This is a genomic window from Collinsella aerofaciens (genome assembly GCF_015560135.1).
GTDB classification, from domain to species: Bacteria; Actinomycetota; Coriobacteriia; order Coriobacteriales; family Coriobacteriaceae; genus Collinsella; species Collinsella aerofaciens_AN.
Window position 1 is genome coordinate 1 of the sequence record NZ_JADMRH010000023.1, and the last position, 40,542, is coordinate 40,542.

Annotated in this window: 28 protein-coding genes and 1 tRNA gene; 8 read left to right on the top strand and 21 right to left on the bottom strand. The window is 58.7% G+C overall.

From position 1 onward, the window contains the following. Nucleotides 1–137: 137 nt before the first annotated feature. From I2H19_RS08590 to I2H19_RS08615, 6 genes are all read right to left on the bottom strand, one after another. Nucleotides 138–1,253 (bottom strand): SIS domain-containing protein, encoded by a 1,116-nt coding sequence (locus I2H19_RS08590; RefSeq protein ID WP_195622383.1) that lies wholly within the window; start codon nt 1,251–1,253, stop codon nt 138–140. Between the two features lie 194 nt (nt 1,254–1,447). Then, entirely contained in the window at nt 1,448–2,161 is a 714-nt protein-coding gene (locus I2H19_RS08595) for a GntR family transcriptional regulator (RefSeq protein WP_195622384.1), read from the bottom strand. Beyond that, entirely contained in the window at nt 2,146–2,913 is a 768-nt protein-coding gene (locus tag I2H19_RS08600) for a GntR family transcriptional regulator (RefSeq protein ID WP_195622385.1), read from the bottom strand. The genes I2H19_RS08595 and I2H19_RS08600 overlap by 16 nt, the downstream gene beginning before the upstream one ends. A gap of 38 nt (nt 2,914–2,951) precedes the next feature. Further along, nucleotides 2,952–3,440 carry a hypothetical protein gene (locus I2H19_RS08605; RefSeq protein WP_195622386.1) on the bottom strand — a complete coding sequence of 163 codons (489 nt, stop codon included), beginning with the start codon at nt 3,438–3,440 and terminating at the stop codon, nt 2,952–2,954. A gap of 607 nt (nt 3,441–4,047) precedes the next feature. Next, nucleotides 4,048–6,576 (bottom strand): phosphoketolase family protein, encoded by a 2,529-nt coding sequence (locus I2H19_RS08610; RefSeq protein WP_195622387.1) that lies wholly within the window; start codon nt 6,574–6,576, stop codon nt 4,048–4,050. A 204-nt stretch (nt 6,577–6,780) separates the two neighbouring features. Further along, complete coding sequence (locus I2H19_RS08615; RefSeq protein WP_195622388.1) at nt 6,781–7,809, bottom strand: LacI family DNA-binding transcriptional regulator; 1,029 nt, start codon at nt 7,807–7,809, stop codon at nt 6,781–6,783. 207 nt (nt 7,810–8,016) lie between these two features. Here I2H19_RS08615 and murB point away from each other — a divergent pair, with 207 nt between their 5' ends. Beyond that, a complete protein-coding gene (murB, locus tag I2H19_RS08620; protein WP_195622389.1) occupies nt 8,017–8,979 on the top strand; it encodes a UDP-N-acetylmuramate dehydrogenase in 963 nt (320 codons plus the stop codon). 218 nt (nt 8,980–9,197) lie between these two features. Here murB and I2H19_RS08625 read toward each other — a convergent pair whose 3' ends face one another. Further along, a complete protein-coding gene (locus tag I2H19_RS08625; RefSeq protein WP_195622390.1) occupies nt 9,198–10,403 on the bottom strand; it encodes a coiled-coil domain-containing protein in 1,206 nt (401 codons plus the stop codon). A gap of 266 nt (nt 10,404–10,669) precedes the next feature. Here I2H19_RS08625 and galE point away from each other — a divergent pair, with 266 nt between their 5' ends. The 3 genes from galE (at nt 10,670) to glgP (ending at nt 15,853) form a co-directional block, all read left to right on the top strand. After that, the gene (gene galE, locus I2H19_RS08630) at nt 10,670–11,731 is read left to right on the top strand and encodes a UDP-glucose 4-epimerase GalE (protein ID WP_195622391.1); all 1,062 of its coding nucleotides are present in this window, start codon (nt 10,670–10,672) and stop codon (nt 11,729–11,731) included. Between the two features lie 208 nt (nt 11,732–11,939). Continuing rightward, nucleotides 11,940–13,457, top strand: coding sequence for a 4-alpha-glucanotransferase (malQ, locus tag I2H19_RS08635; RefSeq protein ID WP_271745837.1), 1,518 nt, complete (start codon nt 11,940–11,942; stop codon nt 13,455–13,457). Between the two features lie 128 nt (nt 13,458–13,585). Beyond that, nucleotides 13,586–15,853, top strand: a complete 2,268-nt coding sequence (gene glgP / locus I2H19_RS08640) for a glycogen/starch/alpha-glucan family phosphorylase (protein ID WP_229089867.1) — start codon at nt 13,586–13,588, stop codon at nt 15,851–15,853. Between the two features lie 457 nt (nt 15,854–16,310). Here glgP and I2H19_RS08645 read toward each other — a convergent pair whose 3' ends face one another. The 5 genes from I2H19_RS08645 to I2H19_RS08665 form a co-directional block, all read right to left on the bottom strand. Continuing rightward, nucleotides 16,311–17,510, bottom strand: a complete 1,200-nt coding sequence (locus I2H19_RS08645; RefSeq protein WP_117640835.1) for an ABC transporter ATP-binding protein — start codon at nt 17,508–17,510, stop codon at nt 16,311–16,313. Nucleotides 17,511–17,578: 68 nt separating this feature from the next. Continuing rightward, a complete protein-coding gene (locus tag I2H19_RS08650) occupies nt 17,579–18,418 on the bottom strand; it encodes a carbohydrate ABC transporter permease (protein WP_195622394.1) in 840 nt (279 codons plus the stop codon). Beyond that, complete coding sequence (locus I2H19_RS08655; protein WP_152073297.1) at nt 18,418–19,272, bottom strand: carbohydrate ABC transporter permease; 855 nt, start codon at nt 19,270–19,272, stop codon at nt 18,418–18,420. Before I2H19_RS08655 ends, I2H19_RS08650 begins: the two co-directional genes overlap by 1 nt. An 87-nt stretch (nt 19,273–19,359) precedes the next feature. Further along, on the bottom strand, nt 19,360–20,676 hold the full coding sequence (locus I2H19_RS08660) for an ABC transporter substrate-binding protein (RefSeq protein WP_195622395.1): 1,317 nt from the start codon (nt 20,674–20,676) through the stop codon (nt 19,360–19,362). A gap of 306 nt (nt 20,677–20,982) precedes the next feature. Continuing rightward, the gene (locus I2H19_RS08665) at nt 20,983–21,702 is read right to left on the bottom strand and encodes a GntR family transcriptional regulator (protein ID WP_138341399.1); all 720 of its coding nucleotides are present in this window, start codon (nt 21,700–21,702) and stop codon (nt 20,983–20,985) included. Nucleotides 21,703–21,998: 296 nt separating this feature from the next. On the opposite strand from I2H19_RS08665, the gene I2H19_RS08670 reads away from it, so the two are divergent. The 4 genes from I2H19_RS08670 (at nt 21,999) to I2H19_RS08685 (ending at nt 26,673) form a co-directional block, all read left to right on the top strand. Further along, the gene (locus I2H19_RS08670) at nt 21,999–24,377 is read left to right on the top strand and encodes a PTS transporter subunit EIIC (protein ID WP_229089869.1); all 2,379 of its coding nucleotides are present in this window, start codon (nt 21,999–22,001) and stop codon (nt 24,375–24,377) included. A 125-nt stretch (nt 24,378–24,502) separates the two neighbouring features. Then, nucleotides 24,503–25,516 carry a polyprenyl synthetase family protein gene (locus I2H19_RS08675; protein WP_271745840.1) on the top strand — a complete coding sequence of 338 codons (1,014 nt, stop codon included), beginning with the start codon at nt 24,503–24,505 and terminating at the stop codon, nt 25,514–25,516. A gap of 138 nt (nt 25,517–25,654) precedes the next feature. Next, complete coding sequence (locus I2H19_RS08680; protein WP_195622398.1) at nt 25,655–26,560, top strand: peptidoglycan-binding domain-containing protein; 906 nt, start codon at nt 25,655–25,657, stop codon at nt 26,558–26,560. A 38-nt stretch (nt 26,561–26,598) separates the two neighbouring features. Beyond that, nucleotides 26,599–26,673: transfer RNA gene (locus I2H19_RS08685), tRNA-Gln, on the top strand. Between the two features lie 302 nt (nt 26,674–26,975). On the opposite strand, the gene I2H19_RS08690 is transcribed toward I2H19_RS08685, so the two are convergent. The 9 genes from I2H19_RS08690 to acpS form a co-directional block, all read right to left on the bottom strand. Further along, a complete protein-coding gene (locus I2H19_RS08690) occupies nt 26,976–28,346 on the bottom strand; it encodes an ATP-binding protein (RefSeq protein WP_195622399.1) in 1,371 nt (456 codons plus the stop codon). A gap of 359 nt (nt 28,347–28,705) precedes the next feature. Beyond that, nucleotides 28,706–30,889 carry a hypothetical protein gene (locus I2H19_RS08695; RefSeq protein ID WP_195622400.1) on the bottom strand — a complete coding sequence of 728 codons (2,184 nt, stop codon included), beginning with the start codon at nt 30,887–30,889 and terminating at the stop codon, nt 28,706–28,708. A 183-nt stretch (nt 30,890–31,072) separates the two neighbouring features. Then, nucleotides 31,073–32,962 (bottom strand): carbon starvation CstA family protein, encoded by a 1,890-nt coding sequence (locus I2H19_RS08700; protein WP_035137768.1) that lies wholly within the window; start codon nt 32,960–32,962, stop codon nt 31,073–31,075. A gap of 524 nt (nt 32,963–33,486) precedes the next feature. Next, nucleotides 33,487–35,871 (bottom strand): tRNA (adenosine(37)-N6)-threonylcarbamoyltransferase complex transferase subunit TsaD, encoded by a 2,385-nt coding sequence (tsaD, locus tag I2H19_RS08705; protein ID WP_195622401.1) that lies wholly within the window; start codon nt 35,869–35,871, stop codon nt 33,487–33,489. After that, nucleotides 35,858–36,364, bottom strand: coding sequence for a tRNA (adenosine(37)-N6)-threonylcarbamoyltransferase complex ATPase subunit type 1 TsaE (gene tsaE, locus I2H19_RS08710; RefSeq protein ID WP_117735673.1), 507 nt, complete (start codon nt 36,362–36,364; stop codon nt 35,858–35,860). Before tsaE ends, tsaD begins: the two co-directional genes overlap by 14 nt. A 12-nt stretch (nt 36,365–36,376) precedes the next feature. Beyond that, the gene (locus I2H19_RS08715) at nt 36,377–36,997 is read right to left on the bottom strand and encodes a uracil-DNA glycosylase (RefSeq protein ID WP_006235848.1); all 621 of its coding nucleotides are present in this window, start codon (nt 36,995–36,997) and stop codon (nt 36,377–36,379) included. Between the two features lie 8 nt (nt 36,998–37,005). After that, nucleotides 37,006–38,151, bottom strand: a complete 1,146-nt coding sequence (gene alr, locus I2H19_RS08720) for an alanine racemase (RefSeq protein ID WP_035137770.1) — start codon at nt 38,149–38,151, stop codon at nt 37,006–37,008. A gap of 2 nt (nt 38,152–38,153) precedes the next feature. Beyond that, entirely contained in the window at nt 38,154–39,770 is a 1,617-nt protein-coding gene (locus tag I2H19_RS08725; protein WP_082222952.1) for an NAD(P)H-hydrate dehydratase, read from the bottom strand. Beyond that, a complete protein-coding gene (acpS, locus tag I2H19_RS08730) occupies nt 39,771–40,310 on the bottom strand; it encodes a holo-ACP synthase (protein ID WP_006235843.1) in 540 nt (179 codons plus the stop codon). Between the last annotated feature and the right edge of the window lie 232 nt (nt 40,311–40,542).

The window sequence follows — 40,542 nt, forward strand, 5'->3', positions numbered from 1 at the left end:
TCGTAGACGTTCTTGCCGTCCTCGACGTAGCCCTCCTGGTCGAAATGCATGATCTCGATCTTCTCGGTTTCCTTCATTTGTCTCTCCTTTCTGGGGTTGTTTCCACATCCCCCATGCCAACGGGCATCAAAACCCGCTTACATTCCGTAACACTCAGCCGCTTTGGCCTTAAGCGCATTGACTGACTCTTCGTAGCCCTCTGCCTTGACCTCCATTTGCTTGGAGACAGCATCGAGATACGGGTGAACGTCCCATGACTTCAGACGCTCGGCGATTATTGCCGCAATCGTCTGGAAGAACACGAGATTGGGAATTGCGCTGAGCAGCGGAGCCACCTGAGGCACCACAACCTCGTGAGCCCCACCCTTGGGATGGGCCGTGAGCAGCACCGTTTTTGTCGTAACGTTCGATAGCGCATCGGCGATATTCGCAAGACGCTCCGACCCCTGCGGATCGTCGACAATAAACACCAGATAGCCCGGAACGATCTGCATCTCGGGACCGTGGACGAACTCCTCGCCTTCGTGATGCATGGCAGGAATCTTGATGGTCTCGCTCAGCTTGAGCGCTGCCTCCTCGGCAACACCATAGTTGGGGCCGTTGCCGATGACCATGGCGGGCGTGTGCTCAGAAAGCTCGAGCATGTGGTCTTGGACATATGCCTCGGCGGTCTTGCACATCACGGCATTGGCCTGGATAGCCTCGCGCAGGTCGTCAAGACGCTGGGCAACGCCCTTGGCGTCAATCGTTCCGCGCGCCTGACCGCCGTAAATACCAAAGAGCACCAGGTACTCAACGAGAACCTCGACGCCCAGAGTCACAAAGTCCACCGACTCGACGCCCACACCGTAGTCGAGAACGATGTCAGCGTGTTCCTTGATGGGTGCCTCGACGTTTGCCGTGAGCGCAACTGCAGCCATATCGTGTGCGCGCATGTAATCGAGCGCCGCAATCGTATTGGTTGAATAGCCGCTCTGCGAGACGGCAATGTTAAGCGCATGCTGTGGATAGGTGTGTTCAAAATCGACGAAGGCCTCGGGCGTCACAACGGACACCTGCATCTGCAGCGCATCTTGCAGGTAATCGCGGGCGCAATCCGCAGCATGGCGCGACGAACCCGAAGCAACGATGCGCAGCGCGTCAAAAGAACCGGACTGGAAAATATCAACGAGCTGCGCTACCAGCTCAGACGAACGCTCGAGGTTCTCTCCCATACGCACATGGGCAAGCTGAACGTAATCGAGCATCTTCATCGTCTCACCTCGTAACAAATCATTAGTACTTGATACCAATCACAGTTACAGGTTACGGCTTTTTGATACCTCTTTGTCGATTAATTTATCCCCATCGGCGAACGGTCGATTTTGAGCCATGTAAGGTTGTATATACGGTCTGCTCAACGAATCAAAATTCCGTCAACTTTTCAGCCCGTTATGCAAAAAACCAGCTAGTACGTATAGGTATATCCACCCGCATCACCGCGGTTAAACGACTTGACGTACTCGATCGCCTGGCCGCTCGCATCGAAGCTCACACACTCAAGCGTCAAAGCAAGATCGCCCTGCTCCAGTCCAAGCAGGCCGGCATCTCGCGCGCCCAGTGCTTCGATATCGAGCTTTTCCTGTGCCATGACCGGCTTTCGGCCCAGCATCTCATAGGTCTCGTACAAACTGAAGACCGACACGTCAATATTTTCGATTGTGGGAAACAGCAGGCACGGGATGAACGCCATCTCAATCGATACGGGATCGCCGTTGACGCAGTTCAAACGCCGAATCGAATACAGCAAATCGTCCTCGGCAATGCCAAACAGGTTGGCATAATATGGGCCCGCATAACGCTTGGAACGCGCGAGGATGCGGACGGACGGCTCGCCGCCCGAAGCACGAACCGACTCGCGAAAGCCTCCTGTTCGCTCGTAGGCAACGGGCACTTTCTGCGCCACAAACGCGCCCTTTCCGCGGACGCGTCGAATCTGCCCGCGCCGAACCAGTTCATCGACAGCACTTCGAATGGTCAAGCGTGTCGTACCAAATTCCTCGGCGAGGTCTTTTTCGGACGGAATCATGGAACCCGTGGGATATATGCCACGCTCGATACGCTCCTCGACGCGGCGTCGAATGCGCATATAAACCGGGGTGGCATCTACTGTTTCAGCCATTGTTCACCTGCCACGCTCCTCATGCCGTTCTTTTCGCCGTTATCGGCAAAGCGGAACTTTGTGGGCAAAATTACCGATTTGCAATGCTCCACAAAACGCATGTCCTTATCAAATTCGATCGTGCTCTCATAGAACACCGGCGTTCCCTCTTCTTGCTGGAGCAGCTCGGCCTCTTCGACGTTCAAACGCGAGATGGAGATATGCTCACGTCCATGCTCAACACGCACGCCACCTTCTTTGAGCAAGACATCGTAAAGGCTCTCACACTCAAAATCGTGCTCGGGAAGCGATGGGCACAGGGACAGGTTAACGTGAGCGGTCTCGATTGACGCCGGCTCGCCCTCAATAAGTCGAACGCGCTGCATGCGGAGCAAAGGAGCGCCTACAGCCACTCCAAGCTTGTCGGCAAGCGCCTCATCCGCCTCGATGATCCCGGTGGAAACCAGACGAGAAGAGGGGTGCAGGCCGGCAGTCCGCACAGCATCGGAGAAGTTATACGTTTCCTGGAAGATATTCAGCGGCTTGGGAGGACACACATACGTACCCGATCCGCGACGGCTCTCGAGCGTTCCACACGAGATGAGCCGCGTGATACCGGCACGCAACGCCGTACGCGAAACACCAATCTCTTCGCACAGCACGCGCTCGGCCGGCAGGCGATCGCCGCTGGCAAGCTGATGGTGCTGGATATACCAAAGAATTCCCTCAACAGCACGATCTTTGGGGGGAATCGCATAAGATTCGCCTGCCATTGCACAGACTCCTCATTCAGAAACGTATGCCGCCAAAATTAGGCCAGCCCTCCCATGGCATCAAATTCGGCCTTGATCTTCTCGGCGACATTCCGATACGACTTATATAGGCTTGAATCGCGTTTGACTTCGTCGGTCATAACGGGAATCTCTAATTTGGAAACCTCGTCTTTTCCCGTCTGAACCGCCACAACAACGCCCATACCAAGACACATATTACGCTTGGCAGCGTTCATTTTTGCCGCCTTGGCAGGATTTGCCAGGATACGCTGGGCAAATTCCTGTTTAGAGACCGCTTCTTCGGCCTCCGGATCGCCCGCCTCGGCCACTTCGCACTGCAGCACATCCGCATAGTCAAAAATCTTCGGCTCGCCGCCGCGCTGATGCACGGCCCACTTGCGGCGCGTGGCATCCTGGTAGATAGCCGGCAAAAACGTAAACCGCGGTGGGTCCAAAATCGTATCCGTGATGGTAAACACATCGGGATCAAAGGCATCCTGCGGGTTTTTCTTCTTGAACAGCCCCATATCACCCTCCCGTACTAGCATTAAACAACTCAAGCTGAATATAGCACCAATTTCAAGCCGCCACTTTACCGTATCGGTACGCGGCGTCTATGGCTCGCCCAGCGGAAGAGTTTACGGACGAGGGCCGGGGTGCCTGCCTTGTTTTGAGAAGTTCGCGGAGCCCACTTTTCAAAACAAGGCAGGCACCCCGGCCCTGGCGATGTAACCCTGGCTGACCATAGTTGGATGCACGGTCCGCAAGGCAGCGTGAGCAAAGTCCCTATTACATTAAAAAGAATCAGCCCCCGCATATCGAAACGGTCGAGAAGGCCTGCTCCGGGCGGGTTGCCTTGCTCCGGGAAGTTCGCAAAGCCCACTTCCCGGAGCAAGGCAACCCCGCCGGGCAAGACCCCAGCGCGAGACCGTCCAGCACAAGCGCTCCCCGAGCAACCGCTCGCCGCTGGTTGCACAAAAGTCAGCGAGCGGGTTCCAGGTGCCCCAGGTCGCCGTGAAAGAGGAGTGACGCGTACTTTATGTACGTGAGCGACGGTTTGAACGGCGAGATGGGGTGCCTGGAACCCGCGCAGCGTCGAGCCATTACGCGGTTTGGTAAAACCGCGTAACTAAGTTACTCGTTGTCGCCGGCAGTTAGCTGCGTTGCGGAGAGTGCGCCGTCGGCAGCGGTTGCGGCAGCGGCGTCGGGCCAGACCCAGTCGGTAAAGGCCGGGTGATCGAAGCCCTCGTCGCACGCGAACTCGAAGGCCTCGGTGCGGAACGCCTCCCACTCGTTAATCTGCTCGGCAAACTTATCGGCGTTGACCATGCGCAGCACGTCGGCGGCCAGGGCCCAGCGGTCCATGTTGTTCAGACGCAGCATGTCGAACGGCGTGGTCGTGGAGCCCTTCTCCTCGTAGCCGTGGACACGGAAGGCGTCGTGGCCGGGGCGGTTCCAAATCAGACGGCGGATCGTGCCGGCATAGGCGTGGAATGCGAAGAGCACGGGCTTCTCGCCGCAACCGAACAGCTCAGCCCAGCGCTCATCGCTGATGGCCCGGTCGTTCTCGCAGACGTTCTGGATCTTGAGCAGATCGACCACGTTGACGAACCACACCTTAATGCCTAGCTCGCGCAGCATATCGGTTGCAGCCAGAGCCTCGAGCGTCGGTACGTCACCGCACGTGGCGACCACGACGTCGGCCTCGGCGAGCGAGTCGGCAGTCGATGCCCACTCCCAAATCGCGACACCCTCGGCGAGCTCGGACTTGGCCTCGTCGACCGTCTGGAAGGTGGGGGCGGGCTGCTTGCCACAGAAGATGGCGTTGACGCAGTCGGTGGACTGGTAGACGCGCTCGGCCACAGCGAGGGCCATGTTGGCGTCAGCCGGATAGTAAGCATTCACGATGTGCGTGTCGTTGGCCTTGTTGAGCAACAGGTCGATGAAGCCGGGGTCCTGGTGCGAGAAGCCGTTGTGGTCCTGGCGCCACACGTGGCTCGACAGCAAAATGTTGAGGCCGCTGATGGGAGCACGCCACGGAATCTCACGCTTGGTGGCCTCGAGCCATTTGCAATGCTGGTTGACCATGGAATCGACGACGTGGACAAAGCTCTCGTAGGAGCTCCACACGCCGGAGCGGCCGGTGAGCACGTAGGCCTCGAGGAAGCCCTCGCACTGGTGCTCGGACAGTTGCTCGACAACCTTACCGGAGCCGGCCAGCAGCTCGTCGTTGGCCTCGTCCTCGTAGAATCCGGCATCCCACTGCTTCTTGGTCACCTTGTAGGCGGCCTGCAGGCGGTTAGACGCGGTCTCGTCGGGACCGAAGATACGGAAGTCGTCCATGTTCTTGGCCAGAACATCGGCAGTGTACTCACCAAAGACGCGGGCGGCCTCGGTGGAGCCCCAGCCGTGACCCTTACTTGCGACGGGAATCTCGTGGGCATGAATATCGGGCAATTCGAGCTCGCGGCGCACCTTGCCGCCGTTTGCATTGGGGTTGGCGCCGATGCGCAGCTCGCCGGTCGGCATAAAGGCCGTCACCTCGGGGCGCACCTGGCCCTCGGGCGTAAAGAGTTCCTCGGGCTTGTAGGAGCGCAGCCACTCGCGAAGCACACGGAAGTGCTCGTGGGTGTCCTTGGCACTCGCCAGCGGCACCTGATGCGCACGCCAGGAGTCCTCGGTCTTCTTGCCGTCGATGTGCTTGGGGCAGGTCCAGCCCTTGGGCGTGCGGAACACGATCATGGGATAGGCCGGGCGGACCACGGTCTCGCCCGCGGCTGCCTGGGCCTGAGCGGTGGCCTTGATGTCGCAAATCTCATCAAAGACCTGCTCAAACAGGGCGGCGAAACGCTCATGGATGCTCACGTGGCTCTCGTCGTCAAAGCCGGCGACAAAGAAGTGCGGCTTGTAGCCCATGCCCTCAAAGAACTTGGTGAGCTCCTCGTCGGACACGCGGGCAAGGATAGTGGGGTTGGCGATCTTGTAGCCGTTGAGGTGCAGGATCGGCAGGACGATACCGTCGGTTGCCGGGTTCACGAGCTTGTTGGACTGCCAAGAGGTCGCGAGCGGACCGGTCTCGGACTCGCCGTCGCCCACCACGGCCACGGCCAGCAGGCTCGGGTTGTCCATGACGGCGCCATAGGCGTGGCTGAGCGTGTAGCCGAGCTCGCCGCCCTCGTGGATGGAACCGGGCGTCTCGGGCGCAAAGTGGCTCGGAATGCCGCCGGGATAGGAGAACTGGCGGAAGAACTTCTGCAGGCCAGCCTCGTCATCGGTGATGTCGGGGCGAATCTCGCGGTAGGTGCCGTCGAGCAGCGACTGGGCAGTACCGGCGGGACCGCCGTGGCCAGGACCCATCAGGAAGATGGCGTTCTGGTTGTGGTCGGCGATGAGGCGGTTGACGTGGCCGAACAGGAAGTTGATGCCGGGCGTGGTTCCCCAGTGACCGACCAGGCGGTGCTTAACGTCCGGACGACCAAAGTCACGCGTCTCGCCGGTCTTCTCGTCGACAAAGTCAGCACGCATCAGCGGGTTGGAGCGAAGGTAAATCTGGCCGACGGACAGATAGTTCGAGGCACGCCAATACAGGTCGACACCCTCGAGCTCGGAAGCCGGAACCTCATGTCCCAGTTTTTGCCACGGCGTTCCCAGTGTTTTAGCCATTGTTTATGTCCCTTCGCTGCGCGGTCACCCTCCGATACGGCAACCTTTCGTTGGGACTAGTATATTTGCTAAAACGTTTTATCAAGGTGAAAAAACGTTTTATCATCCTTATTTGCCTTATGAATCGGCAAAACGAGACATTCACCTGCGGCATTGCCTGTCACAGGTACTTCACAATCGATCTCTACGAATTGATAAACGTGTTTAGTTGTGTTTAGTAAGCTCGAGCACGCTGTCCTTTACGATGAGCACAGGCTCCAAAACCACCTCTTCGGCACGCCTGCCGCCCTTGCCGGCAAGCCGCTTGGACATGCAGCCAAAAGCATGCTCGGCGAGCACACCCGGATCCTGCTCAATCGCCGTCAGCGCTGGCTCAAAGAGAACGTCGGCCGCCGAGTTGTCATAGCTTACGACCGAGATATCGCCCGGAATGCTCTTCCCCATCTCGTGCAGGCGCTTGAGCAGGCCGAGGGCAATGTTGTCCGAGCTTGCGAACACGGCGGTGGCGTCGGTTGCGAGCACCGCCTCCGAGGCCTCGTAGGCACTCGGGATGTAATACTCGCTCTCGAACTCCAAGCGCGCATCGATGGGCAGCCCCACCTCGCGCAGCGCACGCTCGTAGCCGGCGAGACGCTTGCGGCCCGTGTTGGACCGGCGCGCGTTGACCAGGCAGGCGATACGACGGTGACCCTGTTCGATTAGATAGCGGGTGGCCATGTAGCCGCCCATCTCGTGGTCGAACATCACCTTATCGCACTCGAGTCCCTCAATGGCACGGTCGACCATTACGGCCGGGATGGGCAGGTGGCTGACTTCTTCGCGCAGGGCGCGGTCATCGGAGAACTCGTCACCCACCACCAGAAAGACGCCATCAACGCCACGCGTCACCAGCTGGCGCAGCAGCTCCAGATCGTCATCGGCGCTTCCGCCCGAGCTGGTAATGAAGAGCGCATAGCCGTCCTCGCGGCAGCGCTTTTCCAGGCTGCCGGCGAGCGAGGCAAAAAATCGGCTCTCGATGTTGGGAACGATAAGGCCCAGCGTGCGCGACTCTCGCATGACCAGGCTGCGCGCGATCTGGTTGGGAACATAGTGGTTGCGTGCCGCGACCTCCTTGATGAGCTTGCGGTTTTCTTCCGAGATGCGACAGGGCCGATTGTTGAGCACAAGCGAGACCGACGAGGGGGAAAGCCCCACCTCCTGGGCGATCTGCTTCAGGGTTACCTTGTTGGCCATCTCGCTCCTTCCGGGTTTACGCGCAATCTCTTGAAAGTATAGCGACTGCCCATCTACCTCGGTGATAAACACTTTACCAATCCGGTAGACGGCTGTTTTATCGCCGCGATTGGTGCAAAGCAACCTGACCCCTTTGCACCAAATCCATCCGGGTGGGGTATATTGCATTCGATTGATGACAACGACCACCAAAAGGCGGATATTCGTATGCACGAGAACGACTTTTTTAACGAGGACCTGCTGTGCGCGCTTGCTGGCGTTGCCGGCGAGGACAACGTGCTGATGAGCGAGCCCATGCGCGAGCACACCACGTTTAAGATCGGCGGCCCGGCCGACGTCTTTGTCACGCCCGATACCGAGCAGGGCCTCGTCGCCACGCTCGACACCTGTTATCGCTGCGACCTGCCGCTCACCATCGTGGGCAACGGCTCCGACCTGCTCGTCGGCGACAAGGGCATCCGTGGCGTCGTCGTGGCGCTGGGCGAGGGACTCTCCGACATTACGGTCGACGGCACGCACGTCACGGCGGCAGCCGGCGCCTTGCTTTCCGATGTCGCCGCTGCGGCAGCCGAGGCCGGTCTAACCGGCATGGAGCCCATCTCGGGCATCCCCGGATCGGTCGGCGGCGCCTGCTACATGAACGCCGGTGCCTACGGTGCCTGCATGGCCGATGTGCTGGAGTCCGTGCGCGTCTACAAACCCGCTCGCCAGCTCGACGACGGCACCCGCGGCAGCGGCAACATCATCGAGTTCGATGTCGACGAACTCAACCTGGGCTATCGCAAGAGCCGCATCGCCGACGACGGCTTTATCGTTCTTTCTGCCACCTTCAACCTCGCACCGGGCAACGCCGCGATGATCAAGGCCGACATGGACGACTACCGCCAGCGCCGCGAGGACAAGCAGCCGATCGACATGCCGAGTGCCGGCTCCACCTTCAAGCGCCCCGAGGGCTACTTTGCCGGCAAGCTCATCATGGATGCCGGCCTGCGAGGACACGCCGTTGGCGGCGCGCAGGTGAGCGAGAAGCACTGCGGCTTTATCGTCAACGCCGACCACGCCACCGCCGCCGACGTCAACGAACTCATCCGCTACATCCAAACAACCGTCAAAGACCAATTCGGCGTAGACCTAGAACCCGAAGTCCACCGAGTAGGCGAATTCCTTTAACAAAGAAGGCCCCGAAAGGGGCCTTCACCATATTTATTCAGATAACCCAGTCCGGTGTGTCGCGCTCAGGACCCGAGAGGGCCGGGACAGTCCGAGAGGCATAAGGTTGATCGCGAGTTCCGCACGAGCCGGAGAGCACTTAATGTGCTCTCCGTGCGAGCAGGACTGCCCGAGCAGGCAACCTTATGCCTCTCGGGCTGTCCCGGACCAAGCCGCAGCTACGACAGCGCAATACCGCCAAGCCAGCCCCAACGCACGCCAGAGCCAGTGCCATAGAAGCTAATAAACGAATCGAGCGACTTAGACGTAATGGCACCCTCGTTGCTCATAACGATGCCGCCGCCAACGTAGATACCCACATGACCGTAGATGAGGCCCGGAGCACCCGTGCCGCTGTGCGAGGAATCGGCCACGATCATGCCCACCTGCAGCGCCGAGCGGTCGGAGCTATAGCACCATGCGTTAAACATATCGCATGCGTTACCGCCAAAGTAGCCAACGCCGGCGTTACGGAAGACATTGGTAACCCACGCCGCGCACCAGTTCTGACCCGGCGAAGGCGTGGAGTAGCACGCGTTGACGACGGCCTGCTGTTTGCCCGAGCCGGCATTCTGTTGCGGGGTTCCGGGCGCATACGATCCGCCACCCGAGCTTGAACCACCCGAGTAGGAATTGTTCTTGTTCGCGGCAGCCGCGGCAGCGGCAGCCTTCCTAGCGGCCTCCTCAGCCTGGGCGGCAGCGAGGATCTCGGAATCGCGCTGAGCCATGAGCTCCTTGACGTCGTCGGAAAGACCGTTCAGCACGGTCTGGACTTCTTGCTGCTTGGCCTGCATATCCTGCATCTGAGCCGTCTGCTGGTCCTTGAGTTTTTCCAGGTCGGCCTTTTGTGCTTCGAGCTCGGTCTTCTGTGCGTCGAGCTCAGCCTGAATCGTCTGGATATCCTCGATGGCATCGCGGTCGCTCTTGTTGATCTTCTCAACGTAATGCGCGTTGGCGACGAGTTCCTCAAACGAGCCAGAGGCCAGCAGCAGCGACAGGATGTTCGTGCCGCCGGACTTGTAGCTGGCGGCCACGCGATCGGAAAGGTCGTTGCGCTTCTTCTTGAGCTCGGCCTTCTTTTCATCGATCTGGGCCTGCGTGCCGTCAATCTTGCCCTGGACATTCTCGATGTCGTTGAGGGTCTGGGCATTCTTGTTGGCCAGCGCCGCATACTCATTTGCGATGCTGTCGAGCTGGGCCTGAACCTCGTCGAGCTGGGCCTGGGCGGCATTCAGTTTATCGGTGGTTTCTTTGGAAGCCTCCGCCGCATGGGCGCGAGCGGGCAGGCCAAAAAGAACTGCCGCAGAAGCGGCGCCGAACAGGGCCTTGAGGGCAGTGCGACGCGAGAGCTCCTGGGAAAGAATGGAATCGCTGTTTGGTGACATATGTACTCCGTTACATGCTTATTTATATGTCGCTCAACTCATACATATTAGCGTACATATGGCGCGTCCCAACGATTTCCACGAACGGCAGGAAACTGCAAGGTCGGCGGCTCGTAAGCAAGTGCCAAAGATCAGGTTATGCGTACGCAAGCTCTTCTATGAGCACGTTAACATAGTCCTCTGCTTTTCCTACAGCGCACGATTTGGGCGTCCCTGCCTGCGCTATACTCCCCTGAAGAAGTGTTCCTGATTCGATAGGAGACTACATGTCCCAAGCACTCGACCCCAAAGACACCTGCGTCCTCGTTACCGGCGGCGCCGGCTTTATCGGCTCGCACACCGTCGTTCAGCTGCTCGAGGGTGGCTACCAGGTCGTCATCGTCGATGATCTCTCCAACTCCAGCGCCGTCGCCGTCGACCGCGTCAAGACCATCGTGGGCGACGAGGCCGCCAAGAACCTCACCTTCTACGAGGCCAACGTGCTCGACCGCGATGCGATGAACAAGATCTTCGATACCCATCAGATCGACCGCGTCATCCACTTTGCCGGCTTTAAGGCCGTCGGCGAGTCGGTGAGCAAGCCCGTCGAGTACTACCACAACAACATCGAGAACACCCTGGTGCTCATCGACGTCATGCACAACCATGGCTGCAAGTCCATCATCTTCTCGAGCTCCTCGACCGTCTACGGCGACCCGGACAACCCGCCCGTCACCGAGGAGGATCCTAAGAAGCCCGCGACCAACCCCTATGGTTGGACCAAGTGGATGATCGAGCAGATCCTTATGGACGTCCACACCGCCGACCCCGAGTGGGACGTCGTGCTGCTCCGTTACTTCAACCCCATCGGCGCCCATCCGTCGGGCCTGATCGGCGAGGACCCCAAGGGCATCCCCAACAACCTGGTGCCCTATGTCGCCCAGGTCGCCGTGGGCAAGCTCGAGGCCGTTCAGGTCTTTGGCAACGACTACCCCACCCCCGACGGCACCGGCGTGCGCGACTACATCCACGTGTGCGATCTGGCCTCTGGTCACGTTGCCGCCCTTAACTGGATGAACGGCAAGACCGGCGTCGAGATCTTTAACTTGGGCACCGGCACCGGCACCTCGGTACTCGAGGTCGTCGCTGCCTTCTCCAAGGCTTGTGGCAAGGAGCTGCCCTACGTGATCCGCGAGCGCCGCGCCGGCGACATCGCTGCCAACTGGTGCGATGCCTCCAAGGCCGAGCGCATGATGGGCTGGAAGGCCCAATACGACATCGCGGACATGTGCCGCGATAGCTGGAACTGGCAGAGCCACAACCCCAACGGCTTCGCCGACGCCGAGTAGCAAAAACCTACATACCGCTCTTGCCCCGATCTCACGTTGTGAGGTCGGGGCTTTTTCATGGCATGTAACCATTCGCCGAAAATCGACCAACTTTTTTATCTTGCCTGTACATGTTTAAACAACATGTTTTACAATAGGCGTATCGAATCAGAACATCGGAGGCGGACTGCACACCCATCGGCAGGCCGACCCCACAACAAGAAGGTTGGTGAGCGCATTCATGGAGCGTGCAAGCGGCGTCCTCATGCCCGTCTCATCTCTGCCCGGACCATACGGAATCGGCGGCTTTGGTTGGAATGCCTACGACTTCGTCGATTTTCTCGCCTCGTGCAAACAACATTACTGGCAGATTCTGCCCCTTACGACGACCAGCTATGGCGATTCGCCCTATCAGTCGTTCTCGGCCCGCGCAGGCAACCCCAACTTTATCGACTTTGCCGAGCTTATCGAGGCAGGGTATCTGGAGCAGCGCGATATCGATGGCGTGTATCTGGGATCCGACCCCAGCAATGTCGACTACGGTGCTATCTTTGGCGGCCGCCGTCAGATTCTCGACCGCGCCGCCGAGCGCTTTGCTGCCGACAAGCCGGCCGATTTCGATGACTTTATCCAGGCCAACGAGGACTGGCTCATCCCCTACTGTGAGTTCATGACCGTCAAAGAGGAGTGCGGTCTCAAGGCGTTCTGGGAGTGGCCCGCGGAGCTCCACACCCGCGGCGAGGCTTCCGCCAAGGTCTGCGCCGACCATCCGGCGCGTATGCTCTACCACCAGATGACGCAGTACTTCTTCGATCGCCAGTGGAGCCGCCTCAAGGCCTATGCCAACGAGCGCGACATTCTCATCATCGGCGACCTGCCCATCTATGTCTCGCGTGACTCCGTCGAGATGTGGGCGACGCCTGAGCTCTTTAAGATCGATGCCGCCGGCAATCCCGTGAGCGTCGCCGGCACGCCGCCCGACCAGTTCTCGGCCACCGGCCAGTACTGGGGCAACCCCATCTACGACTGGGACGCCATGGAGTCCGACGGCTTCTCCTGGTGGGAAAGCCGCATTCGCGCCGCCCTCGACATGTACGACGTCATCCGCCTGGATCACTTCCGCGGCTTCGAGGCCTATTGGGAGGTGCCGTTCTCCTCGCCCGATTCGTCCTACGGTTCGTGGACGCAGGGTCCCGGCCTCAAGTTCTTCAAGACGCTCAAGGAAAAGCTCGGCACGCTGCCCATCATCGCCGAGGACCTGGGCTTCCTCACCCCCGGCGTCATCGACATGCGCGACAACTCGGGTTTCCCCGGCATGAAGATCCTGCAGTTTGCCTTTGAGGGCACCAACTCGTACTACCTGCCGCATAACTACATCGCCAACACCGTCGCCTATGTGGGCACCCACGATAACGAGACGGCGCGCGGTTGGTTTGAGGGAACGGCCACCCCGCGTCAGCGCGAGCAGACAGCCCTGTACACCCATCAGCAGGCCGGCGAGCCCATCACCGACGCGCTCAACCGAACCATCGCAGCCAGCGTGAGCGACACGTGCATCTACACCATGCAGGACCTGCTCAACTTGGGCAACGAGGCGCGCATCAACACCCCCGCCACACTGGGCGGCAACTGGACCTGGCGCATGCTCGACGGCGCCATCACCCGCGAGCTCGAGCACAAACTCACCGACTGGACCGAGACCTACTTCCGCATCCCATCGGAAGCCGAAATCGAGCTTCCTCAATAGGAGCTACCGCGCCCGACCCCTCCCCACCGTGCGGACGCGCTTGCTTTTCCCGCGCGAGGCCACCCCAATCCCCTCGCGCGGGCTTCTCATGAATTGCAGACATGAAACAACCCATCACAGGAGAAAACATGCCCCAAATTAACCTCATGGAACTCGCCAAGCAGTCTTTTGGCACCTCGCTCGAGCAGCTCGACGACCGTCGCATTTACAAGCTGCTGGTCAAACTCGTGCAGGAGCGCTCCGCTGCCTGCCCGCTCAACAACGGCAAGAAAAAGCTCTATTACATTTCCGCCGAATTTTTGATCGGCAAGCTGCTCATCAACAACATGATCGACCTCGGCATCTACGACGAGGTTAAGGACCAGCTCACCGCCGCAGGCCACGACCTCAACAAGATCGAGGAATTCGAGGTCGAGCCGTCGCTCGGCAACGGCGGCCTGGGTCGCCTGGCCGCGTGCTTCCTGGATTCCATCGCCACGCTGGGCTTGACCGGCGATGGCGTGGGCCTCAACTATCACTACGGCCTGTTCCGTCAGCGCTTTGTCGACAACCAGCAGAAGGCCGTCCCCGACGAGTGGCTCGGTGAGCAGGACATCCTAGTCGACGATGACCGCTCCTACACCGTCGAGTTCGGCGATTTTGCCGTTACCTCCAAGCTCGTCAACATCGATGTGCCCGGTTACGGCCAGCCCACCAAGAACCGCCTGCGCCTGTTCGACCTGGCGAGCGTCGACGACGGCCTGGTCCCCGGCAGTTCCATCGACTTCGACAAGACCGAGATCGCCAAGAACCTCACCTTGTTCCTCTACCCCGACGATTCCGATGAGCAGGGCCGCCTGCTTCGCATCTATCAGGAGTACTTCATGGTGAGCAACGCCGCCCAGCTCCTGATCGACGAGGCCATCGAGCGCGGCAGCAACCTGCACGACCTGGCCGACTACGCCGTGGTCCAGATCAACGACACGCACCCCACCATGGTCATTCCCGAGCTCATCCGCCTGCTCACCACCGAGCATGGCATCGAGTTTGACGAGGCCGTGACCATCGTACGCTCCATGGTCGCCTACACTAACCACACGATTCTTGCCGAGGCGCTCGAGAAGTGGCCGCTCGCCAGCCTGCAGAAGGTCTCCCCTGCCATCGCCGACATTATCGTCAAGCTCGATGAGGTTGCGAAGGCCGAGCACGATGACCCGCGCGTCGCCATCATCAACGAGCACGGCACCGTCCACATGGCCCACATGGACATCCACTTTGGCTTCTCCATCAACGGTGTAGCCGCCCTCCACACCAAAATCCTGGAGGACACCGAGCTTCATCCGTTCTACGAAATCTATCCCGAGAAGTTCTCCAACAAGACCAACGGCATCACCTTCCGCCGCTGGATCCATGGTGCCAACCCCGCGCTCGCCAGCCTGCTCGACGATGTGATCGGCACCGACTGGCGCAGCACCGGCGATCTGAGCAAACTCGCCAAGTTCGCCGACGACAAGGACGTTCTTGAGCGCCTGGCCGCCACCAAGGTCGAGGCCAAGGCCATCATGCGCCAGTTCATGGCGCTCGAGCAGGGCGTGACCATTCCCTCCAACGCCATCATCGACGTCCAGGTCAAGCGCATCCACGAGTACAAGCGCCAGCAGATGCTTGCGCTCTACATCATCTGGAAGTACCTCGATATCAAGAACGGCAACAGACCTAAGCACCCCGTCACCATCATTTTTGGCGGCAAGGCGGCGCCTGCCTACACTATCGCGCAGGACATCATCCATCTGATCTTGACGCTGTCGCAGTGGATTGCAAACGACCCCGACGTGGCTCCCTACCTGCAGGTTGTCATGATCGAGAACTACAACGTCACCGCCGCCGAGCGCGTGATCCCCGCCGCTGACATCTCCGAGCAGATCAGCCTGGCCTCCAAGGAGGCGAGCGGCACCTCCAACATGAAGTTCATGCTCAACGGCGCCCTAACCCTGTGCACGCTCGACGGTGCCAACGTGGAGATTGCCGAGCTCGTGGGCGACGAGAACATCTATACCTTTGGCGCCTCGTCCAAACAGGTTGAGCAGCTCTACGCCGACGGCACCTACAACGCCGGTGCGCTCTACCGCAAGCCCGGCATTAAACTGCTGGTGGACTTCATCACCAACCCGGCCTTTATGGCGACCGGCAATGCCGAGCGCCTGCAGCGCCTGCACGACGACATTAAGGGCAAGGACTGGTTTATGGCCCTGCTCGACATTGAGGAGTACATCCAGACCAAGGAGCGCGTGCTGGCCGACTACGAGGACCAGGACGCCTGGATGCGCAAGGCGCTCATCAATATCGCCAACGCCGGCACCTTCTCGTCCGACCGCACCATCTCCCAGTACAACGACGAGATCTGGCACCTGAACTAATTTCACTTCCCTTACCCATCCTCTTGAGAAACGGAGTCGTGGCGACACGGCTCCGTTTTTTGTGCCCGCACGTTACCCTGCAACCCGACTCGACCGAAGAATCTCGATCTGTAACAGCTACTCGGTAAAAACGGCCCCAGCTGTTACAGATTGAGACATACCGGCCCCTCCCCTTGGGTTTATCTCAATCTGTAACATCTAGCAGCTGAAATTCGCCTTTGGTGTTACAGATTTAGATGAAATGGTTAGCTCGGCGGAACCGTCTCGATCTGTAACATCTAACGTCCGAAATCGGCCCTACCCGTTACAGATCGAGACAAACGACCGGTCAGACAATCCCAACACAAAGAAAGGCTCCCCTCTCGCCCAGTGGACGGGAGGGGAGCCTTATATGTGACCGCGGCAAAAGGATGGCAATACCGCAGTCGCCCAAAGGAAGGGCCTGGATGTACCGGGCCTAGATAAGGTTCTTACCAGATACCTTATCGAAGAGATGGGTCGCGTTCTTCTCGAACTTGAACCAGATGGGGTCGCCCGCCTTGAGCGCACCCTTGGCCTCGAGGTCGACGACGGGAATGATCAGGACAAACTGACCGTCGGGAGCGGTCACGTGGACATGCTCGGTCGAGCCCATGAGCTCGGTCACCTCGACGGTGCCCTGGAGCGCGCCCTCCTCGCCCTTATCGGCAAGAAGAATCTGCTCGGGGCGCACGCCAGCCGTAATCTCCTTCACGTCGCCGCCGTCCCAGTTGAGCGCGAGCTGAGCGCAGGTCTCGGGGGCAAGCGCCACGTTCATGTCCTCGGTCTTGACGGTAAAGCCGTTGCCAGAGCGAACCAGCTGAGCATCGAAGAAGTTCATCTGCGGAACGCCGATAAAGCCGGCAACAAAGATGTTCGCGGGGTGGTTGAAGACCTCCTGCGGCGTGGCGATCTGCTGGACGACGCCGTCCTTCATGACCACGATACGATCGCCGAGGGTCATGGCTTCGGTCTGGTCGTGAGTGACGTAGATGAACGTGCCCTTGATCTCGTGGCGCAGCTTGATGAGCTCGGCACGCATCTGGTTACGCAGCTTGGCGTCCAGGTTGGACAGCGGCTCGTCCATCAGGAAGACCTTAGGATCACGCACGATGGCGCGGCCGATGGCGACACGCTGGCGCTGACCGCCCGAAAGCGCCTTAGGCTTACGGTCGAGGTACTCGGTGATACCCAAGATCTCGGCAGCGGAGCGAACCTTGCGGTCGATCTCGTCCTTGGGGACCTTCTTGAGCTCAAGCGTAAACGCCATGTTCTCGTATACCGTCATGTTGGGGTACAGAGCGTAGCTCTGGAACACCATGGCGATGTCGCGGTCCTTGGGCGCCACGTCGTTGACGCGCTTGCCGTCGATGAGCACGTCGCCCGAGGTAATGTCCTCCAGGCCGGCGACCATGCGCATCGTCGTGGACTTACCGCAGCCAGAGGGGCCAACGAGAACGATGAACTCCTGGTCATGCACGGTGAGGTTAAAGTCCTCCACCGCGAGCACGCCGTCCTCGGTAACCTTGAGGTTGTGCTTCTTCTCCTCGGTCTTCTTCTTTTTGCCAAAGAAGCCCTTCTTTTTGGACTCGTTGTTGGGATACACCTTCTGAACATGTTTGAGAACGATCTCGGCCATGTCTCTACCTTTCGATACGCGGCGCCACGCTGAGGGGCGCCGCTAAAACTTGCAAAACAGTTACGGCATCAGCCCTTGACGGCACCTGCCACCACGCCGTCAATGATGTACTTCTGGCAGAGGATGTACATGATGACGATGGGGACAACGACCATCATGATGCAGGCCATCATGGGGCCGAGCTCGACATGGCCGTAGCCGCCGCGGAAGTACTGGATCAAGATAGGAATGGTCTTGTACTTGGTGGAGTCGAGCGTAAGGTAGGGCAGCAGGTAGTCGTTCCAGACCCACATGGTCTCGAGAATGCCGACCGAAAGATAGGTGGGCTTCATGATGGGGAGGACGATCTTAAAGAACACCTGGACCGGGTTGCAGCCATCAATCATGGCCGCCTCTTCGATCTCGAGCGGGATGTTCTTTACAAAGCCGGCGAACATAAAGACCGCCAGGCCCGCGCCAAAGCCAAGGTAGATAAAGCAGATGTTGAACGGTGTGTTAAAGCCGATGCGGTCCGCCAAATTGGACAGCGTGAACATGAGCATCTGGAAGGGCACGACCATCGAGAAGACGAACAGGTAATAGAAGAAGTTCGAGATCTTGCTGTTGACACGCACTACGTACCAAGCGCACATGGAGCAGCACACCAAGATCAGCACGACCGACGTAACCGTGATGATGAGCGAATACATAAAGGCCGAGGCAAAGCCCTGCTCGTTAAGGGCGTGCACGTAGTTTGCAAGACCGTTGAACGTCTCAGGCGTAAGCAAATCGAACGCCGTGGTGGTGCTGATTGCAGTTCCCTTTTTAAAGGAATTGAGCGCAATCATGAACACGGGGTAGATCCACGCGAGCGACAGGATCGTAAAGAAAATCGAGAGTGCGCGGTTAATAGCCTTATCGCGTTTCATTACTGCTGCACCTCCTTGGACCTCGTGGCCTTAAGCTGGATCATGGAAATAGCAACGACCAGGATACAGAAGATGACTGCCTTGGCCTGGCCAATGCCCTGCCATGCGATGCCGGCACGCGAGTAGAACGTGTTGTAGATGTTCAGGGCGAGCATCTCGGTGGAGTGTGCGGGAGCGCCGCCGGTAAGGGCGAGGTTCTGGTCGAACAGCTTAAATCCGTTGGTGATGGACAGGAACAGGCAGATGGTAATCGTCGGCATCAGATTGGGGATCTTAACCTTCCAGAACGTCTGCCATGCCGTGGCACCGTCAACCTTGGCGGCCTCGATGTAGTCGGACGGAATGGACTGCAGACCGGCGATGTAGATGATCATCATGTAGCCGACCTGCTGCCACAGGGTCAGGATGATAAGGCCCCAGAAGCCGGCAGCGGAGTTAAGGGCAATAAGGTCGGCGCCGATGTTGGAGAGCAGGCAGTTGATCAGAATCTGCCAAATGTAGCCCAGCACGATGCCGCCAATCAGGTTAGGCATGAAGAAGATCGTACGGAAGATGTTAGTGCCCTTGAGCGCCTTGCGGGTGAGCGCCTGCGCAATGGCGAGGGCGATCACGTTGATGAGCACCGTCGACAGGAAGGCAAACGCCACCGTAAAGAAGAACGACGTGGCAAACTGCGGATCGGACAGCGCGCGCACGTAGTTCTCGATACCGACAAAGTGCGTGTTGTTAATGGTAATAAACTGGCAGAACGAGAGATAGAAGCCCTGGATAAAGGGAATCACGAACCCGATCATAAACGCCAGGCACGTGGGCAGCATAAAGAGCGGCCACCAGCGCTTGAGTGCTTTGCCCATAGAAGGGTCCTTTCAATATGCAGGGGGCGGGCAAACCAACGTCTGCCCGCCCCCTGTCGCTAATCAGATAGCTTGGGCAGCAATTGCTTACTCGGAAGCAGCCTTCTCGGTCTTCCAGCCATCGACGAAGGCGTTCTTGACGCCGTCCCACTTGCTGTTGTCGGCAGCATAGGCGATCAGAGCCTGCTTGAGGTTCTTCTTCCACTCCTCAGAGGGGATGTAGACGAAGTCCCAAGCGACGGTCTTCTTGCCGTCCTTGGCCATGGCAACGGCCTGCTGCGAGAAGACGTTGGTGGTCTCCTTGGCGCTCTTGAACGGAGCGGTCAGACCCATCTTGTCGGCGATGATGCTGGTCGGGGTGTCAGCGGTGACGCACCAGTACATGAAGTCCTCGGTGGCCTTCTGAGCATCCTCGGAAGCCTGGGAGCTCACGCACCAGTAGTTCTCGCCGCCGGAGCACAGGCCCTGGTTCTCCTCGCCGTCAACGCCGATGTAGATAGGCATCATGCCAATCTGGTCGTCGCTCATGCCGGCCTTGATGAGGTCAGAGTAGGCCCAAGAGCCGTTCTGATAGAAGACGGCCTTGCCGGTTGCGAACTCGTTGGTGGCGTCGTCGCCGGTCTTGGAAGCAAGCTGCGAAGGATCGCAGGTGGAGTCGGTGGTGTACAGGTCGAAGATCTGCTTGTAGTTGTCGAGATACTCGCCCTTGATCTCGTCGTCCTCCTGGTTGTGCTCCTTCTCAAACTCGTAGTAGAGCGGGAGGTTGGCGAGGTGGGTGGTGTAGCGCCAGCTGGAGGAGTCATCCATGCCGGCAGAAGTGAAGGCACCCTCAACACCAAGCTCGTCCTTGCGGGCCTGGATGTCGTCGGCACAAGCCTTCAGCTTATCGAAGGAGTTGATGTCCTCGGCCTTGTAGCCAGCCTTCTCGAGCAGCTGCTTGTTGTAGATGATGCCGTAGCTCTCCTGGACCCAGTCGATACCCAGATCCTTGCCATCGGACTGCAGAGCCAGGGAGTCGTCAATGAGCTCACCGCGGAGCTTGGTATCGGACAGGTCGGCGCAGTAATCCTTCCAGTTCTTAAGACCGGTGGGGCCGTTGACCTGGAACAGGGTCGGAGCGGAGCTCTTGGACATCTCAGACTTGAGCTTCTCCTCGTAGGTGTTGGAGGCGGCGGTCACGATCTTGACCTCGACGCCCTTCTCCTCCTTGTACGCCTTGGCGATCTCCTTCCACTCCTTGTCGACCTCGGGCTTGAATTGGAGGAAGTAGACCTCGGCGGCGTCACCAGAAGCAGAGGAGCCGGAGCCGGCGGAGCCACCGCAGCCCACAAGACCCAGACCCAGAACCGCAGCCGCGGAACCAGCAAAGCCCAGGAACTGCCTTCTGCTCATTTCGTTCTTCATTACAATCCACCCTTTCACACCGTGGCGGCACCCTTTGCCGCCGCCTTCGGAGATTGGCTCGGGGACTTTGCCCCTTTTGCTGATTTGTACGATACTCTATTTGGCTAGTTGTTTGAACAAGTATTACTAGAGCGGTAGAAAAACTCCGGTGAACGGTAATTTCAACTTGATACTTGACAAGTTTTGTATAAACAATTATTTGTTATCGAATGCAGAGAAAACGCCCGGTCAAGCCGATGCATCGTCGGTTTGACCGGGCGTTTTCTCTTTGAGGGCATGAGTCTCGTCAGGCTGCGAGCTAGCCGGCTATCGCTTGGAGTTGACGCGGTAGTGGAAGATCTCGGGATGCGTGCGGGCATGCGTGACCTCGAACAAGATGCCGTCCGAGGTGTACGACTGGCTCTCCATGACGGCAACGCAGTTGTATTTGCCAAGGTCAAGATAGCTGCAGTCCTCATCGTTGGCAAGCTCGACGCTCACCGTACGGCGACTCGCCATCACTTTGACGCCGCGTTTGTGCTCCAGATAGTCGTAAATTGACTTTGCAGCGATCTCGGGCGTCAGGCCTTTGGCGATCGACTCCAGAAAATAGCCGTGGTCCACCTGGCGAGCGCTACCGTTAAGGCTACGGACGCGCACCACGCGAATCAACTCCTCGCCCACCTTAAAGCCCAGGTGACGAGAGAGTTGCTCGGTGCAGACCAGATGTTCAAAAGACTTAACGTCCGTCGATGCAACGGCATTGTTGCGCTTTGCAAACTCGCCAAACGACTCAACCTCTTCGAGTGCGCCCAACATGTCGGTTTCGCCCTTAAGCCAAATAACGCGCACGCCCTTGCCGTGTATGGGCTGCACAAACATCCCGTCGGCCAGCATACTCAAGGCGCGACGGACGGTATTGCGAGTGCATCCGAACTCCGCGGTCAGCTCGGCTTCGGTTGGCAGCATCTCCTGAAACGCATAGGTCCCATTAATGATGCGCGAGCGTATTTCTCGGTAGATTCCTTCGTATATCGCTTTTGGCATTGTTTCACCTCTAATGAATATGTATGGCTAGGCACGATAGCATTTCTTTGGGTTGTTTAAACCGATTATCGGTAAAGCACGGATTATTTACCGTCGACGGTTCCCCCGAAACTTAAATCGGACCGAATCAAAACCGTCAATGCGGCAAGCAGCCAGTCCTCTACAATGAGTTCATTGTTTAAACGTTCTTGCTCGCACAGCATGTTGCATCCGAAAGGCATATTATGCTGCAAAAAATCCAACGCTTTGGCGGGGCAATGTTCGCGCCCGCCATGCTGTTTTCTATATCGGGCCTCATGGTCGGCGTCTCCGCTCTCGCAACGACTGCGGACATCGTCGGCGATCTCGCCGTATACGGAACCCCTTGGTACGTTTTTTGGACCATCATCCAGCGCGGCTCGTGGACGGTCTTTAAACGCCTCCCGCTCCTTTTTGCCGTAGCGCTGCCCATCGGTCTTGCCCAAAAACAACCGGCTCGTTGCTGTCTCGAGGCTCTCGTCGCCTATTTTGCCTACTGCTTCTTTTTGAGCGAGATCATTAAGCTGAGCGGAGACAACCTTGGACTTGAGTACCCGTCATCTTTGACCACCGCCAGCGGTATCACCGTCATCGACGGCATCAAGACGCTCGACACCGGCATTATCGGCCCGCTGGCGGTATCGGCAACCGTCGTCACCATCCATGACCGCTTCTACGATGCCAAGATTCCCGATTGGCTCGGCACCTTCTCGGGCTCCTCGCTGGTCTACCTCATCAGCTTTTTTGCCGTGTTTGCCCTTGCCGCTATCTCGGCCGCCATCGTGCCCTACGTATACGATGTAACCGATACGCTGCGTCACACGCTTGCAGGCGTCGGTCCCTTTGGCGTGGGCATCTTTGTCTTTTTAGAACGAGCGCTCGAGCCCATGGGGCTGCACCACCTGCTCTACATGCCGATCTACTACGACAACCTGGTCATTAACGACGGCATCTACGCCACGTGGAGCAGCTTGCTCCCCATCCTCTCCCATAGTACGCGCCCCCTTAATGAGCTTGCGCCGTGGGCCGGTTTTACCGCCACCGGCTGGGTCAAGCTCTTTGGCCTTCCTGCCATCGCGGCTGCGTTCTACTCCACCGCAAAACCCGAGCTCCGCGCCGGCCTCAGGGTCATCCTTGTTCCCGCCATCATCGCCTCGGTGGTTTGCGGCGTTACCGAGCCACTCGAGTTTCTCTTTATGTTCACCCACCCCGGGCTCTTTTTGCTCTACGCCGTCTTATCGTCTTGCCTTGCCACAACCATGAATCTCTTTGGCATCGTCGGCATCTTCTCGGGCGGCCTGATGGAGATGGCAGCCTTCAACTTTATTCCGCTCATGCGCACGCATGCCGGTGCCTATCTTTTGGCGCTCGGTATCGGCCTTGCCTTTAGCCTCATCTTTTTTGTTAGTTTTCGAGCACTCATCTTGGTCTATGACCTTAAGACACCGGGCCGCGAGGATCATGTTGCCAATCGCGCGGCAATCGATTGTTTAACGGGAAGCGACTTTGCCAAAGAGCAATCTCCCAATGACGAGGTCAATAGTCGATCCGATCAAGATCACGTCCTCGCTGAGCGGGTAATTCAGCTTTTAGGTGGCGTTGGCAATATCGTGGGCGCAACCAACTGCGCCACGCGCCTGCGCGTCGAGGTCGCAGACCCTTCCATCGTTGCAGATAACGCGTCGTTTGTCGCGGTGGGCGCCAAGGGCCTCATCATTACGGGCAAGACCGCCCAGGTGATCATCGGCATCTCCGTTCCCCGCGTTAAAGAGCATTTTGACCAGATCATGGGCCTCGAGCCGGAATTTGTGCCCACCACCTCGGCCTCCCCTGCCGCCAGCGCAGCCCATAAGCGCGGCGATATTTGCTTCTTCGATATCGACGGAACGCTCGCCTGGCAAGACCCCAGGCTCGCCCAAGACCTTCCCGAAGACGAGCGGGACCTCTCCCCCTATCCCAACGAGGCGGTTTCGCAGGCAATCCGCGAGTTTGTCGCCAACGGCAACATGGCCTTTATCTGCACGGGACGTACCCTGAGCTGCATCCACCCCAAACTTCTTGAGCTGCCCTGGACCGGCATCGTCTGTCTTGCGGGCGGTTACGCCGAGATCAACGGACACACAATTCGCGATCTGTCGATGACGCCCAGTATGCTGCAGCGTCTTGCCCCCTACCTTGAGCAATCGGGCGAGGTCATCCGCTTTGAGGGCCTCAACGGCGTCGTGCGCATGAGTGCCGATGCCACCGATGCTCCCGGATACGCGCGCACCCTGGGCGACGCAGTCACGCAGCTGCAACATTACAGTGTCTACAAGATCTTGATGTCTACATCGCTCGCCAACCACATCGCTCAAGATAAGGCACTTGAGCCGCTGCTGTGCTTTAACGAGCTCGAACTCGAGGTAACCGAAATCTCGCCCCGCGAATGCACGAAGCGCGGGGGCATCCAGTCTGTACTCGACGCCCTCGATCCCCACCACGGAACCGTATACGGCATCGGCGACGCCAGCAATGACGTCTCGCTGATGAACGCCGTCGATGTCGGTATCGCCATGGGCAATGCACCGGACTATCTCAAGGATAAGGCCGATTACGTGACCGACACCGTCGATCACGACGGTGTCGTTGCGGCGCTCGAGCATTTTAGGCTGATTTAGGCGCGCTCCATCAAACGCACGCCCGTTGTCCCAAATCGCCAAAACTGCCGCGCCAAACGCCCTAATGTGGCAATATGTTGTCTGCATATTGCATCAACGCAACCTCAGAAAGAATGCGAGAACCCGTGTCCAGTCCGTTTACCAGCTTTTTAGCCCAGCACTTTGACCAGATTAACGACTATCTGGCCACGTTCTTTGACGGACAGGCGACCTCTGCCGATATCGAGCGCTACCTGTATGCGCCGCTCTCGGCTTTTACGGCCAACGCCGGCAAGCGCCACCGCCCGCTTATCTGCATGCTCGCCGCAACCGCAGTGGGCGGCAGCTTTGAGAGCGCCCGCAGCGCCGCGGCAGCTATCGAGCATTTCCAGTCGGGCGCGCTGATCCACGACGACATCGCCGACAACGGACAGCTTCGTCGAGGCAAGCCCTGTATGCACCTTACCGAGGGCACGGGCCTTGCCATCAATTGTGGCGACCTGGCGCTCACCATGGTCACCAAGACGGTTCTCGACGACCCTACGCTGGAGTCCGACGTGAAGCTGCGCGTGCTCCACGAGCTTACCGAGATGATCGTCCGCACCATCGAGGGTCAAGCACTCGACCTGGGTTGGGTCCGTGACGGGCGCTTTGATATCTCGGTTGATGACTACCTGGACATGGCGACGCACAAGACCGCGTTTTACAGCGGAGCCACGCCGCTTGCCGCCGGAGCCATTATCGGCGGCGGCAGCGATAAGCAAATCGAAGCGCTGCGCGCCTTTGGCCTGCACACGGGCCTTGCCTTTCAGATTCAGGACGACCTGCTCAACCTTGTCGGCACTAAGGAAGCCGCCAACAAGGACTTCCGCACCGACATCACCGAGGGCAAGCGCACGCTTGTCGCCGTACATGCCCTCTCTGATGAGCGCCACCACGACGAGGTCGAGGCGATCCTTTCCTCGGGCACCGATGATCCCGCGCAGCTCGCACGCGCCGTGGAGATCTTCCAAGAGACCGGCTCCATCGATTACGCCCACACTTACGCGCTCGACCTGACCGCTAAGGCCAAAGCGGCCATCGAGAACGTTGAGCTTGATCCGCACGCACGCGAGCTGTTCCTCTCCATGGCAGATTTCTTTGTGGAGCGTCTTAACTAACGGGGGTTATAAAACCTGTCAGCAGCGTATTTAGGCACAACTTGCTACACTGTTGAGTGCATGTTTATGCATCCCTTTGCGTTGTCTATCCGACAGACGCTCAAATAGTACGAATGGTACGCCGAAAGGGGTTCGTTCATGGAACCTATTACAACGGGCATGCAAGGAGCAGCCGTCGAGGACGTGCAGTCTCGTCTCCTGCAGCTCGGCTACACGATTGATGCCGCCGAAGTCACCGACAAGTACTTTGGAGCCACCACTGAGCAGGCCGTCAGCACCTTCAGGCTCGACAGCGGCCTTGCTGCCGGTCATACCGTCGATATCCCCTGCTGGAGCGCCCTTGTAGACGCTTCGTATAAGCTGGGCGACCGCACTCTCTATCTGCGCATGCCCAATTTCCATGGCGCCGATGTGCAGGCCCTGCAGCGCGCTCTCAACGTTTTGGGCTTTGCCTGTGGCGAAGACGACGGCTACTTTGGTCCGCATACCGAGGCCGCCCTGCAGCAGTTCCAGGAAAATGTCGGCCTGTTTGCCGACGGCATGGCCTTCCAGGACACCTACGCCTATATCAACCGCCTGCACCATGTGTGGGAGGGCAAGCCCTCGGTCACCGAAGCCGAGTCCCGTATCGGTTTTGCTCGCGCCGCCAACGTGCTCGAGCGCTTCCAGATTGCCGTTATCGGCGAGGACCCCATCGCACGCAGCGTTGCGTCGCGCATGTGGAATATCGCCACGGCAACGACCGACAACAGCGGCATGATGCTCTGCGACTCCGAGGTCCCAACCGACGTTGACCTGGTGCTCGAGATCGCAAGCGACGAGCTGCCCGCCGACGCCGCACCGCGCGCCACGATTGCCCTCGCCGAGTGCCACAACCTGGCCCAGCGCATCCGCACTGCCAATGTCGCCGCGCAGCAGAAGCCGGCTCGCATTCGCATTGAGCTCACGGGCATGACGCGCTACAACGGCACTTTCACGGCCAGCGACGCGCAGACACTCGCCGTACGCCTGCTCGACGGCGTTTGCGATGCCCTCGCAGATTAGGTAAACTAAACGAGTTGCTTTTGGGCAACACCACACATTGGGACGTAGTTCAACGGTAGAACTCCGGTTTTTGGTGCCGGCTGTTGGGGGTTCGAATCCCTCCGTCCCAGCCAAAGAAACAAGCCTCTCGAACGCATAGCCGATCGGGAGGCTTTTCTTGTGAGCAAGCGGAGGGATTCGAACCCGCAAGGGTGCGGAGCTGAGGAAACGCGAAGCGTTTTCCAGCGCAGCACGCAAGGAGCGAAGCGACGCAGCGGAGCGCGGCCGCCGACCAGGCGGACGCGGAATCCCTCCGTCCCATACCAGCAACGGGCTCCCCACATCTCGACTTACCAGCCAAACCGGCACTTAGGGACGTTCCTAAAGTGCCGGTCATCAACATGGTGCCGTGCGGCCCCGGCGGGCCGGCGTAGCATTACAGACCAAGCGACCATTTCCATGCGGGAATAACCTCGATGACGCCATGCTCCGTTTTGATCTGGGTCGCCTCGCGCAGCGTGATGATATTGGCATCCTTGATACCGGTTTTTACCATAGCAACCTCAAGGGAACCAACTTCACGCCTGCGCGTTTTCTCTGCCGTCATATCGACTGTCACCTGGTAAAGCGCGTATGGTTCCGATGCCAAAGCGTCGCCGACCAAGAAATCAACTTTTTCTCGTGCTTGCGTTGGAGCCGTAAATGAAGTCACCGTTTCCAACCGGCCGTTTGCCGTACGGCGCATGAGTTCAGCATAAATCGCAGTCTCCAAACGCTTTCCTATATCCTGCTGATTAGCACGCGATGTTGCATATGCCATCCCCTGGTCGACGGCATAGACCTTGTCTGTTGTCGTTGTCTTAGGAGCCAAAGAAGTTGAATACTCCGGAAGTAATCCAATGAGATGAGCCTGCTGGAATAAACGAACGAGTTCGTTTATTTTTTCCCATGACGCTCGATATCCGACAGACTTTAAGGCTTCCAACAAACTGTTAACCGAAAGGTCGCAACCCGTGTTTCGAAGGCAGAAGAGCCCTACTTGGTTGGCAATAGCGATATCCGTGCGCCCGCTCCGCTCGAGAATGTCTCGTGCAACAACATCTCGCAAATAGGCTTGAAGCATCTGAATACGCGAACCGGCATCAAGCTCCTGAACCCCAGGAAAGCCACCCTCTATGAGATAACGGTCATATGCCGATTCCAGATCAGTTCGCCGCTGCGGAGAAACAGCTGGAGCCCCAGCACTAGTAGACATATCCGGCGTTTCAATGTGATGAAACGCACAATACTCGCGGAATGAAAGCGGATGCATAGCGTGCTCTTGCGAGCGACCGCGAAACTGCGTCGCTATTTCATCGGCAGATAGTTTTGAGGACGATCCGGTGATAACAAGCGTTACGCTCTCGTGCTCCGCCAAACGCTGACAAACGCCCTGCCAGCCATCGGTCTCCTGCACCTCATCCAGAAAGAGATAACAGCCTTTCGTTCGCGCTGAGGGAACCTGCCGCCAATACTCTTCCAAAATGTCGCTCATGAGCGTGTCCGGCGCCGGTCGAAGACGGTCATCAGCAAAATTGAAATAGAAGATACGCTCGGCATCGACACCGCGATCGATAAGGCGACGAATCCATTGAAACGCATAGAACGTTTTGCCGCAGCGCCTGATACCCGTGATGATATGGACAAGATTGAACGGCTTTGGCTCAGGAAGATTACCGATGACATCGTCTCGATGCACGACATGAGGAATCTCAAAGGAACGGGCCTCGGCAACAATCTCCGCAATACTCAACGCTGTAGGTGCCATGATGCTCTCCTTTCAACATCTTGAGTATATAACTTCTCGTCCTGCACGAGAAGTTATGACCGAAACTTCTCGTCCTGCACGAGAAGTAGAAGGTGGATTTTCAGGCATGTCCCAAAAATCTACCCCCAAAAGACAAGCGCCCCAAGCCCATTAGGACCAAGAGCGCCTTACATCTAGAAATATCAGCCCAGTTCCGAAAAGCGAGCCGCCTTCTACAAAGTGCCGTGTGGCCCCGACGGGCCGGGCATTAAGTTTGTCGCGAGTTCCGCACGCAAAGAAGGCCACTTAATGTGGCCTTCGTCTTGCGCAGGACTGCAGAGCAGCAAACTTAATGCCCGGCCCGTCGGGGCCACACGTCCCTAGTTGTTCAGCATGCGGTCGAAGCTTCCCGAGTCGCCATCCCGATAGTCGGCAGTCATCAGAATCTCCTGTGGAATGCGTCCGCCCTCGCGCAGCACGTTGCGGAACTGCACGCGCGTGACCATGGGCAGATCCTTGATCGTCGCCGCCAGGTTCTGCGGCACACCCTGGTTGGCAGCTGCGGGTTCGCACTCTCCGCCGGCCTTCACGCGACGCTTGTGCTCGGCAAGCATGGCGCGATACATACCGGCATGCAGGCGAATCTCTACCACATTGGCGTTACGGGTCTGCTCGACAATGCGCGCACCCTCTCGGTCGATGTCGCCCACGTAGTAGACATAGTTAAAGCGATAGCCGATCTCGGCCAGATAATCATCCAGTGCGTGCGAAACGCTCGCCTTGCAGCCACCGCCAAAGATCACGCCGCCCACCTTGGTGCCAAAAAGCTTGGCGTGCTTGCGGCCGCGCAGGAGCTTGACGATTTCGTCATAGGTGTCTAGGTTCTCGACCATAATGAACGGCTTGTCGGCGCCCAGCGTAAAGAAACCCGTAAAGTGCACGGGGCGGTTGGGGGCGACCTTAATCGCCTGCATGCTGATACCTTTTTCGGTCATACGCCGAATCAGGCGCTCGCCGTGCTTGCCGTCAAAGGCCTTCTCATCGTTAAAAATCTGGTAGGCGCGCTGGCGACGCGAAGCAACCGGCGTATCGGCACCTCGGTTCTGCTCGATCCAAGCCTGGATGATTGCAATCTCCTCGGCAATCTTGCGGTTGGACATCTCGTTGTGCTGGGTGCGCTGCGGCGCCTTTTTGCCGTCCTTGCCCTCGACCTTAACAATTTGAGTCTGCTGCTCCTTGATCTTAGAGAGCGCCGTAGGCGTAGGGACAACTTTGAGCAGCTGCCTGCCCAAAACGCGGGCAAGGGCAAACGCCGATACCTCGCCGTGGACGGTCGACTTGGGCTGCTGGGCAGCAGTATCTGCTGCGGCAGACTCCGGCTTCTTCTGAGACTTGCGCTTAGAATCGCCTTGGGAATTGCGCTCGCGCTTCGGCATAGGCGCCTGCTTCTGCGGACGATTGGACTTGCTCTCCTTCGCCGGCTGGCGCTTAGGCTGCCCCGAAGAAACCTCGACCTTCGCATCCTCGTCCTGCGGCGTGGTCTTCTCGGCTGCAGTCTCGGCATGGGAACTGCGGCCCCCACGATGGCGACGGCGGCGAGGCTTGCTCGACGTGCCCCGCTCCGCCTGCCCATCAGTAGGCTGCTGGCCCTTGGCCTCGGCATCAACCTCAAGCTGCGGCTCAGCAGGCTTCTGTTCGCGAGCTGCCGGCTCAACGGCCTTCTCGGCCTTCTCGCCCTGAGTGGTCGAAGCCGGCTCGCTCTTCTCCTGACGCCTTACGGGATACGCGCGCCCCGCAAAACCACGTCCGGGACGGCATGAACCCGGAGCCTTCTTGGCAGACTCCTCAACATCGTCTGCAACCTCAGAAGACTCTTCAACCTCACGCGCGGCATCCTGCTGTGCAGCCTTAAAGTGAGCACCGCGACGGCGCTTGGGCTCTTGGGCCTCCACGGGCTTTTGCTCCTTCGTGGGCTTCTGCGACTCGGCAGCAGCCTCGGTCTCAACAGTCTCGGCATCCGTCTCACCCTTTTGAGCAACGGCGCGACGGAAGCGCTCCTGCTGGGCGCGGCGCTGCGCATCGCGCTTGCCACCCCCGCCAAAACCGCCGCGTCCTGCCTTGGCCGTAAAGGCACGCACGACGTTCTCATCGAGCAACTCATCGGTATCGACATGCTCACGCGGAGCAGTTTCTTCCACAGCAGGCACGTCAGCGGAATCCTCGACGACAAAATCCTCGACGGACTCGGCAGGCTGCTCCTGGGCATCGCGGATCTCGGCATTGATGGTATAGAACGCCGGGCGCCCGTTAATGCCGCTACCCTCGATCTTGGTCACGATATTTGCCGCGATAAGTTCATCGCGCATCGCCTTGGTGTCACATTCCTTATCGACGGAGCGGAAAATTTGCGCCAGCGCACTCGACTTAATCTTGAGCGCCTTGCGGCAGAGCAGGTCGTAGGCAACCAGCTTGGCACGCTCGGCAGAAAGCGACGTCTGGCTGCTCAGACGTTCAGCCAGGGCATCGACATTATTTTGGTTATCGGAATATACCGTCTTGGCCACGGGGCCCCTTTCATATGTACACATATACGTTTATATGGTACAACGCGCGCCCTTATCCACGCAAAACATCTGCGAGAACACTCGGGCGTCGCCCGCTTTTGCATGAAAAAAGACCGAGTCCGCGTCGTTGCGGACCCGGTCTTTCCGAGTCATATGGATGGAACGGCTAGCCCATCAAGCTGACTAGGCCTTGGCAGCCTCGGCGTCGACAGGAGCCTCGGCGGCAGCGGCGCGGCCGTACTCGGCCTTGCCCATCTCGGACCACTCGGGCTCCTCGTCGGGCATGGAGCCAGCCTCCTTGCCGAAGAACTCCTTGAGGCAGTTGACGGCGACGATGAGACCCAGGACCATCAGCAGGACGGCGAAGACGAGCTGCAGGCCCTTGGTGGCGGCGACGGAGACGGCGGCCGTGGTGGCAGTAGCCGGGATGGTACCGAAGAAACCGTAGGCCTGGACGGCGGTCATGCAGCCCATGGCGCTCTGGACCAGCGAGGTGAAGGTGCAGCAGAGCAGGAAGGCGACGGGCACGTAGAGCATCCAGCCCTTGCGGCCGGTGCACTTGCAGAACACGGCGAGGGTGATCATGGTCATGCCGCCGAGCAGCTGGTTGGAAGCACCAAAGAGCGGCCAGATGTTGGCATAGCCACCAAAAGCGAGGGCGAGACCGGGAAGCAGGGTAACGACCGTGGCGAACCAGGGGTTGCCGAGGACCTTCATGTAGCCGGCCTTGGACTCGATGGCCAGGGCATCGTTGGTCTGGGCAAAGAACTCGGAGAACGAGGTGCGGGCGATGCGGGCGACGGCGTCGAGCGAGGTCAGAGCCAGAGCGGAAACGTTCATGGTCATAAAGACGGTAGCGAGCGTGCCGTCAACACCGAAGGCCTGCATACCGCGGGAGATGCCAGCGGCGAAGATCTGGAACGGGGTGGAAGCGACACCGGCGTTGAGGACGCCGGTACCGGCGGTGTTCATGTCGGAGAACATGATGCCGGCGACGATGATGGCAAGGATGCCGACGAAGGACTCGACGATCATGGCGCCGTAGCCGACCTTGACGGCGTCCTGCTCCTTCTCGACCTGCTTGGAAGAGGTGCCGGAAGAAACGAGGCTGTGGAAACCGGAGAGAGCACCGCATGCGACGGAGACGAACAGGACCGGGAACATCATGCCGGAGGCAGTGGAGAAGCCGGTAAAGACCGGAGCGGTGATAGTGGCCTGACCGTTGACGCCCAGGACGACGATGCCGAGGACAGCGCAGACGATCATGACGATCATCATGATGGAAGTGAGGTAATCGCGCGGAGTCTTGAGCATCTGGATGGGCATGGCGCCAGCGAAGACCAGGTAGACCATGACGACGGCGAACCACTGGAACTTATCCAGGTAGACCGGGAACTGCATACCGACGGCGAACATGAGAACCATGAGGACCACGCCGGTGACGAACTCGGCAGCGCCGGTGAGGTTGAACTTCTTCTGGGCCCAACCAAAGGCGATAGCGACGAAGGTGAACAGGATGGAGATGGTACCAGCGCAGCCGGCGGCATAGGACTTGGTGAAGTCGATGGCACCGGTAGCAGCACCAGAAGCGTCAACGGCCGGGGTGAACATGAACGTCTTGCAGACCATGTCGGTGAAAGCGGCGATGACGATGATGCAGAACAGCCAGCAGAACAGCAGGAACAGGCGACGGCCGGTCTTGCCGATGTACTTCTCGATGAGCTGAGCGAGCGACTTGCCGTTGTTCTTCATCGAAGCGTACAGGGCACCAAAGTCGTGGACGGCACCAAAGAAGATGCCGCCGACGAGGACCCAGAGCACGACGGGCAGCCAGCCAAAGGCCATGGCGACGATCGTACCCGTGACAGGGCCAGCACCGCAGATCGAGCTGAACTGGTGCGAGAACGCGGTGAAGGCGGAGACGGGCGAGAAGCTCTTGCCGTCCTTCATGCGCTTGGCCGGCGTGAGGGCCTCTTTGTCAACGCCCCACTTGTTGGCCAGCCATCGGCCGTAGCCCAGATAGCCGCAGGCAAGCACCGCCGCAGCCACAACCATGAGCAAAACTCCGTTCATTACATTTCCTCCTCTAAAAAGAACTTCCTAGACATAAAAAAATGAGGGCCGTCGGTTGCGCTCGACGGCCCTCATCTTCATCAGCCGCCCGTTATCGTACGGGCCAGCTGTATGTGCTAACCCGCATCAGATAATTACTACGCTGATAATGTTTAGCTGATGCGTGAACATGTCTAAGAAATCCTCTTCGATCATGATGTGAACGATCCGTGCGTGTTCACATCCCCCAGTGGTTGAAAAGGAGTATGAAACTTTAGTTACCTAAAGTCAACGCAAATTTGTAATGAATTTTCAACTTTTTTGGATTTCTCGGTATCAAACGCCACTGACCTCGGACTTTACCCCACGACAGTTTTTGCATGAGAGATGCCCCTGAGAGCCGCGGGAGCCGGGCGGCGCATATGAACTTTATCGCGAGTTCCGCACGCAAAGAAGGCCACTTAATGTGGCCTTAGTCTTGCGCAGGACTGTAAAGCAGGAAACCTTATATCCGGCCCCTCCGTCCGGGGACCGCGCCGTACCAGCTACAGCGTCATGTTTGGATCGGCGTCGACATCGAACGGCGAGATTTCGCCTCGGTCGAATTTACGGCGAGCGACCTCCGCGATCATGGCGGCGTTATCGGTACAGGCAGACAAGGGCGGCACCGTTACGCGAATCCCCTGACGCCCAAGCTTCTTGATCATCATCTCGCGCAGATGCGGGTTGGCCGAGACGCCGCCACCGATGCAGTATTCCTTGCATCCGGTAGCGTGCAGCGCGTTTTTGGCCTTCTTGTACTGCACGTCAAAGACAGCTGCCTCAAACGAAGCTGCCAGATCGGGCAGGTGAATCGTGCGCCCGGCCTTGGTCTCCTGTTCAATGTAGAGCGTCACAGCGGTTTTAAGGCCCGAAAGCGAGAAGCGATAGTCTCCCCTGCTGTTAAGCGCACGGGGGAAATCGATCGCCTTGGGGTTGCCCGTCTCGGCCAGCTTGGAAATGATGGGGCCACCGGGATAGCCCAGACCCAACGCCTTGGCTACCTTGTCGAAGGCCTCGCCCACAGCGTCGTCGAGCGTCTCACCGAGCACCTCGTAGTCGCCCCACGCCTTCACGTGCACGAGCATGGTGTGCCCACCCGAGACAAGCGTGAAGATAAACGGCGGTTTGAGGTCGGGTTGCGCCAGCAGGTTGGCAAACAGATGCCCCTCCAGATGGTTGACGCATACGAGCGGCTTACCGGCAGCGTAGGCAAAGCCTTTGGCAAAGGCAACGCCCACCACGAGGGCGCCCACCAGGCCCGGACCCTGTGTCACGCCCACGGCGGCAAGCTCGCTGGGAGCAATGGCTCCACCCTCAAGACCAAGCGATGCTGCGGCATCCTCGAGCGCCGCATCCACGACACTCACAATCACCTCAACGTGTTTGCGCGAGGCGATCTCGGGCACCACGCCGCCAAAGCGGGCATGAAAATCAATCTGTGTCGACACCTGGTTGGCCAGCATATTGCCATCCGCATCGATAATCGCCACGGCCGTCTCGTCGCAGGAACTCTCGATAGCGAGCACCAGGCGGCGGCGCTCAATTTCGGCGCGCTCCCCCTCGGAGCGCCCAGGCGCAGGCAGCGGCCATACGCGTTGCTCGGCTGCCGTCGGCTCGGGCGAGGCGTTATCGACCGGAAGTACGAGGGGAAGTGGGGCCGTCATGACGATGGCGTCTTTGCCGACACCGTAGTAGCCACGACGACGACCCACCTCGGTAAAGCCCAGAGCGGCATAGAGCGCAATCGCGCCCTCGTTGCCGTCCTCGACCTCGAGCGAAGCCGTGGTGCAGCCGAGCATCTGGGCATCATAGCTCACATGCGACAGCAGCTTGCGGGCAATGCCCTCACGGCGATGTGCCGAGTCGACGGCGACATCCAGAATCTGCACATCACCGTCCACGACCATACCGCCGGCAAGGCCCAGCAGCTTGCCGTCGTCGTGTGCCACCCACCAACTGCGCGGCGCAGCGACGTCCTCGCCCAGTTCGGACAGGAACATGCCCGGCGTCCACGCCTCGTGTCCGGCACCTTCAAAGCAGGCAGCCTCTAGCGCGCTCGCGCCCTCGGCATCCGCCGCGCCCATGGGACGGAACTGCAGATGACGACCGGCGAGCTCATCGGCAACGCCCGTAATTTCGCTCTGCGCACTCTCGGCAAGACCAAGACGCTTGCGCTCGTTTTCCTCGGCATCCGAAAGGCGCGTGTAAATCGGCAGGACGCGAGCCGGATCGCCGTCACCCGCAGCGTGCACGAGCAGCAAGCCCTCGCCCGAAGGCCACCACAGGTCGCGCTCCACGCAGCGGGCGGTCTCGTCCTCACCCAGCAGCTTGCCATAGCGCACGAGACCGTCACCGGTCAGCTGAACCTGGTCCCAGTCCGCTGCTCGGCGCCACTCATCGAGCGCCACGGCGGCCTTGACCACGTGTTCGCGCTCAAATTGACGCTCGGGACCCTCATCGCCCAGCATATATAGTGCCGGATATACCTCACCGCGCATGGCATCGGCCAAGATACCAAGCTTGCCGCGCACGCCAGCCTTCCACGCCGTCCAAGCGCAAGCGTCGAGCGTCGACACGCCCAGCAGTGGAACATTGGCACCGCGCGCGAGGCCCTTGGCAGTGGAGATGCCGATGCGCACACCCGTAAACGACCCCGGGCCGCGGCCGACCACGTAGTAACCAACATCGCTGCGATCCAGACCGGCTTGAGCCAGCACGCCATCAACGGTATTCACGAGCTCAACGTTGGCGTGACGGCGACACATGTGGTCGCCACTCACGAGCTTCGTCTCGCCCGTCTGCCCATCAATCCAGCTTGCCGCGCAGGCAAGCATGTCGGTCGAGGTATCGAGCGCCACCACCAGCGCGTTGTCGTTATGCAAGCTCATCTTGTACAGCCTTATCAATCAAATGGGAAAGCTCCATTGCGCGGTCACCGTGTGCCTCGAGCGTTATCGTTCGCACATCGCTGTCGCCCTCATCACGCTTGAGCGTCACCGAAAGATACTCATCCGTCAGCTCGTCCTGGAATTGTTCGCCCCATTCCAGCAAGCAAGCACCCTCATAGCCCAGCACATCGAAAATGCCCGTATCCTCGAGCTCGTAGGCATGCTCCAGGCGGTATAGATCAAAGTGAAACAGCGGAATACGACCTTGATCGTGAACGGCCATGAGCGCAAACGTAGGGCTCGTAACCATATGCTCATCGCCCAGCCCGCGCGAGACGCCCTTGGTAAAGTGAGTTTTGCCCACTCCCAGGCCACCGGTCAGGATGAGCACATCGCCGTCCTCAAGGCACGGTGCAATTAGCTCGCCAAAGTACTCCGTATCGGCAGCGCAAGTCGTTTTGTAAGTACCTACCCCCAGGCGCTCCAGGGACATATATGCTCCTTATTATTCCGAGGCGTCCTCTGGTGCGGGATGTCGCTCCAGATAGTCGCCCAGCATCTTAAAGTCTTCCTCCAGCAGCTCCTGCCACGCCGGATTGCGCAGCGCTGCTGCCGGATGGAACGTGGGCATTACTACAAAATGCCCCATCTGGTGGAACCTGCCGCGCAGCTTAGTAATGCCAATCTCGGTCTTAAGCACAAAGTGCGTCGCGGGGTTGCCGAGCGTCACGATAATATCGGGCCAGATGCTTCGAATCTGCTCACGCAAAAACGGCGAGCAAGCCAGCACTTCCTCGGGACGCGGATTGCGGTTTCCCGGCGGGCGGCACTTAAGCACGTTGGCAATGTAGACGTCTTCGCGTTTGAGGCCCGCCAGCGACAAAATGCCGTTGAGGTCCTCGCCTGCCGCCCCCACAAAGGGCTCGCCCTGCAAATCCTCATTGCGGCCCGGCGCCTCACCAATAAACATCACGCGAGCGCGGGGGTTTCCCACGCCAAACACGATATTGTGACGCGACTGGTAGAGCTGGCAGAGGTGACAATCGCCCAGAACGGCCTCAATTTCCTCGAGTGCGACCTCACGTGGTGCCTGATGGGTATGGCCGGGGATGTGCATGACGCCCATAGCGGCTCCTACACGTAGACCTTGTCGAGACGCATGCCAAAGCCGCAGGCGACCTCGTAGTTAATCGTTCCGCGCAGTCGGGCCATCTCGTCCATAGTGATCTCGGCATCGCCATCGCGGCCGACAATGATCATCTCGTCACCATACTCGGCCTCGGGAATCTCGTGTGCCGGGTTGGACTGAATGGCGACCATAAACTGGTCCATGCAGATATTGCCAACCTGATGCACACGCTCGCCGCGATACAGCACATCCATACGATTGGAAAGCGTACGCGATAGGCCATCGGCATAACCGATCGGCAGCGTGCAGATCTGAACGCGCGTACGCGGTACGCGGTAGGTAAAACCGTAGCCCACGCCCTCACCCATCGCAGGGTGTGCCACGCGCGTCACACGCGCATGGACGCTCATAACGGGATCAAGCTGCATCACGCGGCCACTCAGCTCGCACGGCTGCATGCCATACAAGCCAACGCCGGCGCGGATCATATCAAAATGCATCGAGGGGTCGAGCATCGAGGACGGCGTGTTGGCGCAGTGCACGATACCGCACTCAAAACCCGCATCCTTAATGGCCTGAACGGCCTCGGTAAAGCGCTGACACTGCAGCTTGTAGTCCCAGCCCGAAGGTTCATCGGCCGTGGCGAAGTGCGTAAATACGCCGTCGCACTGAATACCGCGATGGAAATTTATACCGCGGACAAAGTCGAGCACCTGCGTGTAGTGAACGCCGATACGATTCATGCCCGTCTCGATGGCGAGATGATACTTGCCCACTTTGCCCGCCGCGACGGCACATTCGCCATACGCAAGAGCAAAGTCAGACGTATAGACCGAAGGCATGATATCAAACTCGAGCAACGTCGGAATGGCCTCGATAGGCGGCTCGCTTAGGATGAGGATGGGTTTCGTAATCCCGCCCTGTCGGAGCTCAACGCCCTCGTTAACCGTCGCCACGGCAAACATGTCGGCACCGGCCGAATACATGATCTTGGCGCACTCAACAGCTCCATGGCCATAAGCATCGGCCTTGACCACGCAGCACAGGCGCTGACGTGGATTCAGCAAGTTCTTATAGGCCCTCGTGTTGCGACGGAGCGCCCCGCGGTCGATCTCGACCCAGGACCAGCGCGTCAAATCTGCTTTATTCATGATTAGTCATCCGACCCTTCGTCCATGATTCCCAGATCTTCGAGCGCATCCTTTGCCGCCAGTTCCATGGCCGGACCGATCAAGTCGATAAGATCGGTCGCGATGACGCTCTTCTCACCATACTCCGTCGCCGCGGCAAAACCGGCGTAGCTGTGAAGTGCGACGGCGTACGAATACAGCAACTCCCAACGATCCATCTCGTCGCGCATGGTGGCAAGCGTGCCGGCCAAAATACCCGCGAGGACATCACCCGAACCGGCAGTTGCCAGAGAAGCCGGACCCGAGAGCGGCAGCAGCACACGCTCAACGCCACAGATAGCCGTCGTCGGCCCCTTGGCAATGACCACCAGATTGTCAGAGCCTGCAGCCCAGACAACCTTCTGCGCGGCTGCAATCGCAGTACCAAGGTCGTTCACCTCGTCACCGGCAACCAGACGCGAAAGTTCACGATAGTGCGGCGTCATAACCAACGGCTGCTCGCGACGATACATCTCGGGATTACTATCAATACCGTCAATGGCAATCTTAGCAAGGCAGTTGAGTGCATCGGCGTCCAAGATAAGCGGCACATCAAGCTCGAGCAAGCCCGAAACCACCTGCATAGCGCCGGCAGATGTCGTCATACCGGGACCGCACAGTACACAGCTGTACTTCTTTGCAATCTCGCACACAGTCATGCGCGCAGCGGCGCCAAAGGAGCCGCGGGAATCAGACGGAATAGCAAAGACGGGAATCGAAGGAAGTGCCATGCGAATAAGATTGGCGCAGGCGTCAGGAGCCGCGACTGCCACGTAACCAGCACCCGCGCGAGCTGCAGACTTGGCCGCCATAATGGCAGCACCAGGATATTGCGCAGATCCGGCGACAATAAGCACAGAGCCACGGGAATACTTATCGATATTCGTAGGTAGTGGGGCAAAGTAATCAACTAAGTCACCGGGCTCGACAATCTCGGCGGCGTGGTCGACATCATCGATGACCTCGTCAAGACGGTCGTAAAGATTGCCGCAGATCAAATCGCCAGCATACTCAGGACCATCAGCGCTATACAGACCAATCTTGGGCGCAATCATCGTCACCGTATGCTCGGCACGAATGCAGTCGTCATCAACAACGCCCGTCTCGGCATTCAGGCCCGAAGGAACATCAATGGATACGACACAATCGGCGCATTCATTGACCGTAGGAATCCAGATGGAGAACGGCGCACGCAGATTTCCGTGGAAACCGGTACCAAAAATGGCATCGACAACAACATCGGCCTTATCGATCAAAACCTCGAGTTCGTCACGAGAGGGGCCGACGCAAACGTGCACATCGCGGCCGGCAGTACGACGAGCAACATGACGTGCCAGAGCAGCAGGAATCTCATCCGGCTCAACCGGAGAAACGATATCCACGTCCACACCCTTATGGCTCAGGATATCGGCAGCAACCCAACCGTCGCCGCCATTATTACCAAAACCGACCAGAACGAGAACCCGATCGGGATTGAGCTTCAAGACCTCGTTGGCGGCAAACTCACCCGCTAGCTCCATAAGCTCGGCCTTCGAAGTCCCTTCGCGTTCGATGATATCCTCGAGACGAACGACTTCTTCGGTACTCAAAACCGGTTTCATCTATGCTCCTAGCGTATCTTGCGAAGCATCGCCCAGGTGCTCCGTCAATGCTGAATTCTGCAGCTGCTCAAGCTCATCTAAAACAGAGCGAGCCTCTTTAAATGTCTGCGCTACGCGTTTCTTGGTGCTCACCTTTTCCTCTTTTGGCTTAGGCCGAGCATCTTCGGTAATCGCGATGGCATTCGCAACGGCCAAGTCTCCTGTAAGCGTAATGGAAAGAGCGACCTCAACAACACCCAGTTCTTGAGCGATCTCGAGAGCACGGCCCGAAAGCAGCGCCTTCGGTTTGCCGAGTTTATCACGCGTAACCGAAACATCCTTGCGACCCACGCCTTGACTAAAACCCGTGCCGAGAGCTTTAAGTACCGCCTCGCGCGAAGCAAAGCGGCTCGCATAGTGAGCAGCGGGACGCGATGATGCATCGCAATACGCACGCTCTTCTTCGGTAAACACACGCCGAGCAAACGACGGCGTCTTTTCAAGAATTGATTTCATACGGGAAATCTCGACGATATCAACGCCGATACCAGCTTCAGCCATGTTCACCTCCATATCGCACAGACTAAGTTATTGTAGCCCGTTCACAGAAGATGCGACAAACGAGGGTTATAAAACACAGCTACTATGTGAGACAAAAGCCCTTAAACGCAAAAAAGGGGGAGGCCGCGAGGCCTCCCCCTTCCAAGTTCAAGCGTACGGCTCGGTGCCGTCCACCGGTCAGCGGCGCCCTGGCCTCCCACGGGCTGACCCCGCAGTACTCTCGGCGCGATGG

Excerpts from the sequence above, each read along its gene's own strand:
- I2H19_RS08725 (WP_082222952.1), bottom strand. The coding sequence starts at position 39,770 with ATGAAACCGGTTTTGAGTACCGAAGAAGTCGTTCGTCTCGAGGATATC.
- I2H19_RS08700 (WP_035137768.1), bottom strand. The coding sequence starts at position 32,962 with ATGAACGGAGTTTTGCTCATGGTTGTGGCTGCGGCGGTGCTTGCCTGC.
- I2H19_RS08715 (WP_006235848.1), bottom strand. The coding sequence starts at position 36,997 with ATGGGCGTCATGCACATCCCCGGCCATACCCATCAGGCACCACGTGAG.
- I2H19_RS08665 (WP_138341399.1), bottom strand. The coding sequence starts at position 21,702 with ATGCCAAAAGCGATATACGAAGGAATCTACCGAGAAATACGCTCGCGC.
- I2H19_RS08610 (WP_195622387.1), bottom strand. The coding sequence starts at position 6,576 with ATGGCTAAAACACTGGGAACGCCGTGGCAAAAACTGGGACATGAGGTT.
- glgP (WP_229089867.1), top strand. The coding sequence starts at position 13,586 with ATGCCCCAAATTAACCTCATGGAACTCGCCAAGCAGTCTTTTGGCACC.
- I2H19_RS08670 (WP_229089869.1), top strand. The coding sequence starts at position 21,999 with ATGGTCGGCGTCTCCGCTCTCGCAACGACTGCGGACATCGTCGGCGAT.
- I2H19_RS08625 (WP_195622390.1), bottom strand. The coding sequence starts at position 10,403 with ATGTCACCAAACAGCGATTCCATTCTTTCCCAGGAGCTCTCGCGTCGC.
- I2H19_RS08605 (WP_195622386.1), bottom strand. The coding sequence starts at position 3,440 with ATGGGGCTGTTCAAGAAGAAAAACCCGCAGGATGCCTTTGATCCCGAT.
- I2H19_RS08660 (WP_195622395.1), bottom strand. The coding sequence starts at position 20,676 with ATGAAGAACGAAATGAGCAGAAGGCAGTTCCTGGGCTTTGCTGGTTCC.
- I2H19_RS08600 (WP_195622385.1), bottom strand. The coding sequence starts at position 2,913 with ATGGCAGGCGAATCTTATGCGATTCCCCCCAAAGATCGTGCTGTTGAG.
- murB (WP_195622389.1), top strand. The coding sequence starts at position 8,017 with ATGCACGAGAACGACTTTTTTAACGAGGACCTGCTGTGCGCGCTTGCT.
- I2H19_RS08590 (WP_195622383.1), bottom strand. The coding sequence starts at position 1,253 with ATGAAGATGCTCGATTACGTTCAGCTTGCCCATGTGCGTATGGGAGAG.
- I2H19_RS08650 (WP_195622394.1), bottom strand. The coding sequence starts at position 18,418 with ATGAAACGCGATAAGGCTATTAACCGCGCACTCTCGATTTTCTTTACG.
- tsaE (WP_117735673.1), bottom strand. The coding sequence starts at position 36,364 with ATGTCCCTGGAGCGCCTGGGGGTAGGTACTTACAAAACGACTTGCGCT.
- acpS (WP_006235843.1), bottom strand. The coding sequence starts at position 40,310 with ATGGCTGAAGCTGGTATCGGCGTTGATATCGTCGAGATTTCCCGTATG.
- tsaD (WP_195622401.1), bottom strand. The coding sequence starts at position 35,871 with ATGAGCTTGCATAACGACAACGCGCTGGTGGTGGCGCTCGATACCTCG.
- alr (WP_035137770.1), bottom strand. The coding sequence starts at position 38,151 with ATGAATAAAGCAGATTTGACGCGCTGGTCCTGGGTCGAGATCGACCGC.
- I2H19_RS08690 (WP_195622399.1), bottom strand. The coding sequence starts at position 28,346 with ATGGCACCTACAGCGTTGAGTATTGCGGAGATTGTTGCCGAGGCCCGT.
- I2H19_RS08615 (WP_195622388.1), bottom strand. The coding sequence starts at position 7,809 with ATGGCCAACAAGGTAACCCTGAAGCAGATCGCCCAGGAGGTGGGGCTT.
- I2H19_RS08595 (WP_195622384.1), bottom strand. The coding sequence starts at position 2,161 with ATGGCTGAAACAGTAGATGCCACCCCGGTTTATATGCGCATTCGACGC.
- galE (WP_195622391.1), top strand. The coding sequence starts at position 10,670 with ATGTCCCAAGCACTCGACCCCAAAGACACCTGCGTCCTCGTTACCGGC.
- I2H19_RS08655 (WP_152073297.1), bottom strand. The coding sequence starts at position 19,272 with ATGGGCAAAGCACTCAAGCGCTGGTGGCCGCTCTTTATGCTGCCCACG.
- I2H19_RS08645 (WP_117640835.1), bottom strand. The coding sequence starts at position 17,510 with ATGGCCGAGATCGTTCTCAAACATGTTCAGAAGGTGTATCCCAACAAC.
- I2H19_RS08680 (WP_195622398.1), top strand. The coding sequence starts at position 25,655 with ATGGAACCTATTACAACGGGCATGCAAGGAGCAGCCGTCGAGGACGTG.